This window comes from Methanosarcina sp. KYL-1 (genome assembly GCF_024372725.1).
Classification (GTDB): domain Archaea; phylum Halobacteriota; class Methanosarcinia; order Methanosarcinales; family Methanosarcinaceae; genus Methanosarcina.
Map to the genome: position 1 here is coordinate 1 of NZ_VOUA01000017.1, position 57671 is coordinate 57671.

A 57671-nucleotide genomic window follows, 5' to 3' on the forward strand; every position below is an offset into this window, starting at 1 on the left:
ATCCAAGGTTCTTTGTGACAGAAGAAAAAGCTCTTGCAAAAGTTCAGAGAAAGCTTTCCAAACTTGAAAAAGGAACACCAAAAAGAGCAAAAGCTTTGAAAGCTGTTCAACGTGTTCATGAAAGAATCGCAAACAAGAGAGAAGATTTTGTACAAAAAGTAAGTCTTAATCTGGTCAGAGCTTACGACTTGATCATATTTGGCTCTTCGTTGTTTTGTGTGGTAAGCCATCACAAAAACCAATGCGGGCTTGAAGTGAAAATCACCTAATCCATAGAGAATGACGAAGAGCCTCATATTTGAAGATCTTAATGTCAAAGGTATGACAAAAAATCATTGCCTGGCAAAGCATATTGCGGATGCAGCATGGAGTAAATTGATAACTATCACGTCTTACAAGGCAGAATGGGCTGGTAAACGTGTAGAGTTTGTCAATCCGTGTAATACGTCTCAAATGTGCTCAGGCTGTGGTCAAATAGTCAAAAAAGAACTATCAGAGAGAATACACAGTTGTCCTTACTGTGGACTGGTTCTCGATAGAGATCATAACGCTGCTATGAATATTCTGAGATTGGGATTACAATCTCTCCAGAATTCTGGTAGATGCCAGTCACTTCAGTGACGGGAGTAGTCACGGAAGCAATGCATACACACAAAAGGTGTTGCGCTATTTGAAGAGGAGACTATAACACAATATTACAAAGGTTAAATAACATTAGACCAATGATGTAAAATTAGAGAAGTGCAACAATATTAGAAAGAAGTAGTAGCATTATGTGTTACATATATTTTCAAAAGTATTAAATACCGGAAGGTCGTAGTATACATTGCGTTCTCATCCCTTTAACCCCACAGCGAACACTACTCCACACGAAAGAATGAAAACAGGGAATTAGGGAAATAAAAATAAAACCAACAAAAGCGCAACCACACATCGAATTCAATATTTTGTATCTCTTCCCAGAAAAAACTCTCTTGAATGCCGTTCAAGAATTCCAGGTTTTCTTGGGTGGGAACGCAAGTATTTCTTTTTTTAGAGCATCATAAATCAAAATCGTTATATACAGACCCTTCCAATTTTCAAAAATCGAATTAACCTGGTGGAAGGGAGACTCAAACAATGGAAGAAAAAGATGAACTTGACCTTTTTATCGATTCCCGGATAAAAACTGAGGAAGAACTGCTGCAGGAAAAGTGTGAGAAGACCTATAATGCGGCATCCAACCCTGTGCGCAGGGACATTATCAAGGCTGTCTGCTTCCTCGGAAAAAACATGGAAGAACTCCTTAAAGAAACCGGCCTCAGTGAAGTTTCCCTGAAGTTCCACACCGAGATCCTGATAAGCGCTGATTTCCTTTATCAGGACGAAAAAAAGACCTACAGGCTGACTGAACTCGGGCTGCGCGTGTTGCCTAAACTCTGAAGAATTTCAACCCCGATTTTTACCTCCAATTACCTCCAATTACCTCCAATTACCTCCAATTACCTCCAATTACCTCCAATTACCTCATTTTCACTTTATTTATATCTCATTTACCTCATTTTCATTTCATTTTTTTCCCAGCGTCAGTCAGAAGGATCTGCTAATTTTATATATATCTGTAAATATATTAGAATAATCATAGCGTCGGAAATAGAAATTTCACTGCATCACAGAAAAAGGGACAGAAAAAACAAAAAAAATGGAAAAAAGGACAGGAAAAACATGCAGGTCATGATCATAGGGGGTTTTCTCGGAAGCGGGAAAACAACCACTATTCTGAAATTAAGCAGGCAGCTCAGTTATGCCGGAAAAAAGATCGCCATCATAGTAAACGAAATAGGGGAAATAGGGCTCGACGGGGACATGCTCACAAGTCCCGGCATTGCGACTGAGGAGCTGACCAGCGGCTGCATCTGCTGCACCCTGAGGATCAGCATGCAGTATACCCTCCAGACCCTGGAAGAAGAGTTCAAACCCGATGTGGTCATAATCGAGCCCACGGGGATCGCCTTCCCGGGGCAGATAAGGGAAGAAATCGAGACAATGGGACTTTCCGAACTTTCCTTCGCCCCGGTGGTGACCCTTGTGGACCCTGGCCGCTTTGGAACAGAAGCAAAGGAGATTCCCAGGTTTATCGAGACCCAGATACGGGAAGCCGAAATCCTCTGCATAAACAAGGTGGATACTGCTCCCGGAGAGATAATCCTGGCCACGGAAAGGATGCTTCTGGAACTGAACCCCGAAGCCAGAATCCTCAAATTCTCGGCAAAACTGGGAGACGAACAATTCGAAAGCCTATACGGATGCCTTGACCTTCAGGGACAGGAAAAGCCAAGGCCAGAGAAACTAAATTCCGTGGAGCTTTCGGAGGTCTCGGCTTACTCTGTGGGGTATACCCTTGAATCCGGCCTCCTTTCTCCCGAAATAAGCATGGCCCTTGTAGAAGAGAGCCTGAAAACCATTCGGGACAGTGTAAAGGAAATTAACCCGGACTTTGTGGGGCATGTAAAGCTCTCGGTAAAACTCCCGGACTCCATGGTCAAGGGCAGTGTGACATCCTCAAAGGAATCCCCCCAGGTAGAACTTATCCTTAACCGGAGAAGCAAGGAACCTGAGATGAGGCTGCTTTCCGCCATAACCAGGGTCCCGAAAGAAAAGCTTACGGGAATTGTAGAAAGCACTCTTGAAGAAAAACTCCGGGAAGCAGGGGTCCCTTTTGAGAAAAAGGAACAGAAAGAACACGGGCACGGAAGCGGGCAGAACCTTGTAAAATTAACAAGGGCCTGAGCAAAGGGAAAGAGATCTGAACCCGCAAAAATAAAAGGAAAGATTGGAAGGGCCCTTAAACTGGCCGGCATACCCAACAAATGCCTTACTTCAATCGTTCCGGAACATTTAAAAATATCGGGACTTAATTCCTCAAAAACCGGTTAATCAAAAAACCGGTTAATCAAAAAACCGGTTAATCAAAAAACCGGTTAATCAAAAAACCGGGTTATCAAAAAACCGGTTAATCAAAACCAATTTAATTAAAAACCAAAACAGAAAAAGGAGTTTCCACATGAACGAAGACGTCGACGAACTTGATGCCTATCTCGCCAGGCAGGGGGAACCTACTGAAGGCGAAGCTGTCAAACAGGAACACATCATGATGGAAAAGGTTTCCATAAATCCCGCAAGGAGAAAACTCCTCAGGACAGTGGGGGTCTTCGGGAAGACTGAAGAGGATCTGAAAAATGAGTCAGGGTTAAACGATTTCTTTTTCAAGTTCCATATGGATTTCCTGCTCAAGGAAAATATGCTGAAATTGGAAGACGGGATGTATCGCCTGACAGATTCCGGGATTGCCATGCACGACTCCGTGTGCTGAGAAAGGAACAGGCATTCGTTCTTATGCCTTTCCGGCCTTTTTTTCCATATTTTTAAAAATATAATTTTTGGTAGCGTGCGCCCCTTTCAATGCGAATTCAGGAGACATGCTTTTTGCTAAAAAGCGATAAGTTTTTATGTTTATCTGAGTAATGTCGCTATGACTAAAGTTTTCGATATTCTATGGAAGTTTCAAAAACGCCCCTACTAATTTCCAGGACATATATCGAATAATCAAAAGGAGTGTGAAGAAATATGCCAGCGATAGTTAATGCAGATGAATGTTCCGGATGCGGAACCTGTGTCGATGAATGCCCCTCCGAGGCAATTACCCTTGACGAAGAAAAGGGACTCGCAGTAGTCGACCAGGATGAATGTGTAGAATGCGGTGCATGTGAAGAAGCATGCCCGAACCAGGCAATCAAAGTAGAAGAGTAAAAACAACGGTCATCATGGAATAATTTTTTTATTCCATTTTTCTTTTTCCTTTTTATCGAATTATTTCTTTTCTCTCCGGAGGTAGCTTTTTAAATGGTAGCAGTTAAAGCGGGTATTTTAGGCGCCACTGGCGCTGTAGGGCAGAGATTTGTAGAAGCACTTGCAAACCACCCCTGGTTTGAGATCACAGCCCTTGCAGCATCCGAAAGAAGCGCCGGCAAAACATACAAAGAAGCGGCAAACTGGAGGCTTGACACCCCCATGCCGGAAAGTGTAGAAAACCTAGAAGTTGTCCCCGTAGACCCGAGAGCTGTGGATGCGGACGTGGTCTTTTCGGCCCTTCCTGCAGACCTTGCCCTTACAGTTGAGCCCGATTTTGCAAAAGCCGGGTTTGCAGTGGCAAGCAACGCTTCGGCCTACAGGATGGAAAAAGACATCCCTCTTGTTATACCCGAGGTAAACCCCGATCACCTGGGACTCCTTGAAGTCCAGCAGGACACACGGGGCTGGGACGGGTACATTATCACAAATCCCAACTGTTCCACCATCGTCATGACCGTGACCTTAAAGCCCCTCATGCAGTTCGGGCTTGAGACTATCCAGGTCGCAACCATGCAGGCGATTTCAGGCGCAGGCTTCTCCGGAGTTGCCGCAATGGCAATCTACGACAATGTAATTCCTTACATAGGAAGCGAAGAGAAGAAGATGGAAACCGAAACCTTAAAGCTCCTCGGAGAGTTCAACGGTTCCGAAGTCCTGCCTGCGGACATAAAGGTAAGCGCCTCCTGCCACAGGGTCCCCGTGGTTGACGGGCACACCGAAGCCATCTGGGCCGGAATGAGAGACAACCCGACCCCTGAAGAGGTCAGGAAAGCCTTCCTGGACTTCGACCCGAAACTGGGAGAACTCCCCTCGGAACCGAAAAGGTCCCTTATCGTAAGAGACGAAGCAGACAGGCCACAGCCGCGCCTTGACCGCAACATGGGCAAAGGCATGAGCGTTTCTGTCGGCAGGATAAGGGAAGGAATCCGCTATATCGCAATGGGCCACAACACCATCCGCGGAGCTGCCGGGGCAAGCGTCCTTAATGCGGAACTCCTGCACTCCATGGGCAAACTCTGAAATAATCAGTAAAAATATTCTCAAATCGAAAATTGGAAAGTAAAAGGCCGGATTTCAGGCCTTTACTTTTCTCTCAATTCTTTTCTCTTAGTCCTTTTCTCTTAGTCCTTTTCTCTTAGTCCTTTTCTCATAGTCCTTTTTTTAGATCAGGCAAAAAGCTTCCTCGCAGTCTCTTCGGCCCTGCGCATGACCTCTTTTACCGGGACTCCGCTCTTCCTTGCAATCTGCTTGCAGTCCTCAAACTCGGCAGAGATATTGAGCAGGACACCTTCCGAGTCACGTGCAATTTTGACCGCCGTTTCAAATTCCTGCCCCTCAACCTCAAAGCTTATTATCTCTATATTCCGGGCTGCCATCAGCCTGTGCCTGGTAGGGACCACTCTTATCCCCAGAGAGCCCGTCTCAACAATTATTTTCCGGGCAAGCTTTGCACTGTCCTCAGGTTTTGCTATGACTTTGATAACATGGGCAGGCCTGCCTTTTTTCATGGTTGCAGGAATAATAGCGACATCCCTGGCTCCCATCGCAAGCAGTTCTTCAAAGAGGTTGCCCAAAACTTCCCCGCTCACATCGTCGGCATTGGTTTCAAGGACTTCGATCATGTCAGGGATCAGGCAGGAGTCAAGTTCCGAAAGTACGCCCTGGAGCACGTTCGGGCCCGGAAGGTCGGCATCCCCTGCCCCGTACCCTACTGAAGTTACCCTGCCCTGGGGAAAAGCCTCGACAGGCCTTGCAAAATGGGCAAGGACAGCTGCCCCGGTTGGAGTCAGCAGCTCTTTTTTCACGTTGCTGCCCTTAAAGTAGAGCTTGCCCCTCCTGAGAATTTCAAGGGTTGCAGGGGCAGGCACAGGGAGAGTCCCGTGGGCGGCTTCGATAGTGCCGCTGCCCACATTGATAGGGGTGCAGTAGACTGAGTCGCAGCCCAGGGCATGGACGGCTGCCGAGGAGCCGATAACATCGGCAAGGGCGTCGCTCTGTCCCACTTCATGAAAATGAAGGTCTGCAAGGTCGCTTTTCCCGTGGACGGCAGCTTCGGCCTCAGCCATCTTCAAAAAGATGTCAAGGGCACTTGCCTCCACTTTAGGGGGCAGTTTTGCGGATTTAACCATATCCACAAGTTCCGGGTATGTACGGACCGCCTCTTTTTCGGGCACATTTATCCGGACATCCAGAGCTTTTATGCCCTTTTTTACCACTTCCCGGACTTCCATGGAGACGTCCACGGAAGCTTCCACCAGTTCCCGGACATACTCCCGGTCAGCCCCGAGGTCAAGGGCACACCCGAGGATCATGTCCCCCGCAGCCCCCGAAAAAGGATTGAAGATCAATGCTTTCATGGGAATTCCTGTACTCTTATTTTCAATTTATTCCTGCGGATCTTTATTTTCCGGTTTTGCCCCGGCCCCGGATGCGTCTGCAATCATGTTGGCAATCCGGGCTGCGTAAGCCCCTGCCACAAAACCGGCATCGATGTTCACCACGGCAAGGATGGAACAGGACTGGAGCATTGACAGGAGAGCCGCTTTTCCTCCCCCGCCTGCCCCGTAGCCGGTGGACACCGGAAGCCCGATTACAGGCACGTCTACAAGCCCGGACACTACGGTCGGAAGCGTCCCTTCCCTGCCTGCGGCAACAACGATCGCTCCCGGATTCCTGGCTTTGAGTTTCTGGAGTTCGGGGATCAGTCTGTGGATGCCTGCAACCCCCACGTCGTAGACCGAGACGACCTCGCACCCCATCTCGGAAGCAACGACCCCGGCCTCTTCTGCTGCAGGGATGTCAGCCGTGCCTGCGGAAATTACCCCGACTACCCCGCCTGTCCTCGGGGCAGGAGTCCCGTCATGGACCACAACTGTGCGGGCGCGGCTGTTCCATTCAAGTTTATCCGGGGAAAAGGCCGCTTTCAAAGCTTCCAGGTGGGAAGCCGAAACCCGGGTGATCAGGGCCCTCCGGCTCTCCGAAGCCATGATCCTTGCAATCTCCACAACATCTTCAGGCTCTTTGCAGTCGGCAAGGACAGCTTCCATGATCCCGGTCCGGTTCTTCCTGTGGGTGTCTACCTTTGCAATGCTAGAGTAACTGACAAAACCCATGGACCGGATCTGTTCTTCCGCAGCTTCAAGCCCGATTTTTCCGTTTTTGATATCCTGTAAAACCTTTGCTAGATCCAGAGGGACCACCTTCCAAGCTATGGACATTTTAAGATAATAACTTCCACGATAAAAATATTCCAGAAAAAGAACTACTTTTTGAAAAACCCGTAAACCCGAAAAAGGTTAAAAAACAGGAATTAGTTCCTGAAACAGGTTTTCGCCTTATCCGTACAGCACAGTTTTTTCGAAACAGGAGCCAGAGGAGAGACTGTCCCTTCTTCTGCCTGTTCACCGAAATTCAGGGTGAAGTCCTTTATACCCTTCAGGGCTTTTCCTTCGATAAGCTCTTTTAGCTCGTACATTGAAAGTTCGAGGCCCGCCTTCCGGACACTGGATGCCAGTTCCCTCAACTCCTCATACTCCACCCGGGCAGAAAGAGGCTTTTGTTCTTTTCCTATAACTACCTTTACATTGACTTCCCCCTCCCAGAGAGGCAAATCCTCTTCGTCCCTTAAGGAAAAGTAAAGTTTTATTAGTTCATAGGCAAAGGGGTAGTGTTCGGTCTTCAGAACCCTGACACCGAGAGTGCCGGTCTCAAGGGCCATGAACTCAGCAAGGGAATCAAGGGCAGCATCCCCGCTGTCAATAAGGAAAATATATTCGCTCCGGCCCTTCTTTGTAAAAGCGGGCACTACATGTACATTTTTAGCCCCTAGTTTCATCAACTCCTCAATCAGGTAGGGCACCTGGTCGCAGGTAATGTTGTCAACATTGGTCATTAACAGCAAAGCAAGCCCTCCGGAAAACTTTTAGAAAGAAAAATTGAGAGGGCAGAGATGGAAAGGGCAGCAAATGCCTGAAGAGATGGATTTCTTTCCTCTCTGCCGAAGTAAACCGTTTTTCCTTTCTGGATTGGTGGGGTTCAGATATTTTTCATGGATTCCATTATCCTGAGGAATTCCATTATCCTGAGGAATTCCATTATCCTGAGGATGTTCAGATGCCTTCCATAGACTCTATTATCCGGACTGCAAGTTTTGCAACGTCAAAAGCTTTTTCCCGGGCTCCGGGGATTGCAGCAGTACCGGCTTTTCCACCCTTTTCAGCAAGCTTTGCAGCCTCTTTTGGATCAAGTATCTTCATTGCTGCAGCCACGGCTGCAGGCACGGTGATGTTGATCACGGAGTGGCCCGAAAGCTGCAGTTCACAGACAGGGATGGCTGCCAGGGGTATGATCTCCAGGAGGTCCTGCTTGTCGTTGAATATGGCATCAGGGATCACGGTCTGTCCTAGCCCGCGGAGCTCGAACTTGTTCCCGTCCACGGTCACGTCCACGTCGGCGTCCGTGTCAAAGCCGTAGTAAGAATTCGTGAAGGGGTGGTCCCTGCGGGCTCCACCGACCAGTTTCTTGATTTCAATCTTTAGTTCATGGCCGGTCATGGCCCCGAGCATAGCTGCGGCCCTGGTCTCAACGGTTGTCTTCCGCTCGATGTCAAGTTCCCGGACAACGTCTTCCACTGACTTTCCGGCCTTCAGGTCATCATAGGCTTTCTGGGCCCTCCGGAAAATTGCAGCCGAGCGCACGCCGTCGGTCCCGAGGATCATTGTACGGGTAACCGGACCTCTCCTGACCTGCTCGGTCTTCCGGGAAATGGTGTTCAGGGCAACAGCAGCAATTTCGGGGTCCAGCCATTCGTTCTTTTTGACTTCCGCAATTATATCTGCAGCTTTTTCGACGTCAGATTCGCATTTGATCAGGGCTCTCAGGGCGATGATACAGTCTCCGGTCATATGTCCAAGAGGAGGCATGATAGGGCCGCCGGAGAAACCTGCTCCTATCTGGACTGATTCCTGGAAAGCACAGAGCATTTCCCCAAAAGACATCATTCCGACAACGGTTGGGGCACCGATGTCCTTTATAATGACTCCCAGGTCTCCTACAAGCCTGGCGGAATCGTATTCTTCGCCTGTTCCCCTCATGTGGAGCTTTTCCGGAATACCTGCGGCTTCACAGGCAGCCTTTCCTGCGAGGTAAGCACTGTTTACGTCAAAGAACCCTCCGTACTCTTCACCAACGAAAGCGTCAGGATGAACGATTTCCAGGGATGCCGCAGCCCCAAGGATTGCCGAAATGACCGGGCTTGCGGAAACTCCTGCTCCCCAGTAAGCTTTCATCATCGCTTCGGTCCCGATTTTTGCCGCGTTCATGGCGACTTCAGGGAACCCGATATCTTCACCAAGGGTGTTGTGCCCGTAGAGCGGACCTCCGGCAACGCCCAGGGGAAGTTTGCGCCCGTCGATCCGGGTAAGTTTTCCTTCCTCCATGGCTCTGTAGATTGCCTGGACCGCTGCAAAGCCCGAGACCTTGTTGTTGGACTTGGGAGTCGGGACTGAAATGACCCCTGTCCTGTCCGCGCCTGCGATCATGCGGGCAAGAGCCCCTATCTTCCGGTTCCCTGCAGGGACCCCTGCCTGAGCATTGGAACCTGCAAAGTAGCAGATGCTGGCGGCAAAAAGGGCGGCGTTTGCCGGACTTGCCCCCGCTTCCCTTGCGGCTTCGATCCCCTTTTCGAGTACATGGTCAATTTGAAGGCTGCCGCTATCCTCATCCGTTAGCTTGATGTTGGCGCCCCTGAAGAGCTCGGTAGCGATGGCATTTGCAGCGCACATTGCGCCGATGTTTGTCATTCCATGGCCTTTGGTAAGGGCTTCGATTCTGTCGTTCGTAAGGTTCTGAATACTGGAGACCGCAGCCATAACCGCAGCACATACTTCGTTATTCAAAAAATGTTGCCTCCTTCAAAAGTAAAATTGGGATTTATTTTCCCTCAATAGTTTAAAATTAGTCACGTAAATAGTTATCCATTAACACTGTTACAACCCGGAATAAATTAATATTAAAGTTCAAAAAATAGGAAATCAAGAAAAATTGAGTAAAATATTCGGTGTGAACCCCATAAAGGCTTAACTTAAAAAGGCATCGTGGGCCCTGTCGCAACCCGGAGATCTAAAAACAACGCGAAACAGGAAAGATAAAATATTCAGCGATACATTTAAAAATCCGAATCGTTAATGTGTAGAGATCATCATGCTCATAGTACTCTCATTAGGCGGTTCAATACTTGCAAAAGACCTTGATTCGGATCGTTTTTTAAAATATGCGGAAGCTCTCCGGAACCTGTCAAAGAAGCATACGCTGCTCGTGATAACCGGAGGGGGGGAAGCTGCCAGAAACTACATCGGCGCAGCCCGCGCCATGGGAGCCGATGAAGTAACCTGCGACTATATAGGCATCGAGATCACTCGCCTGAACGCAAGGCTCCTTATCGCTGCTCTCGGACCCGACGCCTACCCAGAAATCCCGGCCAGCTACCTTGAAGCCTCAAAGGCCCTGGGCTCCGGAAAGATAGTGGTCATGGGAGGAATCACCCCTGGACAGACCACGGACGCGGTTTCGGCAATCCTGGCAGAATTCCTGCGGGCAGACCTGCTGACAATTGCAACCTCCATTGACGGAGTTTATTCCGCAGACCCGAAAAACGACCCCAGCGCAGTGAAATACGACAAAATCTCTCCTGAAAAGCTCATCAGTATCGTCATGGCAATCGAGATGAAGGCAGGCTCAAAGTCCCCGGTAGACCCCGTAGCCGCAAAGATCATCGAACGCTGCAAACTCGATACCCTCGTCCTGGACGCAAGGGACCCAACCCTGCTTGAAAAAGTCCTTAACGAAGAGGCAGCCAAGAAGTCCCCTATCCCCGAAGGAACCTGGATCACGGCCAGGAAATAAAAGGCAGGAAAAAAGATAGCATAAACAGGCTTAAAAAGAAGGCAGAAAAAAAGACTTAAACCCCTCCCCCTCCGGAACATCAAAACTTAAACATAGAGGTTCCGGCATATATTATACTGCATTCACGTTTCAGAGAGCCAGGCGGAAAATCCGGCCCTGGCCGCCTGCAATTTTCAAAAGAGGAGGACCAGGGTTTGAACCTGCCGGGAAAAATGAACTTTTCAAAACCAGAAGCATTTATTTTCTGTTTCTTTGTTTTATCCGCACTTCTGACCGCCTTTTTCATTGCATCCCCCCCTGCCGCAGGAGCGGAAAATATGGGATATGGGGAAGTAAAAGCATCAGAAAATGAAGAAACTGCCCTTATAACTTACTTTTTTTCCGACCACGACATCTGCGATGCCAGGGTCCTTTTCAGAGAGCCTCTTGAAGACGCCTCTCTCCGCTTCACCCTGAGCTCCGGAAAAGAGGTCCTGAAATCCGAAACCCTGCAACTGGGCCCTGTGGAAGAGGGACAGGAAGTCACAAAAATCCTCTTCTGGGGGCTTCCCGAAGACTTCGGAAAAGAACGGGACTCCTACACGGCCCGGATCTTCGTTGAAAACGGGAATGAGACCCTTGAGACCCGGAAACTCTCCTTTTCTTACAGGAACGCGGTCCTTTCAAACCTCAAGGTCCTGGACTTTTCCGCAGACTCCGAAAAAGCCTCGGCCCTGATCAGCCTTGCGAGCCCGACAGGTTTCGGATACGTGCAGATGCCGGAGCCTGGCATGGTAGACCTGGACTTAAAACTCCTTACAGGGGGAGAAATCGTCTACTCCGAAAAACTGGAAAACATCCCGGTGATGGACGCTTACTACAAAGCAATTTACTGGCCTTTCCTCCTTGAAAAGGGCAGGAACTATACGGCCCTCCTGAAGGTCCGCTCTCACTCCCCTGCCCTTACCACGGCTTATATCTCGGAGTTTGAGGCTGAGGAAAAAGTGGAAATCCTGGACGCCGACGTGGACGTGGATGAGTACGGGGCCAGCGTCACGGTAGTAGGAAAGTCCCAGGTGCCTTTTGACGGGATTATAAGAGTGGTGCTGACTCCCGAAGGAGGAGAACCGCAGGTCTTTGAGGAGACAGCCGACATCCTGACCGCAGGCAAGGAAGATACCGTAGGGATCATCTGGCAGGGGGCTCCCAGGGGTGATTACAATGTCATGATCTACGTAATTAACCCGGAAGGCGAAGTCCTGGACAGCTATGAGACAGTGCTCCGGGTCTTTGAACCTGTGGCGGTTGTAACTCCTTCGGAAAAATCCCCGGCTTCCGGCCTTCCGGCAGTTCTCGGGATATTCCTCTGCTCTGGAGTTTTGCTCGGGAGAAAAAAGGAAAAGGGCAGGAGAAGAGGAAGATGAGGAGGAAAATGAAGGGCCCCAGAACCTCGAAATGCCCTGAAATCCGGAAGCGGGATTGACATGCTTGACCTGATAATCCGAAACATCACGAACCGTAAAGTCCGAAGCGCCCTTACCATCTGCGGGATCGCCCTCGGGATCTTTGCGGTCATTGTCATGGGTGCCATGTCGGAAAACTTCCACCAGACCTTCGAGCGTTCCATGAGCGTGACCAGCGACAAGATCAGGGTCTTTGCGGAGAGCGGGGTCTTTGGAGGAGGGCTTACGGACAATAAGGTCAGCGACGTCCTGCGGGTTGCCGGGGTAAAAGATGCCTACGGGCTTTTGATGACCACCTTTGACGAGGACAAGATGGGGATGACCGGAAAACAGATCCTGGGCGTCCCCCCGGAAAAGTCCAGTGTTGCCCTCTACCCCGTGGAGTTGAAAGCGGGCCGTTATTTGAACCCGGGCGACTCCTACCACGTGGTGGTGGGAAACAACATCAAGAGGGAGTACGAGCTCCAGGTTGGGAGCAAGTTCGAAATCCACGACAAGTACTTTACCGTTGTCGGGATCCTTGACTACACGGGCTCGATCTTCGACAACGCCGTGATCATTCCCCTTAAGACTGCCCAGGACCTGTACAACGTGGGAGACTCCGTGTCCTATATCTTTGCCGTGCCCGATGAGCGGGTGGACGCCGAGATGCTCTCAAAGCGCATCGAACTCAGCGTCAAAGGGACAAGCACCCTTTCCCCCGGGGAACTCGAAGTTCAGGCCAGGCAGTCCTTTATGATCTTCAGTGTGATTACCATCAGCTCCGGGCTCCTTGCCGCAATTATCGGAGGCCTCTGCGTTATGAACACCATGCTCATGTCCGTGGCCGAGCGGACCCGGGAGTTCGGGATTTTAAAAGCCATGGGAGCCGAGACCAGGGACATCCTGCTCCTGACCCTTGGAGAAGCTTCCTGCATGGGCCTTTTCGGAGGAGTCCTGGGAATCCTTGTGGGAGTGGGATCCGTATTCATAATGAACACCTGGCTTGCAAAGACCAGGATAGTGCTCTTTTTGATAACCCCCAGGCTCCTTGTGATTGCCATGCTCTTTGCCCTGTTGATCGGGGCTCTCTCAGGCCTCTATCCTGCATACCGGGCCTCGAAGATGAGCCCGATGGAGGCGTTAAAACATGCCTGAAGAGCAAGAAATAATCCTGAAAATCGAAAACCTTTCCAGGACCTACACCCAGGGAAAAATTCCGGTCCATGCCCTGCGCTGTGCCTGCATATCCGTAAGAAAAGGAGAGCTCCTTGCCATCATGGGCCCCTCGGGATCCGGGAAGTCAACCCTGCTGGCCCTTGTCGGGACCCTTGAGAAAGCCAGCGGAGGAACGGCTGTCCTGGACGGGACGGACCTGACAAAGGTACCGGAAAAGCTGCTTCCCCGTGTGAGGAGGGAGAAAATCGGGTTTGTCTTCCAGCACTATAACCTGATCCCCACGCTTTCGGCCCTTGAAAATGTAGAACTTGCAATGCGCTTTTCCGGAGTGCCTAAAAAAGAGAGGAAGCAGAGGGCAAAGGTACTTCTGGAAGAACTGGGCCTGGGAGAACGGCTGGACCACAAGCCTACAGAACTCTCGGGAGGAGAACAGCAGCGCGTCTCCATTGCCAGGGCCCTTGCAAATAACCCGGCCCTCATCCTTGCCGACGAGCCCACGGGAGAAGTGGACTCAAAGACCAGGGACTCCATTATCCGGATCTTCAAAGAGTTAAGCACAAAAGGGCAGACGATTATCGTGGTCACCCATGACCCGGAAGTTGCAAAAGAATGCACCCGCGTGCTCCGGATCACGGACGGGATGATTAAAGATTGAAAATAAAAGACTAAAGATCAAAGGTTAAAAAGTAAAGATAAAAGGGCTTTGTAGAAAACCTCTCGGAATCGGCCTCAAGAGGCGGAAGATAAAAATGTAAAAATATTAAATAGACCAATCTTTCAATGAAGTTTCAATCCACAGAAAAAGGATTTAACCCGACTAATCCGACAGGGCAGCTGTAAATTACCCATTATACGAGTTACCCCTAAAAACCTTTTTTTAATCTGCTTTTCAGGTACCGACACTCTCACCGGTCGTCTTCGACGACCGGCTTTTCCAGACAGTACTTTGCATAAATAAAAATAGTGTTGGGCGACCGAAAAATATAGTACGATGACTAAAAAGGTCATTGCAGTGACTGAATAAATACAGCCGGATGACTAAAAAGGTCATCCTGGCGACTGAAAAGTAAGTTATAGAAAGCAGGATATCGAAAGCAAGATGGCGAAAGTAATGTGTTGAAGGTGGGATCTCAAAAGTAAGATGTCGTAAGCAGAATATCGAAAGCAGGATGAAAAATCAGAGTGAAGGATTTCCTCTCCATCATTTTTTTATAAGCAATTTTACTCAGTGAATTAGGAAAAGGCCGCCCGCTGAGGCGGGCGGTGAGAGAGCCGGGAACGATATGAGTATAAAGCCCTGACTTAATTTGGGTCAGGAATCGGTCACACTCCGGGCTTTTCCAGCAATGCGGCAGGATTTCTACGGGGCCGATAAAAGATAAAGCCCTTCTTGAATCCAGCTGGAAACCAGACCGTCAAAGGTCCCCGAGTTCCCAGCCAAGATGCTCTTTTATAATCGTGTAGGCCATGGCAGGGGGGATGATCCCTACATCGGTTATGATCATGTCGATGTATTCGGCAGGGGTGAAGTCAAATGCCGGGTTTTTCACCTTCACGTAAGGGAGGTCTGCCAGAATTGAAAGGTCGATTACTTCTTCTGCAGCCCTTTCTTCGATTTCGATCGGGTTTCCGACGATGGTGCTCGGGCTGAACTTGTAGGTTTCGGCAGCGACCATGAAACTTTTCCGGGCTTCGTGAGCCGCAAGGGCGAGCTGCGAGGTCCCTACCTTGTTCACCAGGGCTCCATTTGCAGCAATCGCATCAGCTCCCACGATGACCTTGTCCACCTCTTTCATATAGTAGCGCACCGCCGAGTCCACGATAAGGGTTGTAGGGATCCCGAAACCGTTCAGGTGCCGGATGGTTAATAAGCCCTGGCGGCGGGGGCGGCTTTCCGTGGCAAAGACCGAGATATCCTTTCCTTCCTCAAAAGCCGTTGTGATAATCGAAAGGGCTGCATGGGAGTTGCAGTGGGTCATGATGACGTCCCCGTCCTGAATCCTCCTGGCTCCCATTTTTCCGATCCTTTCAAGAGCTTTATCGGCTCTTTCTATAAAACGGGAAGCATTTTCGAGGATCTCCTGCCTTGCTTCTTCCACATTCCCGGAGGAGTAGCGAGAAGAGAGCTTAACAGCGTTAGGGAGGGAGACAGCTGTCGGGCGGGTGCTGATGAGGAGGTCAGAAACTTCCCGAATTCGGGCACTGAAATCCTCCATTGAAGCTGCCTCAAGCCCTGCAGTATAATCCCTGATGGCTTCAGCCGCAGCTTTTGCAATCCTGCCTGCACCCCGGATTTCCATTGTCCGGATCTTTTCCGCAGTTTCCTGAACTTTTTTCATAGTGTACAGGATAGAAGGGGTCCGATTTATAGGTATCTTCCGGCTTCTGCAGGCATCCGGCAGGCAAAATCGGATTTCACAAAAAACAGGTTTCGCAAAAAACAGGTTTCACAAAAATCAAATTTCCGTTATTTCTTCTGACATGTCCCTGTAATAAGCAAAAAGGTCTTCTCCCCAGCGCAGGGCTGCAGAGTCAAAACTCAAGACGTCTTCTCTGTGGTCAAAGGTCCCGTCAAAGAAAGGGAGGGAAAGGGAAAGAAAGCGGTCAGTAACCACATGGGCGAACTCTATGTTTTCCCTGCACACGTAGAAGCTGCTAGTTCCTGCATCCAGGAATGCCCGGAATTCGGCCTGGAATTCCTCCTTAACCCTTTCAAAAACAGACTCCGTTACAAGGAGTGAAACTTCCCTTCCACTTTTTGCAAAATCGGTGAAGAGGACCGGGTACATAGGATGGAAAATAGAGGCAATGCCGTTTATGTACCTTGATTCTTTAAGGTTTTCCACAAATTCCCTGTGGGGATCAAAGAGGCGGGTCCTGTCGGGAGGTTCGGAAAAAGTGCAGTTCACAAGCTCATCAATCCTGTTCAGGAGGGGAGATGGTATGCATTCGATGGAATGTGTTGCCCAGAACGCATAGTTATTCCCGAAAACATTTAAAATGTCCACCATGTCCCGCATTTTTCCGGTTATGGACTGCCCAAGAGGGGACAAACTGTAGACGTCATTTTCCTTGAGGACAATGTTCCTATCCCTCAATTTTTTAATCTGGGGAAGGATCGCTACCGGACTGACACCAAGGGAATCCCTTATTTCATCCATGGTTTTCGGGTTCTCCTCCAGGAACAAAAGAAGACTTTTCCTTTTTTCGGAGAGGAAAATAAGTTCAAGTAGCGTGTTATTCATGACTCCTCGATATATAGTAAACTTTTAATAAATATCTTTCGTAATTGTGCCACAATTAACCTATTCCAAGCCAAAAATATACCTTCTTCAGCCCATAAAGCCGGGCAATGAAGGGATGAAATAATCCTGAATGGAATAATCCTGAATGAAAGAATCATCAGGAAAAATCCACGAGGAAATATAGAAAAAGTATAAAAAAATTCAGAGAATCATTCGGGGAGTAGCCTGGAAAAAGCAATGGAAATCTGAAAAAAGCGAGGAAAAACAGAAGGCATCAGAATTGCTTTTCAATCCCGGAAGGCGGGATTTTAAGGGTGCTAAATAATTTAATGGGAAGAAAATTTTAAAATCGTTTAGGTTATATACCTCCGTAACATAAAGAGAAAGTCGACGGTTAAGAGTTAAGGGGTTTTTCTCTTAATCGTATGGGGTTGAATCACACAATTGGGAGCCGAATCAGAGGTGGCATAAAGGCTCCCAATCAAGAGGGAAAAATTTTAAAAGGTTCTATTTCATAACATACTCTGCAACTATATAATCTTTTTGAATTGTTAAACATTTAAAAGAATGATATATGACGTCGAATAAAAATATATGACTTATCCGGCTCTTTCTCTTTTCTACTCATTTGCTTAGTTCCACTCATTCCAACCATTTTGCATTTTTTTCCAAATGTTTCCCACCATATCTGTAGGCAGTCGGGTGGAGATTTGTAGGGAAATACACAGGATAAGAATGATCAGTTATGAAAGAAGAAGACAGTTATGAAAGAAGAAGACAGGTATGAAAGAAGGAGCAGTGTGGGGTTTTCGAGGAAAAGATCATATAAAATATTTCAATTGCGTTGAAATTTTAGAGGCAATTAAAATATTTGATGCTAACAAAAATTAAAAGATATAGTAAATAATTTAACGTCGTTCAATATTTGAATAATAATGAATATTTTATGTCGTTTATGTTATATATTTATAAACCGTAGAAAAAGAATGTAGATTGAGAGTTTAAAGGGTTTCCTCTCAATCTCATGGGGTTGGATCATCGATAGGGGCCTCTGGACGGGAAACAATGGGTCCCTATCTACTACTCAAAAACTATCGTGAGGCTTGAATTCTTTTCTAATTGGAGCTCTTTTATTTGAAATTCTTTGATCTGGAATTTCTGTTATTTGAAGTTTCTTTTATTAGAGAGATATTATAAATTTCCATTCCCATGACCCCACATATTATGAAATCATAGAGCTTGATTCAATAAACCATAGTGCTTGCTTCTAATGATTAGACTATTTTCCGCAAGTAACTAAGTATTTCACCCCTTGACCCGGCCGTAAAGCCAGGTTTCCCTGAAATTCTTAATACAATTAAAATGAACTATTTTTTATAAGTAATTGATCATAAATAAAACTTGTGAGTGAAATCGCTGATTTCAAAAAAAGAGAGGAAGATCAGGAGACGAATAGAGGAGATCCGGACTGTTACCCGATTATTAGGTCCAGAAGTCCTTTTATTAAGAGGTCTCTTTTATTAAGAAGTCCTTTTTATTACTATAAACATCATTTGTAACATGAATGAAATACAGAATTTATAAATATTATCCGAAGAATACGAAACAGTCACATAAAAATTAATCACAGATATCCTGAAATAAATAGGAAGTAGGAGATAATAACTTGGACTTCGATACCGCTGCGAAATTTCACGGACACGTCTGTCCCGGCCTCTCGATAGGATACAGGGTGGCAACGCTTGCTGCCGACCGCTTCAAAGACCGGAGTGAAGATGAAGAACTTGTAGCCGTCGTGGAAAACAGGTCATGTTCCGTGGACGCCATCCAGGTTGTCAACGGCTGCACCTGCGGAAAAGGAAACCTTATCTTTAAGGACCACGGGAAGCACGTATACACCTTCTTCAAGAGAGGAGACAAAAAAGCCCTGAGAATTGCCCTGAGATCCGACGTCCTGCCCCAGGATGAAAGGCACACGGCTCTTTTTGCAAAACTGAGGGCGGGCACAGCAAGCCCGGAAGAAGCAAAGGAATTCAGGACCTCGCATGAAGCCAAGAGCCGAAGAGTGCTGGAGATGCCCGAAGAAGAGCTCTTCTGGATCTCGGAAGTGGAAAATGAACCCCCTGAAAAAGCAATAATCTACCCAACCCTGATCTGCAGCGAATGCGGGGAAGGTTTCATGGAACCCCTCGGCAGGGTGAAGAACGGAAAAATAGTCTGCATCCCCTGCTTTGAAGCAATAAAATGAGGCAGGGTAGAGAAATGGATGAAAAAGACCCTGAAACCATAGAATTTGTCCCGATAGGCTACGTGGAAAACGACTATACTGAACCGGCATATGACGAAAAAGTCTACCAGAAGGTTTCAAAGATTGTCCTCAGGGAAGAACTGACAGCGGGGCTTTACAGGATAGAAGATTTCGAAAAACTGTACATCATCTTTAATTTCAGCAAATCAAAAGGTTACGAACTTGTACAGCGCCGCCGCTACGACGGGAAGGTCTCAGGCGTCTTTGCATGCAGGAGCCCACACCGCCCCAACGGGATCGGCCTGACCCTGGTCGAGCTTTTTAAGGTTGAGGACAACGTCCTCCACGTAAAGGGCCTGGACGCAATAAACGGGACCCCGGTCCTGGACATAAAACCTTACATAAAAGAAATAGAAGAAGGCACGGACTGAAAGAAAAGTAAAATAGGGAAAAAAGAGAAAAAAACAGAGAAAACGAGAAGGGCTTTTTTAGTAACTGAAAAGAAGCATTTTATCCCGAAAAGAAGAGAAAAAGGGAAAAAATCCCTTTTTCAAATTTTACTTACATCTTTTTTGTTTACATTTTCTTCTTCCGCATCCCCAGGTAAATTCCGCCGGCTGCGACCAGTACGAAGAGGGTTCCTACAATGTCGGCGCCTGAGAAGGATATGCCTCCTTCATCCTCATTTTCTACAGACTCTTTTGTCATCTCATAGCCTTCCACATAATTCGAGTCAGCAGATTTCGGGACAGCGGGTGCAGGTTCAGGGGAATCAACCCCATACCCGGCATCACTCTGGACAAGGGTCTGGTTGCTGCCCTCTGCACTCCGGACCACCGGAGTAGAACTACCTTTATTTCCGCTGCTGCTGTGTTTTTCAGGTTTATCTTGCTCAAGCTGCTGCTTTGTAGCCGCTTCGATTGCATCGCTGAAACCGGGCACAGAGACAAGGCCTGCAACATAGCTGTTGAGGGTCGGGTTTCCGCAGGTGTGGTGGCAGCAGGTGACCCCATCGTTCACAACGGATTCTGCATATTCCGCAGCCAGGCTTTTGAGGACTTCATCCGAGGCGTCCCAGTTGCCCTTGAGTGCAGTCTCCAGCATCCGTGCAGTTATGGCCTGGTAGGCATAGGGATTGCTGTCCTTGAGCCAGTCGCTGAGTTCCTGGTCACCGACATAGGTCTGGTACACCCGGTTCCAGACATCGTCGCTGATGAGGTCAGGGTTTACGGCTTCCCAGCCCCAGAGGTTTTCAAGGAAATCCGCCATCTCGGCTGCCCCTGCATACCCGTTTTGCTGCATCCCCTCAATCCAGGTTGGGTTGAAGTACCTGGCATACAGTTCTTTTTCAAGGAAAGAACCGAGGGTTTCCACCATTTCACTGCCAGGTTCCCGGAGATTGAAGATAAAGGATTCGGGATACTCCCCCCCGGATGCGTACTTTACGGCAAGGTTCAGGCCTCCGAGGTACTGGAAAAACTCGTCGGTGTCCAGGACACCGTAGGTATTCGAACTCCGGCTGTGCAGGGTGACCTCAACATCCCTGAGGTTGTCTGTGAAGAAGGCTTCATTTTCAAGCTCTTCACATCCCGTAAAATCTGCAAGGCTTTCGCCCCAGATGTATTCGCCGTAAGCATTGCTCATCTTGCTGATGTAAAGTTCGGCAAGCTCATCCGTATCGTTCCAGGTGTTGCTTGCAGAAACCACATTGCTCATGCCTGTACCGTATGCCCCGTCTGCAGGCCCGAAAATTCTGAGAGTTGCAACCTGCCAGGAAAGGGTCTCGTTTTGCAGGGTCTTGTTCAGTTCGGAAGCAAGGGTTTTCGTGTTTTCAAGGACATAGTTGGGGTATTCCTCAGTGCCCGGAAACTCGGACCCGTCACATACAGTCCTCACCGCATAATCGATCAACCGAATGTTGTTCGGGTAAGTGTCCCTGTACAGCCCCGAAATCTGGACCATGACGTCAATACGCGGCCTTCCGAGCTCTTCGTCCGGAATGAAGACCAGGTCGTCGTAGCTGTCAAAGTCCTCGTCCTCATCTTCAAAGTCCGGTTTGACCCCTAGTAGGTAGAGGATCTGGGCTTCCATGACACCCTCATTGCGGGTAGTCTCCCCTGCCCAGAGGACATAAGCAACCTTTTGCGGATAGCTGCCGTTGTGGCTTTCCCGGTACTGCCCGAGCATCTCATCAGCCATCTCGGTCCCGAGTATCCAGGCTTCTTCGGAGGGAATTTCTTCAGGGTCAAAGGAGTAGAAGTTCCGGCCCGAAGGCAGGGTATCCGGGTCCCTTACAGGGTCTCCCCCGGCATTCGGTTCGATAAACCTGCCGTCAAGGGCTTTTAAGACCTGGTTGATTTCGTCCTTGCCCCCGGCAAGCAGGGCCGCATATGCACCGGCTGTTTCAAGGTCTGCAGTAAGGGTTGAGTTCTCGCCGCAGTTCAGCACAAATGCCTGGGCCCCTGCAGGGCTGCTGCCCTGCAGAAGGACACATTCAAGAAGGGCGAATTCGGCCTCATCGGAATTATTGTATCCGGAAAGAGCCGGGTCAAAGCAGAACTCGACGTGGGCTTCAAAAGGCTGTCCGAGCATGGAGTTTACCATCCCGACCAGTTCGTCTCCTTCAGGGGACGTCCCGAGAACATGCAGGCCGTAGGGCATGGCGGTGCTTTTGAGTTCTTCGAGAATGTCTCCGAGCTCGTCCAGGAAAATATCCTCAAAGACCTGGTCATCTTCGGCAAGGCTCATGTTCAATTGTTCATCCAGGCCCAGTTCTTCGGTAAGGTTCAGGATTTCTGCCTTATGCATCTCCACTATTTCTTCTTCCATGCCCATATCCACGGAATTCGTGTACTCAAGGACGGCTTTGTCAAGCTCTGCGTATTTCCCGTAAAGCCCTGCTTCGAGGACCGGCGGTATGAGATGGTCAATAACGACGGCATTTCCCCTGCGCTTGGCCTGGATTCCTTCCCCGAGCCCGTCCATTACGTACGGGTAAATTACGGGAATATCGCCGTTCATCAGGGCCGGCCAGTCCTCGCAGGAGAGGAAGAACTGTTTTCCGGGCAGCCATTCCACGGTCCCATGCCTGCCCATGTTCACCATGGCATCAGCCCCGTATTCATTTTGGAGCCAGAGGTAAAAGGCGATGTACTGGTGATGGGGAGGCAGGTCTTTGGAATGGTAGAGGGCATCATTGTCCTGCAGCCAGCCCCTGGTAGGCTGGGGAGCAAGGATCACTCCGTCTCCGACTTCGATTTTCGGGATTACGAGGAATTTCCCACTCTCGTTTTCATAGACCATAATCTGCCCGGGAGCTTCACCCCACTGGGAAATTACTTCCCGCTGCCGCTCTTCAGGCAGGGCTTCGAACCACTCACTGTAAGTAGAATTGGGAATAAGGGCAACGTCCCCTTCATCAACCAGCCGGTCAAGCTCCCCCGGAGCCCAGGTCCCTATATTCGTGCCCTGCACCAGCATAAGGTCCGTGAGCTCGCTCCCGTTCGGGATGCTGGCAGAGTCCACGGCATAACCCGCATCAGCCATTCCCTCAAGGAGATTGCAGATGCTCGGGGCAACATCAAGGTAAGAAGCTCCTATCCCGTCCTTTCCGCAGCCGTGGTTGTAATAGATAATCGCAACCTTCTTTTCGGCTTCCGGGGTCCTTTCCGGGGAAAGCTCGACCTGGGCCAGGGTGCGGTTTACGAGCCACTCAACCTGCCCGGGAACGGAAACGTAGATTTCTTCCTCGGTTTCAGGATCAAGATCGATAGTAGAAATCATGATAGGGTCAATGAACCCGTACCATTCAGGCCTGTAGATCCTCATCATGCTGTCAGCCGGAAGAGGGCTGCTGCTTTCGTTCCATTCCGTGTAGTTCAGGTAACCGTTCAGGACTCCGTTGATAAGGGGGATGTCCAGCCCTTCGGTGTCAAAATAGTTCCCACGGTACGTAAAGGAGATGAGGGCGTCCACGTATGTCTCGGTCTCGTTTCTTATGAAGGGGTCACAGGGATTGGAGGAATCCCCGTAGAAAGTAAGCACGTTAACGCCCCTGGACTCAAACTCCCGGATGAGGGTATCAAAAGGCTCTATCCTGTTAGGGTAGTAAGAGACATAAAAAGCCATTCCGATGGTAGGGGCGCTTGCATTGTAACGGTGCCCGCCGTCCTCCCGGTTTGCATACCAGGCAAGGTATTCCTCGTAACTTTCGGCAAAATAAAGCTGTGAGCCGTTAACAAAGTCAGGATGATAGATCGCTCTTGCAGGAGGGCCTATGGGAGCTTCCGCGTTCAGGTCCTCTCTCCCGTAATATTCATTTGCAAGGTAGAAAACCATATAATCCAGGTTCCGGTCATCGGCAGCCAGGTTCGCCCAGTAACCCTGGAGATAGGCTTTCAGTGCAGCTTCATCTTCAAGCCCTGAGGGGACATAAGGGATATTATCAGGCAGTGTCGTTGTCTGGCCTATGACCACCGCACCGTTTGCAATTGCCTCTGCAATATCATCCTGCAGCACGTCAGCACTTTGCGTGAACATATTGATGTAAATAATATCCATGCTGCCGAAATCGATCTCATTGTGGCTTTCCAGGTTATTGGGCGTAAAATAACTGACAGTGAGGTTCAGGTCACTGTTACTGTTAAGCCTGTTTACCGCAGTCTCAAGCTGGAAGTCGTACCTGTACCCCGTGATAATCGAGACGTTCAGGTGAGGGCTGTTTGAGAGGTCTGTATACTTTTCTTTTAAAAGCACGACCGTAGCGTTACCTTTTGAGGTACCCTTCGTAGTAACGGTGTAACCGGAAAGAGAAGACCTGTTAAGGTAGCCCAGTACATCAGCAGGTTCAACAAGACTCTCGGAACTGATGGTAATATTTACGTCACTCAAATCGCTGCCGTTTAAAACAGCATCTCCATCGCCTGTGTACCACTGCCATGTTTTGTACATTGAAGAATAGGAATAACAGGCAGAAAGCAGCGCATATTCACCGTTGGGAAGGTCTTCGAAGAAATAGTGACCTTCGGAATTGCTGGTGGTATTTGCCATTAATTTCCCGGAACCGTCCGTAAGGACAACGGTAGCATTAGCTTTGGGGGTGCCCTTTGTAGTAACGGTGTAACCGGAAAGAGAAGACCTGTTAAGGTAACTCAGTACATCAGCAGGTTCAACAAGACTCTCGGAACTGATGGTAATATTTACGTCACTCAAATCGCTGCCGTCTACAAAGGCATCTCCATCGCCTGTGTACCACTGCCAGGTTTTGTACATTGAAGAATAGGAATAACAGGCAGAAAGCAGCGCATATTCACCGTTGGGAAGGTCTTCGAAGAAATAGTGACCTTCGGAATCGCTGGTGGTATTTGCCATTAATTTCCCGGAACCATCCGTAAGGACAACGGTAGCATTAGCTTTGGGGGTACCCTTTGTAGTAACGGTGTAACCGGAAAGAGAAGACCTGTTCAGGTAACCCAGTACATCAGCAGGCTCAACAAGACTCTCGGAACTGATGGTAATATTTACGTCACTCAAATCGCTGCCGTTTACAACAGCATCTCCATCGCCTGTGTACCACTGCCATGTTTTGTACATTGAAGAATAGGAATAACAGGCAGAAAGCAGCGCATATTCACCGTCGGGAAGGTCTTCGAAGAAATAATAACCTTCGGGATCACTGGTGGTATTTGCAACAAGTTCATACTGAACACCTTCACTTCCGGATGCGGGAGCCGAAACCAGAAGCAAAAGCAGTAAAAATACCAATCCAAAAACTTTAGCTTTTTGTGCAGGGTTTTTTAGTACCTCATTTCGAATTCTTTTCATTGTATCTCCTCATGAAAAATTGGTTATGTAAGTCCTGGTGTGGGCTGGAACACCATGCTCGGGATTGCAAAGAGACGGTATCCAAAAAACTAAACTGCCTTCCGTATGAGATCCGGAGAGGGAGCACAGCAGGGAAATACAGTTTCGTACGGACACGTTTCCTGGGGCTGAACGCAAGTTTACTTTCAAAAAGCCAAACGAATGCCTGAAGAGGTCAACCAGTAAATTATTGATACATTAACCATTAAGAATGTCTCGTTTTTTTGTGACAGTAGATCCCACCTTTTCCAGTCAACAGTCTCCACTTAGGGAACAACTCAAGTTGAGTTGATTTGTCATATAATCCCTATTTTTTGGGTAATGTTCATTAGCCAAAAAGGTAACAATGGTAACAAAAAGACAAAACACATGGAAAAAATAGCTCCGAGGTATAGAAAAATCCTTTAAATGAAAAATAATACGCACTTAACCATAAAAAGAGAAGAAGAAAAGAATTTGAGAGCACTGAAAAAATAATGCCCTCAGCCTATCAAAATCTCAAAGCTTCTTTTTCCTGAACCCGAGATAGATTCCTCCCAGACAGGCCAAAACGAACAACGCACCCACAATGTCAGCACCCGAGAAAGACATTGAACTTCCTCCCTCGGAACCATCGACAGCTTCTTTCTGCATCTCGTAGCCTTCCACATAAGGATCGGCTTTAGAGGATGAAGAGCTTTCCGGAGCATCCGGGGTGTCGGTACCATATCCGGCATCGGTTTCCTTAGCAGTGGTCTTGTTCGCACTCATTACTACCGGAGTAGAACTGCCCCTGTTACCGCTACTGCTTCTCTTACTGGGAGAGGAAGTAGAGGTACTCGCCGGGGAATCGGTCGCTTCGGTAATCTTTTTGTTATATGCGTCCTGAAGCTCCTGACTGACGCCCGCAACAGACATCATACCTTTCACGTACTCATCAAGCAGGGGGTTTCCACAGGTGTGGTGGCAGCAGGTGACTCCGTCCTCTACCACGGACTTTACGTACTCATTGATAAGGGCATTGAGAATCTCCTCATCTGCGCCCCAGTACTTTTCACCATTTGCATTTTCCTTGCGGGTGGTCTCAAGCATCCTGGCCGTGATTGACTGGTAGGCGTGAGGACAGTTTTCCTTGAACCACTCTTTCATATCCGGATCGTTTATGTAGGTGTCGTAGACCATTTCCCAGGTGCTGTCGTCCACAAGGTCAGGATCGCAGACTTCCCAGCCCCAGAGGTTGTTGACGAACTCTGACATCATCCAGCCTCCGGCGTAGCCGGATTCCTTCATGCCATTAATCCACTCTTCATTCAGGTACCTGGACCGGAGGTTTGTGTTAAAGTACTCGTCCAAAGAAACCATACCGCAGCCTCCGGCTTCCCGATCCCGTGTGTCCGAGACATACATATCCGGAGTCTTGCCTGAGAGATACCTGGTAGCCAGGTTCATTCCCCCGAAATACTGGAAGAAATCATCATTATCAAGGGTGTCATAGAGATTGGAGGAATCCGAATGAACGGAAGCATCTACTGTCTTCAGGTTGCCTTCCAGCAGGTCCCGGCAGCTGATGCCCCAGAAGTCCTCTCCGTAGGCATAGCCCATTTTGTCAAGGTAAACATTTGCAATATCTTCCTCATTGTCCCAGGTCCCGCTGGCCCCGATAGCATTGGAAACTCCTATTTCATAAGTTCCGTCCCTGACAGCAAAACAGCGCATAGTGGACAGTTTTCTTGCAGTTTCACTGTCATAGGTCCCATTCAGGGCTTCATAAATCGCCTGGGAATTTTCATAAACATAGTTTGTGTAGTCCCCCTCTGTCGCATTATTTGCAAGCTTGACAGCTCCGTCTATCATCTTGATTTTGTCAGGGAAAGCGTCCCGAATGCCCGCAGTCGCATAGACAATGTCGATCCTGGGCCTTCCAACCGCTGTCATGTTGTCCTGAAGCGATTTCGGAAGCAGGGCGTACATCTCGGAATCGCTCATGACGTTGGCCTCAGTAAGCTTCTTGACTTTTCCATTTTCATCCCACTCAGGTTTTATCCCCAGCAGATAAAGGATCTCTGCCTCGACCGTGCCTTCGTCCCTGATAAACTCCACCCCGAACCTGGAGAAAGAGACCTTGGACGGGAATGTCCCATTATGGTTGTTGTAATAATCCACGAGCAGGGTATTCGTAAGGTTTACCGCAAGGTTCCAGGCAGCTTCCGAAGGGTAAAGTTCGGGGTCCACAGAGTAGAAATTCCGGCCCGTGGGTACGGAATCGGGGTTCAATACGGGGTCCCTGCCAGGGCCCGGAGGAATAAAACCGGCCTCAAGAGCGGATAATACCATGTCCATTTCCTGTGCGGACGCTGCAAGGCTGTCCCTGTATTCGAGTCCGGCTTCAAGTTCGGAGTTCACCGAACTGTCATTATAACCGAAAACAAGGTCCTGGGCATCCACGGGTGTGGTATTGTTGCTTACAAGTTCCCAGACCATCCAGTCCACCTTCCGGTCATCTGCGGGCATGCCGAGCGGATACTCCGGCCCGGAATAGAAAACCGTAACGGCTTCTTCAAAGGAGCTTCCGAGCATTGACCTGACCATAAGGGACATCTCATCCCGGTAGAGGTCCAGGATTTCGTCCCTGTAGAGAAGGCCTTTTTTGAGGTCCAGGGTTACCGAACTGTTCTTGGAACCGTAAACAAGGTCCTGAGCCTGAATAGGTTTCGTACAGTTGACGACAACTTCCCAGACCAGAGTGTCCGGTCTCCCGTCATCTGCAGGAATTCCGGAGGGGTACTCCGTGACGTTTGAGTAGAAAGCCCCCGTAAGGTTATCCAGGTAAGAAGGCCCGAGCATTTTCATAAGGGTTGAGTTCATTTCCCCGGGTTTCATTTCGGGGAGGGAAGCCCTGTAAGTAAGCCCGGCTTCGAGGTCCGGGGTTACGGAACTGGAATTGGAGCCGAAAATAATGTCCTGGGCATTTACAGGATTTGTATCGTTAACAATGACCTCACTGAGGAGGGCATCGATTTTTCCACTGGCTTCGGGGCCAAAGGTCTCAGTTACGTTTGTCTCAAAGGACTCACCCATTATTTTCCGGATAAGCGAACAGAGAGAGTTTCTCTGCACCTCAATATCCCTGACTTCAGGGTTTTCTCCCAGCACATGCATGCCGTAAGGGATGTTTTCTTCCGAAATATCTTCAAGGTATTCGTGCAGTTCATTTTTGAGGAAAACCTCGAAAAGCGTCTGGTTGCTCTTCAATTCCTCAAGTTCGCTTTCACTGACATCCAGATCCACATCAAGGTTGAGTTCGACCATCTCGGAGATTATGCTCTGCCAGTAGCTTTTCCTGAGTTCATCCGTAATCCCTGGCTTATAATAGCTCTGGATGTCGCTTTCGAGTTTCCCCAGCTTCCCGTGGAGCCCACCCCTCTCCAGGGTAGGAGTCAGGTGGTCGATTATAAGGGCATTTCCCCTGTATTCCGCTGTCAGGCCTTCTCCCACATTAGCTACAATATAGGGGTAAATATTGGGAAGGTCCTGAAGCAGGAGGGGGGCCCAGTCTCCTGTCCGGTTCATCCCGTATGCAGAGCCTGGCAGCCATTCATGAGTCCCGTGGGTCCCCACATGGACGAGAGCATCAGGCTGCCATTCATTATTTTTGTTCAACCAGAGGTAAAAGGCAATATACTGGTGCGTAGGGGGCAGGATGCTGCTGTGGTACATTGCATTTTCGTTTTGCATGAAGCCTCTTGAAGGCTGGGGCATGAGCCAGATATTCCCGTAGCGGACTGTGGGAATTACAACATACCTCCCGGTTTCGTTTTCCCAGATCATTGGGCTTTTTTCCGGGTCAAGGTCCCCTTCCCATGGAGTTCCCCACTCCTCAAGCACGGAGTCCCTGAGCTCCTGCGGAAGCTCGGACTCAAACCACTGCCTGTATGTTTCCACGGGCAAAAACACCATGTCCCCGCTTTCAATGCCGGCTTCGACCAGCACTTTAAGCTCTCCGGGAGCCCAGCTCCCAACATTCCTTCCGTGGCTCTGGATTCTGTCCAGCAGTTCGGTTGCATTTTCAGGCAGGTCCCGGACAGTATAATCTTTATCGCTTTCCATCCGCACAAGCAGGTCCTGCATGCTCTGCACGGTGTTGAGGTAACTGGCTCCAATGTTGTCCTTTCCCGGCGGGTAGTTATAATAGATTAATGCGACATTTTTATCCTGATTTCCCTTCAACTTCAGTTCGGCCCAGTTAATCGAACGGTTTACTATCCAGTTGATCTGTGAAGGAATTGCCCTGGGGTGGGACACCCCGGTTTCATCCTTGACATTCCTGGCTATATAAATATATTCAAAAATCCCGTCCCTGTCAGGCCCGAGGGTCTCACGGCTCACAGCCGAAGAGGGGATACCCCTGTTGGCATCTGACGCTACGTCAGATTCCGTAACAGCGATGGCCTTTAAAACAGGCACATTGAGGAGCTTCAGCTGGTTAATTCCGTATTCATATGCACTTGGCGTCCTGGAATTGTTCTGGCAGAGCCCAAAGGACTTATATGAAATCATACATTGGACGAGGGGTGTGCCGTTTGCATCACAGTAGAAGTCCTGCACATCGTCAAAGGTATCAAAACCCGCAATTACATTGCAACCTTTGCTTTCAATGTCTCCTATAAGGGCATCAACAGGTTCAAGGTTCCCTTCCCCTATAAAGTCCCTGTGGAACCATATCCCGATCGTCGGTTTGTTGCGGTCGTAGACCCGGTGCCCCTCGGAAGCTGTGGAATACCATTCAAGGTATTCCTGCAGGTTACTAAAATACCTGACATCGGACCCATTATGATATATTCCCATTGAAGGAATTGTTACAGAAGAGCCCCCGGTCAGTTCCCACCCATCTGTAAGTTCGGTATTGTTGCCATATTCCTTTGAAAGATAAATCAGCAGTTTTTCAGCATTTTCAAGCAGATGATACTCTTTCCCCATATTTTCAAAATAATTACTGAACGTACTGTTATCTTTACTATCGTAATAATAGTCAAGGTAGTCCTTATGAAGATCAGAACGGAAGGAGATGAAGGTCGTGCCGGAAGCATGGGCATTTGAAAATACGCCGTCAACTTTGGAATAAATCCCATCGGAGAACATGTCGCAGATTATGACGTCCTGGCTTTCCAGAAACCCGGAGTCACGGGCAGCGAGAAGTTCGGGACTTGCATCTTCGAAACTGGAGTCGTAAGCAGGAAGGAAACTGTATGATATAAACTCACTATACTGGTTTGTGAGGCTGGCGGTATCAAGCCCTTCATTTGGAAAACCGATGTATGTAATATTTATTGTGGGCCAGGCATCAGTGATTTCAGGACAACTGGCATAGTCCCTTGCAAGATGCACCAGCAGTTTTTCAGCATTTCTTAGTTGTGGGTATTCTTTTCCCATATTGTTAAAATAATAACAGAAAGTGACGTTCTTTTCCTCTCCCCCATAATAATAGTCAAGGTAGTCCTTATGAAGATCCGAACGGAAGGAAATGAAAGTCGTACCGGAAGCATGGGCATTTGAAAATACGCTGTCAACTTCGGAATAAATCCCGGCGGAAAGCATGTCGCAGATTATGACGTCCTGGCTTTCCAGAAGCCCGGAGTCACGGGCAGTGAGAAGTTCGGGACTCACTGTTGTAAAACTGGGATCGTAGCCGGGAAGATAAGTATAATTTATAGAGTCATTATACTGGTTTGTGATGCTGGCGGCAGCCAGGGCTTCATTTGAAAAACCTATATACATTATATCTACATGATTTTCGTCAGCCGATACGTTAGGTGCAAGGAGCAAAAGAAGCACTGCACTTAAAACCAATAACCTGCATTTTATACTGTGCATGATATCCCCACAACGTGTTGTTACATCCCGGATCACCAATGAAGAGAAATTGCCAGGATGCCGGAAACACAAGTTCATTTTCTTTTAGAATCAAAGTAAGTTGTACTGGATGTTACAAAGAAATCCGGACAGCCAAGTTGAAAAATGAAGCTGTAAGTTCTCATTCTGCATTCAATATCCAAATCCAGAAACACTAACTAACCAAAGCCGATATCGCGGAAATGCAATACTCACGAGCTGTTAGGAGATAAAATACATAAAACACGGTTTTTGGATAACGATTATTAGCTACTCAGGTAACATGGTCTATTGACTGAATAATGTACCATAAAATGAACAGAGTTTAATTAAAATACTGCCAGTTGACCTATTATTTATCCACTCTTGTCACCAAAACATTATTGGTGGCACTAATAGTCCTGAAAATTCCTAAAGAATACCTTTAAACTTTCAAACGCCGATTACAGACGCAACTTTACAATGAGCTCATGCATGACTATTCCTTTCCCCGTGCAGTCTGCAGATCCCGAGCTGAGCTCTTCATTTCTTATATTGACTTATATTTCAGCAACCACCGCAAGGAAGGCCAGATTATCTTCCATGCAGTTTCCAAAGACGTTCCTCCTGGTGTACCGGTAGATGAAATGAATCTGGTCTCTGTTAATATCACCATCTATGACCCTGATGACTGCAAAGTTAAGGACCAGCAGGAGTTGCTTGATAAATGGATCATGCGCATAAGTAACGAAGCATATGCTCAGGGCGCTTTACTTACCCAGGCTGATACAGCAATTCTTCTGGGTGAGAGCACAAAGACAATTTCAAGACACATAGCAGCGCTGGAAGAGAAAGGAGAACTGGTACTAACCAGAGGAGGAAGGACATAGGGCCAGGAGTAAGTCATAAGAAACGGATTCTGGAGCTCTATCTCAAAGGTTATGAATATACGGATATCGAGAGAAAAACCAAACATAGCGGGGAAGCCATCATGCGCTATGTGAAGGATTTTGCAAGAATACTGGTGCTGACTGAAGAGGGATTTGAAGATGGAGAACTCAGGATCATAACAGGCCTCTCTGAAAAAACAATTCAGGAATAATAAGGAACTGATTGGGACTTATTCTACCGAGGAATATCAGGAGCGTTTAGAGCGTGTCTTAAAATTCAATTTGACTATACAATTGGGATAGGACTCACGGATTACTATCCAAATGTAGAAATTGTTTGAATTTTAAGACAGCCTCTTAAAAATAAAAAATTGTTTAAAAGGATTGTTTTTTGAATCTTCACCTCAACCTCCCAAAGATGCTCTCAAAATAACTCCAGATGCCTCCCATGTTTCCTTCAGAATCCTCGATTTTCATGTATTTGTTTGATGCCGATACGTTCCCATTTGTGGCTTCCCAGGTCTTGAAGGCTTCATCTGCAGCCTGGCCCCCTCCTCTGGCGGAGATCGTGTCGTTACCTGTGTATATGCCGTAGTAGCACCAGGTGGCGATACCGTTTTCGTCGGTCAGGCTTGTGCCCGAGGTCCCAACATGGGGGCCGTCGGTTACGACGAAGGTGATCATTTCTCCGGACACCGGGCTTCCGTTCTCATTGAGGAGTGTGGCTTTCATTATATGTGAGGTCCCGATTTCGTTGGTCGCTGACCGGGGTTCCACTGTTAGCAGGGTCTGGGCTTCTGCCCCTATTTCCCAGGTCTTGGAAACCGCATTTGAGGTTTCCCCGCCGCCCGTTGCAACTATGGTATCTGTGCCGGTAGTTATCCCGTAGGACCAGGTGGCAGTCCCGTTGGCATCGGTTACGCCCTTGCCTGAAAGCCCTGCAAACGGCCCCTCGCTTACATTGAAAGTTATCGTCTCATTGGCTACGGGTGTCCCGTTTTCATCTACCAGGTTAGCTCTCAATATGTGAAGGTTCCCGAGTATGTTCGTGGCAGATTCGGGTTCGAGGGTCAGCAGGGGCTTTTGCCCCTGGTCGCTTTCCCAGGTCTTGAAAGCCTCGTTTGAGGTTTCCCCGCCGCCCGTTGCAACTATGGTATCGGTTCCGGAGTTTTCTCCTGTGTAATTCCAGGTGGCAGTCCCGTTTGCGTCGGTTACATCCGTGCCTGAAGTCCCGTTATGGGGCCCGGCTGTTACGTTGAAGGTTATGTTCTCCCCTTCAACCGGAGTTTCGTTTTCATCTACCAGGGTAGCTGTCAATGTATGAAGTTCGCTGACCTTGTTTGTGGCAGATGCCGGTTCGAGAAGCAGTTTCGGTGAGACAAAACTCTCAGCCCTGATGATCACATTGGAGTCCAGTGCCCTGTCTCCTGCGTCAGCGATAGCCATTCTTATATGGTTTATCTCTCCGGGGGTTACATTGGCCGTAGCAGTCAGGACCACTGTCAAACCGTCCATTTCGGTATCAATTGACCCTCCCCCATCATTCAGGTCGTTGTTTATGTAATACTCCGGATTACTGGAATTCGTACCGAAAGGATTCCCGTTGTTGACATTGTTTATGGATACCGGCGTGCTAGTTCCCGGAATTAAAGCTATGTTCTCCCCGTTGACAAAGAATCCGAATACATCGTTATATTCCGAATTGACCCATTCGTTATATTCATCGGAGCTGAAAACGTATTCAAACTGTACAATTTCCGTATCCGGAACAAAATCAAATTCAAGAACTGCAGCATCAAAGGTTGTGAAGCCCGGGATCAAAGCATTGAGGTCCGTGTCTCCAGGCAGGCCGTTGTCAGCTGTTACGTTATCAAACTCATTGGGGCCCACTACATTTGTAATATTCCCGGTGCTCAGGATGATGCCGTTTCCAAAGCCTATGATTTCTTCTCCTCCGCTAAATGTTCCGGCTGCTACATTTGCCCCGGTAAATGTAACGTTAGAAACAGTAACTCCTTCCCCAAGTAGAGTATTCACAAGATCTGAAGAAGTCAACCCCGAATTCAGGTCTGCGGTCTCGATTCCGGGAGAACCGATCTGGTAGGTTATTTTGCTGGCTCCACCGCGAGATATACTTGTGATTTCTTCTCCGTATGTCAGGCTTACAGTTAATACCGTTAAGATTGTCAGGATAATGACAACTATTGCTGGTGTTATTACTCTTCTTTTTTCCATATATTTCCCCCTCTGCCGGGCATATGATGCATTTACCACACTATCTTGCCGGTAAACTCCCCTCTCGGATTTTTCAAAGTGTGGTTTATGTTATGGATTCTTATTCTGGATTTTCTGTTTTGAATATTATTTATCTCTTAAAAATAAATGCTATTTTTATATATATCCACAGGGATTATTTATTCTGAAAAATGATTCTTTTTTGGCTTGCATCTCCTGTATTCCTGCTGAATCTCGTATGAAACACGTAAGAGCCTTACTCCTGCAGGTAAAGGACAAACAAAAAAACGGTTTACAGGACTGTTCCATGAAGTATATGGGTGCCCAAAAAGGCCCTCCAGATTACTTCAAAATTTATTTGAGTATCCAAAAAGTCTTCCGGAGGACTGAAATATGTATTGGTATACCTAAAAAGGTCCTCCCAATGACTGAAAAACGTACCGAAATTACTAAGAGGCTGTCTTAAAATTCAAAACATTTCTACATTTGGATGGTAGGCGTTTTTGATCTTAAGTTCAGACTGTAAATTAATTACATAAGACTTATTTGCCCGATGCATAAAATCAAATGCATTAGACATCATGGTCAAAATTTACACTTTAGACATTTAACGGTTTAACGCTACCGATTTTTGATCCAAATCCGTGAGTCCTATCCCAATTGTATAGTCAAATTGAATTTTAAGACACGCTCTAAGAAAACAGCTAGATGGCTGAAGAAAAGGATGAAACAACATAAGGATTCAATTTGGAATCTGCAAACCAGATAATGGTTTGGCAAAGCAGATAAGTATGTAGAGAAAGTCGTTAAAAGAGTGTTTTGAAAGGTATGTTTCTTTTTGGAAGGTTGAAATAAAGGTGGGGCTGGTGAGATTCGAACTCACGATCGACGGGTATCTCCGAACAACTGCCTTAGCAGCTTTAGTTCTGGTGAGCATCTATCAGTGCTCCAACGGTTCGTCACTGTCCTGCCCCGTCGGGCAAAACTCGGTAGACCCGTTGTTCATCATTTATCCGCTGGAGCCCATCGCCATGCCGGGCTAGGCCACAGCCCCTTACAGGAGATAAGAAATACTCTTTCTCTTTTATATAGTTGACGGCAGGAAAGGTGAAATTTACAGAAATTTTTTTCAACTTTGCATAAACACCAGATAAATTATTCCTGCCAGGATTGCAAGAATAAATATCGTAAATGAGATGAAGCCAAGCAGGCGAACTGCAAAATCATATGCACTAATTTCACCGGTATATTTTCCTGTCCTGCGGCGGTCAAAGTATTTCATTAGTTTTTTGTTTAACTTCATGGCTTTGAAGCTCCCATTTTAATTTTCCTCTATATCTGGGGTTTTAGAATAAATATTTGGGGTTTTTGAATAAAGATGTTCATGTCAATTCCCAGAAGGCAGGAAAATGCATATTCTTAGCTTTAGCATGATATGTATTCAGGATACAGTTCCCTTTTGAGAACTGTGAAGATATGAAATCGGAAAGATTACAAATGGTCCGGAGACACATTGCAAAAGCACCGGATTGCATGAAAAGAGAAGCGCCCAGGGCAGGATTTGAACCTGCGCTCTCCCAAAGAAGAAACGGTTTTCGAGACCGTCGCCTTACCACTAGACTACCTGGGCATTTTGGAGCAGGGAACTAGAATATACTTTCTATCTTATATACCTTATTCTGGACAGGGTTCAAACACTTAAAATTCAAAAAGTGATCTCTGGCCCGAAGGCTTTTCTGCTTTTTCTTCCTCCTCCGTTTTTTCCTGCTCTCCCGGGTCCAGGTCGAAGAGAGATATTTGCTTTGGGGCTTTTTCGGTTTTTTCTTTTTTGCTTGTATTTTCCACTCTTTTCTTTCCTTCTTCTGCTCGCTTATCCTGCCCCTGTTTTTGCCCCTGTTTTAATGTCTTCAGGTGTTCGGGCAGCTCCAGCCAGCCGTACTGCCCGCCGCCTCCGGGGTGGATGAGGACATCACCTTTTCTGAAGGCAAGGATCGCATTTAAGACCCTTTCGTCCACGACTTCCAGGGTTTCCGGTTCTGCATATATCAGGGCTCCTACCTCGCTTCCGAAACGCTCCACAAGGGTATTCCAGGCCGTCTGGACGCCTTTTGTCTGGATGCCCGCATGGCCGAGGGCCATCTGGATAATCTCGGCGAGAGGGATTAAATGGAGGTAGGGAGGACGGTGCTCGGGGTGCCTGGGGGCTTCAAAATCGGCAAGCTCGTTGACCCTGTCGAACACTCCTTTCTTGACCATGCCTCCGCATTTGGGACAGTGCCAGGCGTGTGCCTCGGCTTCAGGCAGTGCGTACTGAGTAAAGCACTTGATGCAGGCTGACTGGTTGTACTTGCCTTCCTGAGGGAAAAACCCGACGTTCAGGGTAGCCCCGTATCCTTCTTCCCGGATGATGGCTTTTTTCAGGCCGTCAAAGGTGAGGTCAGGGACTTCAAACTGGGTGAACTCCCGGGCCAGCTTATTGGTCCAGGGGGAATGGGCGTCCGAATTGGAGAGAAAAGTCAGGCGCTGCAGTTCTGCAATTCGGTCTGCGTAGTCGCTGTCCGCACTCAACCCCAGTTCCAGGAAAGAAACGTAATTGGTCATGTCTCCGTAGCAGCTTTTCAGGTTGTCATGGTAGGCATAGAGGGCTGTCCAGGGGGTAAAAGCGTGACAGGGCCCTATAAGGGCTCCCAGGTCTTTTGCAATTTCCGCAATTTCGCAGCCGTCCAGCTTAACTGTGGGGCGGCCGTCTACTTCCAGGTCCCCGAAGGGTGCCATGCGTTCCGCAAGCTCCTCGGCTTTTGAGATTGAAGGTAAAATCAGGAGGTGGTGGACTCTTTTGTTGTCCTCTATTTCGGTAGTAGGGATAAAAAAAGTATTTTCGATCCGGATTTTTTCGTCGGAAACGGCTGCTTTTTTGATTTCGGCCAGCCATTTAGGGTGGATACAGTCCCCGGTACCTATCAGTTCCATTCCTTTTTTTGCGGCTTCTCTCGCAATGGTTGGGAGTTCCATCTTATCGGAACACGCCATGGAATATTTGGAATGGAGATGGAGGTCTGCATTGACTTTCATTTCCGGACCTTTTGCTGCAAAATTTGGCCGATTTGCGTTTAACACTATTTTGGCAGTCTGCTTATTCCAGCAGCTTGCCTATTTTAGCAGCCCGTTCCTGCGCCAGGCCTTATCCTATGTAGCGCAGGTCTTCTTCCGAGGGTTTTATTTCCTGGATTTTCTGCTGCTCTTCCTTTTCCTTCAGTTTTTCTACGATGTTTTCCATTTCCTCGGCCTTTTTCTCAAGGGATTCGGTGTTGACTTCGATCCCGAGGATGCTGCAGAGCATCTTTAAAAGGAACTGGGCGCTTTTCGGGTCCATCATGTACCCGGGTGTCATGCCCATGAGGCAGGCCGCGTCAATTCCCCGCATCAGGCTGAATGCCACGAGCAGGCCCGATGCCCCTACGATTCCTCCGCTGGGTTCCGATTCCCTGAACTCGACGCCGTAACCTTTGAGCTCTCCTATCAGGTCAGTGCTGTTGGTTACTCCGAGGATGGTCTCTTCGTAGGTGAGCTTGCCTGTGGGGTAGCCTCCCAGGGTGTATATCCTGGATACTTTGAGTTCCTCTGCAAGGTCAAGGTACAGGGAGCAGAGTTCGTAGTGTCCGGGGGAGGTTGTGCTCTGGTGGTCCCCTACAAGGAAAATGATGTCCCTCTCGTTTGCTCGCCCGAGGTATATCGAGTTACTTACGGGACGGACCGTGCAGTCCGCGTTAACCAGGACCTGGGGTGGGAAATGTGGAGAGTAGACCTCCATGACCTTTTCGGCCTTCAGTTCATCTACCAGGTGTTCTGCCACCAGTTTGCCTACAAGCCCTACGCCCGGAAGCCCGACTATCATTGTGGGTTTTTCAAGCTCAAGGTCTTCTTTCAGGCGGATAAGTTTACTTTCCAGCATAATAATCCCTTATCCTTTCTTTGCCAGTCTGCGGTACTTGCCATAAGGGTCTTTAGGAGAAAAGCGAGCCGGACGTGCGGGCAAGCTTTCTTCCCCGCAGACCGGACATTTTTCCTTTAGCGTGTACCTGCCGCAATTTTTACATTTGCGGATTTTCTGTCCCAAAGGGCATCACGCCTTTGCGGATTCTATGTGTCGCTTAAAAGTCCCATGCCCGCCGAGTTTAGTGATTGTCTCGGTTGCTGCCTGGGCTGATTTTTTCAGGACTGATTCGGCTTTCTTGTAATCCGGGGCTATTACCTTTATCCGGTATCTCGGAGCTCCGGTGTAGCTTACTTCGAGCCTGACATCTTTCCCGTCCACATCACTGATGGAATCTGCGGCACGCAAGGACTGCTTTATGACCTCGATGCCGTTTGGCAGGTTGCAGGTGAGGTCCACATACCCTGCGATGTCCACGAAGGGCAGTTTGATGTTTTCGCCTGCAATTTTGACAATGCTCTTTAAGTATTTCTTGTTGACCTTGAGATTCTTGAAGGCTTTTTCCCCTTCGATAGCAGCTTCTTCGAAGGCTGTATATGCACTTCCGAAATCCTCTACCAGTCTCTCATGAAGGGCCTGAATGCTCTTCTCATCCGTCTTTGTCTCTTCAGCCACGAACTGGAGCCACTTAGCGGCTTTCTGCTCATTTTTCCATTCCTGGATTTTTGCCCGCCGCTGGTGCTCGTTCACGTCTTTTAAGGACAGGTCAATGTGGCCGCGGGAAGTGTCCACGTTCAGGACCTTGCAGACTATCTTCTGCCCTTCCCTCACATAGTCCCTTACGTATTTGACCCAGCCTGCTTTGATTTCGGAGATGTGGATGAAACCTTCCTTTCCTCCGAACTCCTCAAGCTCGACATAGGCCCCGAAATCGGTCACATTCTTTACCGTACAGACAACAAATTCTCCGATTTCTGGCCAGTTATCGTTTCCCATTCGCACCACTTTCCCCTTGTTTTCTTCGTTTACACTTTATTCCCGTATAGCGCTTTCCGGTACAGGTATCTGTACTTATTCAAGCACTTCCAGGATGTGAGTGGTAATTGTTGATTTTCCACCGGTAGGTTCGGCAAGGGTTCTTCCGCAGACAACGCAGGTAATTCTCCGGCTTGCGCTTCCGAAAATGATCTGTTCGTTTTCGCAGTCGTTGCACTTTACCCGCAGGAACCTGCTCTTTGGCCTCTGAGTGTAGTCTACCATTTAAATCTTACTCCTTGAACTCGAACTTCTTTGCCCTGAAACAGGGTCTCTGGTGGGCTTTCTTGCACACGCTGCAGCGGTACCTGAGCCAGATGCGCTTTGTTGGCTTGTCGCCACCGGGCACCTTGGAGAACTTTCCGCTGTTACCGATACCTTTCTGTCTTCTCTTCTGCCTCTCAATATGGGACATGGATGAAGCCCTGCCCTTCTTGACCCTCTCAGCAACATGCTCGGTGTGGGTCTTGCAGAACGGGCAGTAAGTCCTGAACCGCTTTGGAATCTTCATTCTCTACACCTTTTTTGATAATTATTGGGTATTTATGGCCTTTTCCGGCTTTTGCGGAAAGGCGCAGTTTAATAATATCTCTTAATGTTTGGCGACTTGGCTTTTTGATCCTGGGAAGATCTTATTTGGGAAGCCCTTAATTTGATGAACTTGAAATGCGATTGGAACCTCATTTGCCGCGATATTCCTGTCTGGCAGTCTCTATCCCCGGTGAGGCTCGTGCATGCTAACAAGGTTAAGCTACTCAAATATAGCTACACATATAAATACTAGTACTATTGCCGAAATACTTGCCCGCCTTCAGGCACGAATCAAGAATTCCGTGATTTCTCACGGATTTAACTTTTTCCGGGATTTGCCTGTCCTGCAGGATTTGCCTGTGCTGCAACCAGTTTTGCTGCGTTGCGTTTTATCAGCCCGGTCGCATTAAGCTGCGGCAAAACAACTACATCTTCGGCGCCGACCGTATAATTCCGGCCGTCCGCACCCGTGAATGTTGGCAGGTCTTTCAGTATTCGGACAACAACGTAGTCTTCATTTATATTGGTTTTGCCTGCTGCCGTTCCTGTTTCCTGCCTGCCGGCAGCTGCGGGGTTCCCCGTACCTGCCTCCGTTCCCCCCTGGCCCGGGGCAGAAACCTGTCGTGCCCCTCCTATTTCCGGCCAGGCCGCAGTCTTCCCGGAGTCGGGATACAGGATAGGCCCTATAAGTTCGATTTTTGCGGCTTCGATTCCCCGGAGCACCAGGTCGTAGAGCCGTTTTTCAGCCGGGAGCAGCTTTTCTATGTCTTTTGAAATCGGCTTGTCCGCATGGGACTGGTTGGTTGCCCGGGTGATGACCTTACCTATCCGTTTCATGAAGATGGTCTCAAGGTCCGAAAGCGCCCGCTCATGCTCGTCGTTGAGCATCTTTGATTCGGGAGAACGGGAATTGTTGATTTTCCCTATCTCTGCTTCCAGTTCCCGGACATACTTCTCTGCTTCCCGGTAAAAATCAGCCGGTATTGCCTTTAAGGCCTGGTTTTTTTCCTTATACAGTGTCTGGCTGATTTCTTCTATGTCCATACTCCGCTACACCTCTGCACATCAGATACACGGCTGCATACTCAGGAACTTCCTGTATGCCCTCTTCTACTCTTAAATCCTTGCCCTTCATCTGCACGGAAAAGGGTTTTGAAACCGTCACCTTCACCGGCCGGTCCCCGAACACTATCGCATCTTCCAGGGGTTCGAACCCTTCCAGCTCCGACAGCTCCATCTTTTTCACCAGCATCCCCGACCCGCCGTGCAAAGACCCCGGCACCCTTATCAGGCGCTTAATATCGGCTGTAACCGGTTCGTCCACGCTGGCTCCGAACCTGTGCAGGAAATCCCCGGCAGACTCCTGCATAAAATATGCTGCAATCTCCTTAAAATTCCTTACGTCGAAGTCCAGCCTTCCATGTTCGAGAATGTCATTTAAGCCGTCTTCGCTTGTTGCAATCCTTAGCAGCTTCTTTGCCGTCGTATCCCCGACTTTCTCGTGCTTCCGGAGTTCGGGAAACATGTCCTTCTTGTACTTCTTTTCACTTTCCGTCTTCAGGTAATCCGCAAGATACCGTGCAATCCTCTTTCCCCACCCCGAATCATGCCCTATAAGCATACACTTCGTGGGTACGTTCTTTACTCCCTTAAACGTCTTTGACCCTGCCCCGAAGTCCCCGTCCATCGCAACTTCCCTGAAGAAGTACTTGAAATCCAGGTCCCTGCCGCTGACGTAATTCACGATCTCCCTCCTCTCGGAACTCCCGAGTGTCAGGACTTTCGGGCTCCTGATATGGAAGTGGTACCCCCTCCCTCCCGAAAACACAAGCTCGATCTCCTGTTCCGAAAACCCGAAGTCGTCTAAAAGAAAGTCCAGCAGCTTGAAGCTTTCCTTTTTCACAAGCTCCAGCATATCCGCATAATTCCTCGGCGCATTCGGCAGGTGGTCTGCGTCCAGGTCAAAGATCAGCTCCGCCCCGAGCCAGTTCTTATCGTTCATCTTCTTTGCGTCCGGGTACTCGTAATACGCCGTAGAATTATACACATGAGCCGGAGCCATCCCATACAGGTAGTCCAGCGCCTCTCCCGGCGAGCCGAAAGACTTGTGCCTGTGCATCATCTTTTCCGGCATATCGTCATAGAAGATGAAAGCCCACTCACGGCTGGGCAGGTAGTCCGGAAGTGAGATCTCGGCGGTTTTGTAGTACTGCTGGAAGCGGGATTTTAAAAAGCGGATCGTTCGGTTGTCCATGGTTTTCTGGGGGTTATGGGTTGTAGCGGGTATATTTGTGAGGATGAGATATTTTTGATTTTCAGGGTTTTCCTATGATAGAATAACTCATATTTTACTTTTGTTTATCTGTGAGTTTACATAATTTATTGTTCGGTGATCAGTCATTAAGAAATTTATTGTTAAGTAGTTTGTTCGGTAATTATTGAGCAGTTTTATTGATCAATTTTAGGGTTGCATTCTTTTCAGAATTAAGACTGTCCAACGTTCCTGAAATCCGAATTTTTTCATGTACAGGCGACTCAAGGTGGGTTTGCGTGTTCACTTCAAACCGGGACAGCCGTAATAGCTTATTCTGTGTGTCCTGTCCCGCGCCTCAGCGCGGCGCTTTCCTTAAGATTTTTTCCGGCTTGTGAGCAGAGTGTTTAGAAACAGGAACTTTGCAAATTTTGATTTCCCATATAGCTCTCTTTGATATCACTCTGAAGAGTAAAACATATATCTATCAGCGATAATTAAAATTTAAAGATGTGAAGTTGTTGGTAGTAGATGGAAAAGGTTCCTGAAATATTTGATTTTCAAATAATTATAGAATCTGAGGAGATTGATGAACTCACGGATTACTGGCAAAAACAATGCTCTATTCTTTGTGGCGAACTTCGTAAAAGCTTGATTTCAGGTTCAATAGAGCCTCTGACCTCTGAATGTGAAAGCGGTGAAAAGGCAGGAATAGATACTCTATTCAATATCCTCCTTGCCAGCGGTATAACGTTGAAAGCGTTCGATAGAATGTTTGATGTGACAAAAATCTGGTTAGAATACAGAAGATCCGCAAAAGTTGTACTAAAATATGAGGATGGGAGCACAATAGAATTAACACACCTGTCAAAATCCGAAGCTTTCGAATTGATAAAAAACCATCAGCAAAGACCCAATGAGTAAGTGTCATGGCCGGAAGGAAAATCGGACTCGTAATAGGAACAAATGATTATTCAGATCCAAACCTCTTGAATTTGCATTTTGCAATAAAAGATGCAACAGAAATGAGAGCGGTTCTCCTCAATCCTGATATCGGAGAATTTGACGACATTGTCCCTTTAGTTGACGAAACAAAAGGTAATGTAAAAAAAGGAATCGAGAAATTATTGCTAAAAGATGCAACTTTTGATGACCTGGTTCTTATCTATTTTTCCGGACATGGAAAGCTGGACTTCAACTTTAAACTGAATTTGCTTCTTAAGGACACGGAAACGGATTATCTGCTGTCTACTGCCTTACACTATGATTTCATCACAAACTGTATTGCGCAGTCAGAGTGCAGGAAAGTTGTCATAATTCTTGATTGCTGCCATGGTGGGGCCGCTGGCATAAAAGGGGATGGTTTTGTAAAAACGCTTTCTGAAACTTCCGGTTCAGGCACATTCGTGCTTTCGGCCACTACGGGGGCTGACCTGGCAAAGGAAGTTCAGGAATTTGAAAATGGGATTTTTACACATTTTTTACTTGAAGGGCTAAAGAACGGGGAAGCTGATTTAGGTGGTGACGGGTTAATAGACATCCTTGAACTGTATGAATATGCATCTAAAAAATGTAAAAATGAGTATTCCCAGGTTACCACGATAAAAAGCGAGTTTGAAGAAACAATAGTCATCGGAAGGAATCCTCTAAAAATTAGAGAAAATGAATATAACTTGAATAAGAGTAAGCTTCTTGAAGAATTCGCTACCCAACTCCATCCTCGCATACTCAGCGAATCTCTTGCAATTTTAAGGAAAAATTACCAGAACCCCTCTTCTCTGGAACAGGTCGATCTCACCATATATAATTTCTTAGAATCTCTTTTAAAGGGCGAATTTTTGGTTGATAGTTATAGTGAAGCTGTACAGCACCTGAAAGGAATTGGCATAAACTCTTCTCCTCCTCAAAATGGAAACCGCGGTGGCATCTTGAAGACTGATGTTCCAAATATTGGGAATGCAGGAATCAATGAGACATCCCGAAAATCTGATGTTCCTAAAACCTTCACCAGCTCTTCCACTGGAATGGAGTTTGTACTGATTCCAGCCGGAAAGTTCATGATGGGTTCACCTTCTGAAGAGCAGGGCAGGTATGATAACGAAGGTCCAGCTCACAATGTAAGAATTGAAAAGCCTTTCTACATGGGGAAGTATACAGTTACTCAAAAACAGTGGGATGAAATCATGGGGAGTAACCCTTCACGCTTTAAGGGTGATGATCTACCTGTAGAATCTGTTTCCTGGGATAACGTTCAGAATTTCGTCAAAAAACTCAATGAAAAAGAAGGCACTGATAAGTACTGCCTGCCTTCTGAAGCTGAGTGGGAATATGCCTGCAGGGCAGGTACTTCCACAAGATATTCTTTTGGAGGTCACGAATTGAAACTTGGGGATTATGCATGGTATGATAAGAATTCAGGTAATCAGACTCATCCGGTTGGCCAGAAGCTGCCCAATCCCTGGGGTCTTTACGACATGCATGGTAATGTCTGGGAGTGGGTTCAGGACAGTTATCATTCAAATTATAATGGTGCTCCTTCTGATGGTAGTGCATGGGAAGATGGAAATAGCTCCCATGTTTCTAGGGGCGGCAGTTGGTACAGCTTCGCCAGGAACTGCCGGTCGGCTTTCCGCAACGGGGATGTCCCCGGCGACAGCGGCGTCTTCTGTGGCTTTCGCTTGCTGAGAGACCTATGACTACTTTCTCCTTCACCACTTTATACCTTTACGCTGTAAGTGCGAAGTTACTTTGTCGAAGCCGCTGGGACTTAGGCGCGGAATCTCCCGACTTTCAAAAATAATTAAAAAATAATTGGGAAGCAATTCTTTACCTGTTTCCTCAATATGCCATCGCTGTTGTCCCTGCGGGCAGGTTCATGTCATTTTGCCGAGGGATGTGGTGCATTTTTCGATCTCTCTGCCGCTGGCTGCTACCCCCAGGCAGATATTGACTTTTATGGTTTCTTTTGAAATACTGATGTCGGCATGGAATTTGACGGTGTTTTTTAAATCCTCTTTCGGGAGCCTGAACAGCAAAGAAGCATCCAGGATTTCTATGCCCGCAATGGAATTCTCGCTGCTCACATCCAGTATCATGTATTCGGGGTAGATGGAGTATTCATATTTTGCATCGGCAGCATAAAGAAAAATGCTGTCGTTTTCGTGATCATAGTCCCATATGGCTTGCTTTGTCATTGGAAACCTCGATTGTCGTGGTCAGGATAGAGCCTGCAGCAGGGATCTGGACATCCTCATCTTCGAGGTAGAGTTCTACAGCCTCTCTGAGGTTGTTAATGGCTTCCTCAATGGTTTTTTCCTGGCTTGCCACGTCAAGTTCAGGGCACTAGGAGACGTACCATTTTCCTTCCTTACGGATGACGGCTGAAAACTTATAGGTCTCTTCCATATGTGAAAAGAGGTCATGTGTGCTATTAAAGATTTTCTCAATAGCAGTCGTGTTTGGGCAGTAACCATAAAGCCGTCTCTGTTTCTCATATGGGAGAAAAAGGTTTCAGTTCCTTCTCTTTGGTAGGAACAAATTAAAAGGTCTTGAAGTAAGAAAGGGGCTTTGCATAAAGTTGTCCCTTTTTTGTTTTGTGTTCTTCTTGCAGCTTCGTATTTTCTTTTTGGATTATGGAAAAAGCCGTTTGCTTCGCAAACGGAACAAGACAGGTATGGGAAGACATTATGGTTTCCCTGTTTTTTCGAAATTCATGCCAACACCTGTCTTTTGTCCTCTTGAGCGAACGAAGTGAGCGAAAAGGACGGCGCACTGCAGAGACGCAACTCTGCTGGCAAACACTTATACATGAATCCTCTATTATACTCCCCTCATGAAACAGGATATGTCAAGTGCCGACGTTGCTGCAGTTGTTGCCGAGCTGTCCGCAGGGCCGAAGTCCATTATTGATGCGAAGATCGGGAAGATATACCAGCCCGCAAGTGAGGAAATTCGCATCAACCTTTACGTTTTTCATCAGGGTAGGGACAACCTGATCATTGAGGCTGGGAAGCGCATCCATTTAAGTAAACACTTCAGGGCAAGTCCTGAGCTTCCACAGTCTTTTCCGATGCTGCTTAGAAAGTACCTGATGGGGGGCAGGATCGTATCCGTGGAGCAGCACGACTTTGACAGGATCGTGAAGATAGGAATTGAGAGGGCAGGGGTCAGGCACACCCTGATTGTGGAGCTGTTTGCACGGGGAAACGTCCTGATCGTGGATTCGGAAAACAAGATCATCCTGCCAATGAACCCCGTGACCCTGAAGGACAGGCGGCTCAGGAGCGGGGAGATTTACGAGCTTCCCGAGGCCCAGTTGAGCCCTGTGGAGGCTGAGGTCCCGGACCTGATGGAGGCATTCTCAAAGTCAACGGCAGACATCGTGCGGACAATTGCGACCCGGTTCAACCTCGGCGGGGTCCTGGCAGAAGAGGTCTGTTCCCGGGCAGGGATCGACAAGTCAAAGCCTGCAAAGGGAGCCTCGGAAGAGGATGCAGCCCTGCTCCGCAACGCCATGCACGACCTTTTTTCCCCTCTGTTTGCTGGCAGAGCTGCAGGTGAGGTAGAAGTTGCAGGCGAGGTTGAAGCTGCAGGAGAAGTTGAGGGTGGAGCCGAAGCAATAACCGGAATTGAAACTGAAATTGAATCCGGAGTCGAAGCTGAGGTCGAAGCTGAAATCGAAGCTGAAATCGAAGCTGAAATCGAAGCTGAAATCGAATCCGGAGTCGAAACTGGAATTGAAGCTGAAGTCAAAGCCGGAATAGAGGCCGAAGCTCCGAAACTCAGGCCCCACCACGTCAAGAAAGAAATCAACGGGAAACTGGAAGCTTTCGATGTTTTGCCTTTTGACCTTATCCGTTATTCAGATTACGAAAAGGAATACTTCGAATCCTTTAATGAGGCACTTGACGAGTTTTTCGGGAAAAAGGCGCTTGAACAGGTTGCAGAGGTAAAGGCTGCCGAAAAGAAGGAAAAGACCCTCGGGGTTTACGAAAGGCGGCTGCTCCAGCAGGAAGAGTCCCTTACAAAGTTTGAAAAGGACATCGAAAAAAACAATGCCCTTGCGGAAACAGTTTATGCGAATTACCAGGTTATCGAAGAGCTCTTTTCCGTGCTTAACGGGGCCAGGGCAAAGGGGTATTCCTGGGACGAGATCCGGGCTATCCTGAAGCAGGCTAAAAAGGCCGTGCCTGCTGCCCAGAAAATTACGAATATCGACCCGAAGACAGGCACGGTTGCAATTGAGCTTGACGGGAAGAACGTCAATCTTGACATCCGGAAGACAGTGCCCCAGAACGCCCAGGAGTATTATGAAAAGGTGAAGAAATTCTCCAAAAAGAGGGACGGGGCTATCAGGGCCATCGAGGAAACGAAGAAGATAATGGAGAAAAAGGCTGCGGCAAAGGCTGCAAAGGCGGGACGGAAGCTGCAGGCTGTCCGGAAAAAACACTGGTACGACCGCTTCCGGTGGTTTGTGTCTTCGGACGGGTTCCTGGTTGTGGGCGGAAGGGACGCCGACACCAACGAGGAGATTTTCAAGAAGTACATGGAAAAGCGGGACATCGTCTTCCATACCCAGACCCCGGGGGCTCCCCTGACTGTTGTCAAGACCGGAGGAGAGGAAGTCCCGGAGTCCACTTTACAGGAGGCTGCGCAGTTTGCTGTTTCCTATTCCAGCCTCTGGAAGGCAGGGCATTTCAGCGGGGACTGCTACTGGATCAAGTCCGAGCAGGTCACAAAGACCCCGGAGTCGGGAGAGTACCTGAGAAAGGGGGCTTTTGTCATCCGCGGGGAGCGCAACTACTTCAGGGACGTGCCCCTGGGCATTGCCGTGGGGCTTGAGCTGAAAGGCGAGACCCGGGTCATAGGCGGGCCGGCTTCCGCAATCCGCAAGCACGGGGATTATATCCTGGAAATTGCCCCCGGCAAGTTCAACCAGAACGATATTTCCAAAAAGGTCTACAGGATCTATGCGGACGAACTGAAAGACCCGCGCTTCGTGAAGCAGATAGCGTCCCCTGACCTTGTTGCGATGATGGTCCCTGCCGGGGAATCGGACCTCAGGAGCCAGAAACCCCGGAGAAAAGGTGAAGGGGCCGGGCAGGAAATCGGGGAAGAATACGAGACACCGGAAGCCGCAGAAGAAATGGAAGAATTCGAAGAGGGAGCCGAAGGGGAAACTGAAGTGAAAACCGGCGGCGAATTTGAAGGGGAACTCGAAGAGGAATTTGAAGAGGAATTTGAAGAGGAATCCGAAGAAATGCCCGGAGGTAAGGGTGCATGAGAGTCACGAACCGTTCCTTGAAAGGCAGGGAAGGGGAAATTGCCGTAACAGCCGAGACCCTGGATGACCTCTGGCACCTGAAGTACGTCATTGAAAAGGGAGACCTGGTCTTTGCCCTTACCAAGCGGAAGGCCGATACTACAAGCGACAAACTCCGTCCGGAAAAGGTCGAGAAAGTAAAGGTCAGGCTCGGGATAAGGGTTGAGGAACTGGAGTTTCACAAGTTTGCAAACAGGCTGAGGATCCACGGGCCGATCGAGCACGGGATGGATGCCGGCTCCTACCACACTCTCAACATAGAGATCGGGACGAACCTTTCCATCATCAAGGAACACTGGAAGAATGACCAGCTCCAGCGGATCCAGGATGCCGAAGAGGCCGGAAAACGGCCTAAGGTCGTTCTTGTTGCAGTGGAAGAGGGAGATGCGGACATCGGCTTTGTGCGCCACTATGGAATCGAGATTTATTCCCATATCCGGCAGTCGTCCGGGAAGCGGGAAACGGGCCTCAGGAATGAGTTTTTCAAAGAGATCGTGGAACAGTTAAGGCATGCGGTTCCGGAGGATGCCTCCATCGTGGTTGCAGGGCCGGGATTTACCAAGGAAGATTTCATGAAATACTTCCAGGGGGTTGAGCCTGATATGGCTTCAAAGGCCCTGACAGAAGACACGTCCATGATAGGGATGTCCGGTTTTCAGGAGGTGCTCCGCAGGGGGGCAGTGGACCGGATCATGCAGGAATCAAGGATTGCCCGGGAGTCGGCTCTCATGGAAGACCTGATCAGGGAAATCTCCATGGACGGAAAAGCCGCTTATGGTTTTGCCGATGTCAAAAATGCTCTCAACTACGGGGCCGTTGAAACCCTGCTCATTGCGGATGAGACCCTGCGGGAAGGGCGGGAAAAAGGGGATATCGACAAACTCCTCCTGGAAGTTGAACAGGCTCAGGGGAAGGTTGTGGTCTTCAGCACGGCTTTTGAGCCCGGGGAGAAGCTTCACAAACTGGGTGGGATTGCAGCTCTGCTCCGTTTCAAAGTGAAGGGCTGAGCGGCTTCTTCCAACTATTTATACCTATTTATTCTGCTTTCCTTTATTTTTTTGATGTGGTTTTCGGTTTGTTACCATTTCACAATACTTATCTATCTGTTTTCTGCCTTATGATAAGGCAAATATATTGCCTACTTTTATAAATATATTTGTCAGTGGTGTGACAAATTTAATAAAAGTTTTGCTTTCGAAAAAAACAATAAAAACGCAAAAAGTGGAGTTGCTATAGTGGAACTCAGGTTTTCAAAAATGACAGCTTTAGCTGGCGGACTGGTTTTTCTGATTCTGTTGAGTCCGGCGGTTCTTGCAGTAGGGATTACTCCCAGGACCATATCCTATGACACAGCTGAAACCCATGGTGACGGTTTTGTGTGGGATGCGACCACGTTCGAAGGTTTCTATTACTCTGTAAACAAGAACGTGAACTACCTCAACGATGGGTGGGGCGAACGGCTTTACTTCCAGGAGGATGAGGGCAGCAGTAACGGGCCTCTCGGAAGTACGGATAGCCCTGACAATAACATAATCGACGACAGTGAACTTATCTACACCACCACTCCTTACCCCTGCAGCTACAAGCTCGTATCCGAACTCGGGCTCACTGCCGATACCGTACCTGCGGATGTGGGCGGCACCAGCTACTACGAGCTCTGCTGGTTCGGTGCTCCTTACGTTGCCATTGAAGGGGATGCCACTCAGCTTTCCAAGCTCGTGTACAAGCAGGACGCTGACTACCAGAAGACCCTTAAGGCCGGGGAAAGCTGGGACCTCGGTTCCGGTTACAGCCTTACTGTCAACCAGGTTGACGTTGAGGGAGACAAGGTCTGGTTCTCCCTTTATAAGGACGGAGAAAAACTCGAAGACGGTATCCTCAATACCGACGGTGATGTTTCTGACTGCACCTTTGCAGCCCGTGCCGATTTCGGGGATTCTGACGACCAGCTTTACTTCATGACCTATGCTGAAAGCGTCTTCCAGGGCGCTGTAGATTCCCTTGCCGTTTTCAGGTACACCTGGCTAATCGACAAAGACAATGCGCTGCTTATCAAAGCCGATGACACTTACCAGGGCTTCAACGTTGATACTGCCGCTGAAGACGGGCTTGCACTCTCCAACGACAATTCCATCACCCTCAATATTGATGACGGCAAGAGGACCTACTTCACCGAATCCTGGTACTTCCAGACCTCGGACGAAAACAAAGGGACAGGTGGAAACGGTTACATAATCTATCCGGTTCTGGATAAAAGCAAACCCGGCACCTATGCCGTAAGGGGTATCCCTGCTGACACGGCTTCAACTTCCACCTTCGAGTGGAATCCGGCAACGTTCAGGGGTTTTTACTACTCCGTAAACAAGAACGTGAACTACCTCAACGATGGGTGGGGCGAACGGCTTTACTTCCAGGAGGATGAGGGCAGCAGTAACGGGCCTCTCGGAAGTACGGATAGCCCTGACAATAACATAATCGATGATGGTGAACTTATCTACACCACCACTCCTTACCCCTGCAGCTACAAGCTCGTATCTGAGCTCGGGCTCACTGCCGATACCGTACCTTCTGATGTAGGCGGCACCAGCTACTACGAGCTCTGCTGGTTCGGTGCTCCTTACGTTGCCATTGAAGGGGACGCCACTCAGCTTTCCAAACTTGTGTACAAGCAGGACGCTGGCTACCAGAAGACCCTTAAGGCCGGGGAAAGCTGGGACCTCGGTTCCGGTTACAGCCTTACCGTCAACCAGGTTGACGTCGAGGGAGACAAGGTCTGGTTCTCCCTTTATAAGGATGGGGAAAAACTCGAAGACGGTATCCTCAATACCAACGGTGATGTTTCCGACTGCACCTTTGCAGCCCGTGCCGATTTCGGGGATTCTGACGACCAGCTTTACTTCATGACCTATGCTGAAAGCGTCTTCCAGGGCGCTGTAGATTCTCTTGCCGTTTTCAGGTACACCTGGCTAATCGACAAAGATAATGCGCTGCTTATCAAAGCCGATGACACTTACCAGGGCTTCAACGTTGATACTGCCGCTGAAGACGGGCTTGCACTCTCCAACGACAATTCCATCACCCTCAATGTTGATGACGGCAAGAGGACCTACTTCACCGAATCCTGGTACTTCCAGACCTCGGACGAAAACAAAGGGACAGGTGGAAACGGTTACATAATCTATCCGTCTCAGGCCGTAACCGTAGAATCTGAGGACGAGGCGTCCGAAAATGAAGGGGTACCCGAATCCGAAGTCCTTGAACCTGCGGAAGAAGAGCCTTCCGTACAGCCTGAAACAAGGGAAGAGCAGGTTATATCTGAGTCTGAAGACGCTGAAGAGGGATCTGAAGCTTCGGAGCCTGCAGGTGAGGAAAAGTCTCCGGGTTTTGGCCTTTCAACCGCTATCTTCGGAGTTTTTGCTGTTTGTTTCCTCATGAGAAAGAAGTAAGCAATAATAGTGTAGAAGTACGTAGTAAGAAGGATAATGTAAGTATAAGCAAAACGGAATCTGTAAAATTATATTTGGAAAGGAAAATTGTTGAAGAAGGAAAATTTCTCCTTCTTCTTAGTTTCCTCCTTCTTAGTTTTTTATTTGTTTACTCAATGATTTTTTTTAGCAGGCTTATTTTACCTTTTTTTAGGTCAGGCCGGCGTTTTTTCTTTTTCATTTCTTTTTTATTTTTTTTCTTCGACTTTACCTCCTGCTACTTTTTCTTTTCCTTTTTCTTTGCTTTAGTCCTGTTTTGTCCAGTTCTCACTGCATTTTTTGGATGTTATCTTTTGACCTTTTCGTTAAAATTAGTAAAACTTATTAACTATTATAGTTTATTCGTTGTTACAATAATATATTTTCGTCTTACTGTATGCTTATAATATTCTAAAAATTGTAATTTAAACAATACAATTTATGATGGTTTGGTGTTTCTGTATGAAGTATGTTCTTTCAAAAACCCTATCTATAATTTCAGTTGCTTTCACAATCTTTTTGATTCTTGTGCCTTCAGGGCTGGCAGCTCCGGCAGCTCCTGCTATCCGCGGGCTTCCCCTTGATACGAATCTAACGGAAAGCAATGGATTTGCCTGGGACGCTACCACTTTTGGCGGCTTTTGCTATCCCATAAACAAGCACCAGAATTTTGTTAATGAGGATATTGCCTGGGGGGAACGCCTCTGGATTGAAAACACTGACAATACCCACGGGGCTTTAGGTGTTTCGGGCCCTTCAAACAACGTTATTGACGAAGAGGAACTTGTCTATTCCACGAGGTCGTACAGCTCCAAGTACAAGCTTGTTTCCGAACTCGGGCTTAGCGGGGATTCCATTCCCTCGGATCTCGGGAACGGTTTTTACTGGCAGCTCGCCTGGTTTGCTAAGCCTTACATAGCTGTTGAAAATGATGCCACTCAGCTTGCAAGTCTTGTCCTCAACCAGGACGGCAGCGCCAGGAAGACACTTCGGACCGGTGAGACGTGGGATCTCGGGAAAGGCTACACACTCACCGTCCACCAGGTTGATGTGGACGGGAAAAAGGTCTGGTTCTCCCTTTACAAGGACGGAGAAGAACTTGAATCTGCAGTTGTTGAAGACGACGGGACTGTTGCAAGCCAGGCTTTTACCGCTACCGCCGATTTCGGGGATTCTGACGACCAGCTCTACTTCATCACTTACGTTGACTCGGTTTTCCAGGGTGCCGTTGATTCGATTGCCGTTTTCAAGTACACGTGGCTTATCGATAAGGACAACGTACTGGTCATAAAAAGTGGGGACGAGTATCAGGGCCTGGAAGTAAAGGAAGCCAATGAGAACGGGCTTGTGCTGAAAAACAAGGACTCTATCACTATATATGTTGATGCGGACAAAAAGACCTACTTCACCGATTCCTGGTACTTCAAGACCTCGGATGAAAACAAAGGTTTCGGCGGGCAGGGTTATATCATCTACCCGGCAAAAGACCTCACCACTCCGGGTACCTATACTTTAAGAGGTATTTCCCTTGATACGAATCTAACGGAAAGCAATGGATTTGCCTGGGACGCTACCACTTTTGGCGGCTTTTGCTATCCCATAAACAAGCACCAGAATTTTGTTAATGAGGACATTGCCTGGGGGGAACGCCTCTGGATTGAAAACACTGACAATACCCACGGGGCTTTAGGTGTTTCGGGCCCTTCAAACAACGTTATTGACGAAGAGGAACTTGTCTATTCCACACGGCAGCACAGCTCCAAGTATAAGGTTGTTTCCGAACTCGGGCTTAGCGGGTCTTCCATTCCTTCCGACCTCGGGAAAGGTTTTTACTGGCAGCTCGCCTGGTTTGGTAAACCTTACATAGCTGTTGAAAATGATGCCACTCAGCTTGCAAGTCTTGTCCTCAACCAGGATGGCAGCGCTAGGAAGACGCTTCGGGCCGGTGAGACGTGGGATCTCGGGAAAGGCTACACGCTTACTGTCCACCAGGTTGATGTGGACGGAAAAAAGGTCTGGTTCTCCCTTGAAAAGAACGGGGAAGAACTTGAGTCTGCCATTGTTGAAGACGACGGCACTGTTGCAAGCAAGACTTTCACTGCTAAAGCCGACTTCGGTGACTCTGACGACCAGCTCTACTTCGTCACTTACGTTGACTCCGTTTTCCAGAGTGCTGTTGATTCCATTGCCGTTTTCAAGTACACCTGGCTTATCGATAAGGACAACGCGCTGGTCATAAAAAGTGGGGACGAGTATCAGGGCCTGGAAGTAAAGGAAGCCAATGAGAACGGGCTTGTGCTGAAAAACAAGGACTCTATCACTATAGATGTTGATGCGGACAAAAAGGCCTACTTCACTGATTCCTGGTACTTCAAGACCTCGGATGAAAACAAAGGTTTCGGCGGGCAGGGTTACATCATCTATCCTGCAACGGATGTCACAGTGGTGGATGAAACCTTGAATAATGCGGCTGCAGAAGATGAGACTTCCGTAGTTGAGATCGATTCTCAAACTGCAGACTCTACTGAAAACTCTACGAGTTCCGAGGCCAGCCTTGATTATAAGGCTAGAAACGCCGATTCTGCCGGTGAGGTCGTTGAAGACAAGGCAGGCTCAGAGGAGGAAGTGCCTGAAAAGTCTCCCGGATTCGGGCTCTTTGTCTCAGTTTTGGGGCTTACTGCTGGACTGATCCTTAAAGGAAGGAAATGATCTTTCCTTCCTTCCTTCTTTCCTTCCTCCTATATTTCCAGAACTCATTCTTTCTATAATCTGCTTTTCTCTGCCATGCTTTTCTGGCGTGGTTTTTTAGTTTTCAATTCCTGCTAGTTTTGCTCCCCTGTTTTGCTCCCCTGTTTTATTCCTTACTCTGTCTGCTTTTTCGGAGGTTTTTCGATATCCTTATAGGGAATAAATGCATACAACCCCTTTCCTTTGGATAGATAAATTGCGAGATTTACATGAGAAAATATGAGATCAGGTATCCAGAATCCAATTGGCTCGGAGAAGGCTGTCGAGGTCAAATCCGATGATTTGAGATGCGCAAAAGCGATGCGTGTGACGAAACTTGCCCTGCTTACAAACATCGTGCTTACAACTTTCAAGTTTTTTGCAGGGGTGGTGGGGAACAGTGCGGCAATGGTTGCCGATGCTGTCCACTCCCTTTCGGACATGCTGACTGATGTGGCGGTTATGGTCGGATTCAAGCTGTCCCAGAAGCCCAGGGACAGTACTCACAATTACGGGCACGGTAAGATAGAAACGCTGTCAGCAGGTTTTGTCGGACTGGTACTTTTCCTTGTCGGGCTGGAGATCTTTTACTCGGGACTCGAAAAGGTGCTGGCATTTTTTGGCGGGGAAATCCTGCAGGCTCCTGGCTGGATTGCGGTGTTTGCGGCTGTAGCGTCCATCCTGTCTAAAGAAAGCCTTTATCGCTATACGATCCGGCATTCCAGGGAACTGGAGAGTGATGCCCTTGAGGCAAATGCTTGGCACCAGCGCTCCGATGCCATGTCCTCCGTAGGCACCATGCTTGGGAGCGGTGGGGCAATTCTGCTCGGCGGCCGGTGGGCCGTGCTCGATCCCCTTGCAGCCCTAATACTCAGTTTCTTTATCCTCAAGGTGGCTTTCGATATCTTTTACCGGAGCATCAATGAGCTGCTTGAAGCTTCCCTGGGCTCGGATGTCAATGAAGAGATTGAAAAAATTATCCGGTGCACCGACGGAGTCCTTGACTGCCACAAGCTCAAAACCAGGAAAATCGGCAGTGCAATTGCTGTTGATGTCCATATCGAGGTGGATAGGGGACTTAATATCGTGGATGCCCACCAGATCTCTTCCCATGTCGAGAATAAGCTGAGGGGAACTTACGGCGGCAACAGCCATCTTTCGATTCACGTGGAACCGCATCCCGGAAATACGGATTTTTAATTTCAGGTAGGGATGCCCCTTCCCTGACATTTTTTCAATCTCTTTTTGAGTTCTCTTTTTGAGTTCTCTTATTCAGCTCCTGATTCAGGTTTTTTCGTTCAGATCAGGAGCAGAGCAATAAACCCGCTTAAAAATATCCCGTCAAAGGTCCCGGCTCCTCCTATACTTGCAACGGGAGCTCCAAGGTTCTTGATTTTTCCCAGGTTCAGGAGGTCGGCTCCTATCAGGGTTCCGAGCACGCCTCCGGTGTAGGCTGTGACAAAGCGGCACTGGTCAGCCAGGCACTCGGGCATATGGAAAATCGAGGTAAGGATAATTGCAACAATGGCTGCTGAAAGGGGAGGGATAAGGGCCGGGGTTGCTATTCCTACTCCCCTTATTGGTTTTGCTACGGAATAGGTCACTGCTGCAACGGCTGCCACTCCCATCCCCGCCAGGGGGACGGAGGATGGAAATTTCATTAGGAGATACGCGGAAATCAGGACAGGGATGACTGCCCCACCCACATTTACGGCCAGCAAGGTTTCTTCTTTTATGACTTTACGCATTGGGACCCGGTAGTCAACTCCGAAAACCCGGACATAACTGTCCCGTACAACAGGAATGTCTGACTTGAGGACTGCCAGAGGGATGTTGATTCCGCTTCCGATGAAGGAAAGGAGCAGGATAAGGAGGGCATCTTCTGCGGAAAAGCCTATTTTCATGAAAGTGGAGATTATGATCCCGAGAAAGAGGGATCCAAGCCCAAAGGCAAGGACAACGGCTAAAAGGAGAAGGAACTTCGGGCTGAAAGGGATATAGAAGATCTGTCTTCTCATGGGATTACTCTCTTCTCCGCGGGTCGGTTTTTCGGTTATGATATATGTGCTTTCTTTATTAATGGGTATCTGAGTTTTTTTTCAGTTAATCTATATGCTTTTTCTTATGCTGTAGATTTTTTTATAAAGTAAACTTCTCTTTTAGGGTTAAACTTTCTTTTCCGGGGCTGGACTTCCTTATGGAAGCAAGTGGAAACAGGTTTTGCTGCATTTTTTTCTTTAATACAGAGGTTCATATGTACCTGAAAGCAGGCTGAAAGGATTCGATGCAGATGGTCTCTTTCCCGTCCTTGTAGATCCTGAGGACTCCGCCAGACTCGGAAACCGTAATTGAGATTGCCACTGTGTCCCTGCTGATGGCTGCAGCGGAAACATGCCTTCCTCCCAGGCCCTTTTCAATGTCCACATTTTTCCCGTCCACGTCAAGGTAGCGCCCTGCCGCGTGGATAAGCCCGTTTTCATCTATCACAAAAACCCCGTCCAGCTGCGCGAATTCCTTTACGGACTCCCAGTTTTTCCTGTCCAGGATGTTTCTCTGCGCTTCTTCATGGCCTGCATAGGGGTTGAGGATCATCTGGTGGGAGCGTTTCAGGACTTCTTCGGTATCCCCTATTATAAATGCAGTTCCGATTTTTTTGCCTTCCCTCCCCGTAAGGGCGATATCAAATGCAATTTTCAGGACCGCGCTCATAACTTCCGGTTTGACTCTTTCTTCGCATTCTTTCATGGCTTTTATAAGGGGATTTTCTTCAAGGTTGTGCACGATTATGGAACTTGAACCCCGGGTCTCGACAACACCCACGACAATCCCAGTTTTCAGTTCCCCAAGCACGTATTCGATGGCAGAGGCGTGCTGCAGGTGATCTACATTGCCTGCAGTTTCCCGGCCGAGCTGGTCTATGAGCTCTTTTGCGGGGCTTTTTCCATCTTTCCCCGTAGCGACCAGGTGGTCAATTATACTTTTCGGGCGCATGGAGGTGTAGTAGACCGGTATATCGGTCTGGATCCCTTCAAAGCTCAGCTCTCCGGAGACCATGATTGCGGCTGCGTTGAGTTCCCGGGCAACCCGGGCTGCCGTTTCTGCGATTATACGTGCTCTGTCCATTTGACCATCCGCTTTTTATTTTTCGCTCCAATACTTTTTATGGTTCTGTTGCCTGCCCCGGAGGTTGACGGTTTCTTTACAGGTTAACATTAAGGGCGACTGTATACACAATTAAATCTGGTTCACTCAGGTATAATGTTATGTCTACTACATTATAATTGTTCTGTGATGACTCTCTTTTTTCCTCTTTTTCCCTTCTTATTTTTTTTGCATTTCTTTCTGTCGCTTTTTTGTTTTGTTTTTGTTATTTTCTCCGGGTTCAGGGCAGAAAGGGTTTACAATATTCCTTCTAGAAGGGGAGCTTCGGCTTTTTTTGAAAAGAAAGGCTAATAGAAATGTTTTTCTTGTCTGGCTTTCTAGTTTATATTGGTGAAAAGCTTTGATCAGGACGTTTATAGCAGTGGAGCTCGACCCGGTTTTCATAGAAAAGATCCGGGATATTCAGGAAAAGTTTGAGGACTTTGATCTGAAATTTGTTAAGCCTGAAATTGTCCACATCACTCTAAAATTTCTGGGGGATGTGGAGGAGTCCAGTATTCCTTCTCTTGCTTCAGCTCTTGATT

At 48.0% G+C, this 57671-nt stretch carries 43 protein-coding genes, 2 tRNA genes and 1 pseudogene (1 of these 46 running past the window's edge); 22 read left to right on the forward strand and 24 right to left on the reverse strand.

What is annotated here, in order from left to right; all coding sequences use genetic code 11:
• The 7 genes from FTO70_RS11605 to asd all read left to right on the forward strand — a co-directional run.
• The coding region (locus FTO70_RS11605; RefSeq protein ID WP_255335924.1) for a transposase at window positions 1-269 on the forward strand (269 nt) is incomplete at its 5' end.
• 52 nt (window positions 270-321) lie between these two features.
• Window positions 322-621 (forward strand): transposase, encoded by a 300-nt coding sequence (locus FTO70_RS11610; RefSeq protein WP_255335925.1) that lies wholly within the window; start codon window positions 322-324, stop codon window positions 619-621.
• A gap of 498 nt (window positions 622-1119) precedes the next feature.
• On the forward strand, window positions 1120-1422 hold the full coding sequence (locus FTO70_RS11615; protein WP_255335926.1) for a hypothetical protein: 303 nt from the start codon (window positions 1120-1122) through the stop codon (window positions 1420-1422).
• Between the two features lie 282 nt (window positions 1423-1704).
• Window positions 1705-2769, forward strand: coding sequence for a GTP-binding protein (locus tag FTO70_RS11620; protein ID WP_255335927.1), 1065 nt, complete (start codon window positions 1705-1707; stop codon window positions 2767-2769).
• A 274-nt stretch (window positions 2770-3043) separates the two neighbouring features.
• On the forward strand, window positions 3044-3352 hold the full coding sequence (locus FTO70_RS11625) for a hypothetical protein (RefSeq protein ID WP_255335928.1): 309 nt from the start codon (window positions 3044-3046) through the stop codon (window positions 3350-3352).
• A gap of 254 nt (window positions 3353-3606) precedes the next feature.
• The gene (locus tag FTO70_RS11630; protein WP_011020483.1) at window positions 3607-3789 is read left to right on the forward strand and encodes a 4Fe-4S binding protein; all 183 of its coding nucleotides are present in this window, start codon (window positions 3607-3609) and stop codon (window positions 3787-3789) included.
• A 93-nt stretch (window positions 3790-3882) separates the two neighbouring features.
• The gene (gene asd / locus FTO70_RS11635) at window positions 3883-4911 is read left to right on the forward strand and encodes an aspartate-semialdehyde dehydrogenase (protein WP_255335929.1); all 1029 of its coding nucleotides are present in this window, start codon (window positions 3883-3885) and stop codon (window positions 4909-4911) included.
• Between the two features lie 146 nt (window positions 4912-5057).
• Here asd and larC (FTO70_RS11640) read toward each other — a convergent pair whose 3' ends face one another.
• The 4 genes from larC (FTO70_RS11640) to FTO70_RS11655 all read right to left on the reverse strand — a co-directional run bounded on the left by larC (FTO70_RS11640) (window position 5058) and on the right by FTO70_RS11655 (window position 9788).
• The gene (gene larC / locus FTO70_RS11640; protein ID WP_255335930.1) at window positions 5058-6248 is read right to left on the reverse strand and encodes a nickel pincer cofactor biosynthesis protein LarC; all 1191 of its coding nucleotides are present in this window, start codon (window positions 6246-6248) and stop codon (window positions 5058-5060) included.
• Window positions 6249-6275: 27 nt separating this feature from the next.
• Window positions 6276-7082: a nickel pincer cofactor biosynthesis protein LarB gene (gene larB / locus FTO70_RS11645; RefSeq protein ID WP_255335989.1), complete on the reverse strand. Its 807-nt coding sequence runs from the start codon at window positions 7080-7082 to the stop codon at window positions 6276-6278.
• Between the two features lie 119 nt (window positions 7083-7201).
• The gene (larC, locus tag FTO70_RS11650; RefSeq protein WP_255335990.1) at window positions 7202-7783 is read right to left on the reverse strand and encodes a nickel insertion protein; all 582 of its coding nucleotides are present in this window, start codon (window positions 7781-7783) and stop codon (window positions 7202-7204) included.
• A 217-nt stretch (window positions 7784-8000) separates the two neighbouring features.
• Window positions 8001-9788 (reverse strand): hypothetical protein, encoded by a 1788-nt coding sequence (locus FTO70_RS11655; RefSeq protein ID WP_255335931.1) that lies wholly within the window; start codon window positions 9786-9788, stop codon window positions 8001-8003.
• 304 nt (window positions 9789-10092) lie between these two features.
• Between FTO70_RS11655 and pyrH the strand changes: the two genes are divergently transcribed.
• The 4 genes from pyrH (at window position 10093) to FTO70_RS11675 (ending at window position 14049) form a co-directional block, all read left to right on the forward strand.
• Window positions 10093-10794 carry a UMP kinase gene (gene pyrH, locus FTO70_RS11660; RefSeq protein WP_255335932.1) on the forward strand — a complete coding sequence of 234 codons (702 nt, stop codon included), beginning with the start codon at window positions 10093-10095 and terminating at the stop codon, window positions 10792-10794.
• A 317-nt stretch (window positions 10795-11111) separates the two neighbouring features.
• Window positions 11112-12197, forward strand: a complete 1086-nt coding sequence (locus tag FTO70_RS11665; protein ID WP_255335933.1) for a hypothetical protein — start codon at window positions 11112-11114, stop codon at window positions 12195-12197.
• Window positions 12198-12257: 60 nt separating this feature from the next.
• Window positions 12258-13373: an ABC transporter permease gene (locus FTO70_RS11670; protein ID WP_255335934.1), complete on the forward strand. Its 1116-nt coding sequence runs from the start codon at window positions 12258-12260 to the stop codon at window positions 13371-13373.
• On the forward strand, window positions 13366-14049 hold the full coding sequence (locus tag FTO70_RS11675; protein ID WP_255335935.1) for an ABC transporter ATP-binding protein: 684 nt from the start codon (window positions 13366-13368) through the stop codon (window positions 14047-14049). Before FTO70_RS11670 ends, FTO70_RS11675 begins: the two co-directional genes overlap by 8 nt.
• A gap of 760 nt (window positions 14050-14809) precedes the next feature.
• On the opposite strand, the gene FTO70_RS11680 is transcribed toward FTO70_RS11675, so the two are convergent.
• Window positions 14810-15733: a ribose 1,5-bisphosphate isomerase gene (locus FTO70_RS11680; protein ID WP_255335936.1), complete on the reverse strand. Its 924-nt coding sequence runs from the start codon at window positions 15731-15733 to the stop codon at window positions 14810-14812.
• Window positions 15734-15850: 117 nt separating this feature from the next.
• Entirely contained in the window at window positions 15851-16639 is a 789-nt protein-coding gene (locus FTO70_RS11685; RefSeq protein ID WP_255335937.1) for a winged helix-turn-helix domain-containing protein, read from the reverse strand.
• Window positions 16640-18305: 1666 nt separating this feature from the next.
• Between FTO70_RS11685 and FTO70_RS11690 the strand changes: the two genes are divergently transcribed.
• Both FTO70_RS11690 and tsaA read left to right on the forward strand, forming a co-directional pair.
• Window positions 18306-18887 (forward strand): FmdE family protein, encoded by a 582-nt coding sequence (locus FTO70_RS11690; protein ID WP_255335938.1) that lies wholly within the window; start codon window positions 18306-18308, stop codon window positions 18885-18887.
• 14 nt (window positions 18888-18901) lie between these two features.
• Entirely contained in the window at window positions 18902-19318 is a 417-nt protein-coding gene (gene tsaA / locus FTO70_RS11695; RefSeq protein WP_255335939.1) for a tRNA (N6-threonylcarbamoyladenosine(37)-N6)-methyltransferase TrmO, read from the forward strand.
• Between the two features lie 145 nt (window positions 19319-19463).
• Here the strand turns inward: tsaA and cobN are convergent, their stop codons facing one another.
• On the reverse strand, window positions 19464-24710 hold the full coding sequence (cobN, locus tag FTO70_RS11700; protein ID WP_255335940.1) for a cobaltochelatase subunit CobN: 5247 nt from the start codon (window positions 24708-24710) through the stop codon (window positions 19464-19466).
• 537 nt (window positions 24711-25247) lie between these two features.
• On the reverse strand, window positions 25248-30599 hold the full coding sequence (locus FTO70_RS11705; protein WP_255335941.1) for a cobaltochelatase subunit CobN: 5352 nt from the start codon (window positions 30597-30599) through the stop codon (window positions 25248-25250).
• Window positions 30600-31087: 488 nt separating this feature from the next.
• On the opposite strand from FTO70_RS11705, the pseudogene FTO70_RS11710 reads away from it, so the two are divergent.
• Window positions 31088-31698, forward strand: a pseudogene (locus tag FTO70_RS11710) (DUF1670 domain-containing protein).
• 187 nt (window positions 31699-31885) lie between these two features.
• Here the strand turns inward: FTO70_RS11710 and FTO70_RS11715 are convergent.
• From FTO70_RS11715 to priS, 12 genes are all read right to left on the reverse strand, one after another.
• Window positions 31886-33721: a choice-of-anchor L domain-containing protein gene (locus FTO70_RS11715; RefSeq protein ID WP_255335942.1), complete on the reverse strand. Its 1836-nt coding sequence runs from the start codon at window positions 33719-33721 to the stop codon at window positions 31886-31888.
• 858 nt (window positions 33722-34579) lie between these two features.
• A tRNA-Trp gene (locus tag FTO70_RS11720) sits at window positions 34580-34775 on the reverse strand.
• A gap of 75 nt (window positions 34776-34850) precedes the next feature.
• Entirely contained in the window at window positions 34851-35024 is a 174-nt protein-coding gene (locus tag FTO70_RS11725; protein ID WP_255335943.1) for a hypothetical protein, read from the reverse strand.
• 243 nt (window positions 35025-35267) lie between these two features.
• Window positions 35268-35351: transfer RNA gene (locus tag FTO70_RS11730), tRNA-Ser, on the reverse strand.
• Between the two features lie 68 nt (window positions 35352-35419).
• Entirely contained in the window at window positions 35420-36793 is a 1374-nt protein-coding gene (locus tag FTO70_RS11735; protein WP_255335944.1) for an endonuclease Q family protein, read from the reverse strand.
• A 109-nt stretch (window positions 36794-36902) separates the two neighbouring features.
• Window positions 36903-37673, reverse strand: coding sequence for a proteasome assembly chaperone family protein (locus FTO70_RS11740; RefSeq protein WP_255335945.1), 771 nt, complete (start codon window positions 37671-37673; stop codon window positions 36903-36905).
• A 9-nt stretch (window positions 37674-37682) separates the two neighbouring features.
• Window positions 37683-37838: an RNA-protein complex protein Nop10 gene (locus FTO70_RS11745; protein WP_255335946.1), complete on the reverse strand. Its 156-nt coding sequence runs from the start codon at window positions 37836-37838 to the stop codon at window positions 37683-37685.
• Window positions 37839-37844: 6 nt separating this feature from the next.
• The gene (locus FTO70_RS11750) at window positions 37845-38651 is read right to left on the reverse strand and encodes a translation initiation factor IF-2 subunit alpha (RefSeq protein ID WP_255335947.1); all 807 of its coding nucleotides are present in this window, start codon (window positions 38649-38651) and stop codon (window positions 37845-37847) included.
• Between the two features lie 75 nt (window positions 38652-38726).
• On the reverse strand, window positions 38727-38915 hold the full coding sequence (locus FTO70_RS11755) for a 30S ribosomal protein S27e (protein WP_255335948.1): 189 nt from the start codon (window positions 38913-38915) through the stop codon (window positions 38727-38729).
• Window positions 38916-38922: 7 nt separating this feature from the next.
• Window positions 38923-39201: a 50S ribosomal protein L44e gene (locus tag FTO70_RS11760; protein WP_255335949.1), complete on the reverse strand. Its 279-nt coding sequence runs from the start codon at window positions 39199-39201 to the stop codon at window positions 38923-38925.
• Window positions 39202-39539: 338 nt separating this feature from the next.
• Complete coding sequence (locus tag FTO70_RS11765) at window positions 39540-40265, reverse strand: DNA replication complex GINS family protein (RefSeq protein ID WP_255335950.1); 726 nt, start codon at window positions 40263-40265, stop codon at window positions 39540-39542.
• A complete protein-coding gene (gene priS, locus FTO70_RS11770; protein ID WP_255335951.1) occupies window positions 40231-41475 on the reverse strand; it encodes a DNA primase catalytic subunit PriS in 1245 nt (414 codons plus the stop codon). Before priS ends, FTO70_RS11765 begins: the two co-directional genes overlap by 35 nt.
• Window positions 41476-42003: 528 nt before the next feature.
• Here priS and FTO70_RS11775 point away from each other — a divergent pair.
• Together FTO70_RS11775 and FTO70_RS18055 are read left to right on the forward strand one after the other, a co-directional pair.
• Window positions 42004-42396 carry a hypothetical protein gene (locus FTO70_RS11775; protein ID WP_255335952.1) on the forward strand — a complete coding sequence of 131 codons (393 nt, stop codon included), beginning with the start codon at window positions 42004-42006 and terminating at the stop codon, window positions 42394-42396.
• A 5-nt stretch (window positions 42397-42401) separates the two neighbouring features.
• Window positions 42402-44168 carry an SUMF1/EgtB/PvdO family nonheme iron enzyme gene (locus FTO70_RS18055; protein WP_369694368.1) on the forward strand — a complete coding sequence of 589 codons (1767 nt, stop codon included), beginning with the start codon at window positions 42402-42404 and terminating at the stop codon, window positions 44166-44168.
• A gap of 177 nt (window positions 44169-44345) precedes the next feature.
• On the opposite strand, the gene FTO70_RS11790 is transcribed toward FTO70_RS18055, so the two are convergent.
• The gene (locus FTO70_RS11790; protein WP_255335953.1) at window positions 44346-44666 is read right to left on the reverse strand and encodes a DUF2283 domain-containing protein; all 321 of its coding nucleotides are present in this window, start codon (window positions 44664-44666) and stop codon (window positions 44346-44348) included.
• A complete protein-coding gene (locus tag FTO70_RS11795; protein ID WP_255335954.1) occupies window positions 44638-44799 on the reverse strand; it encodes a type II toxin-antitoxin system HicB family antitoxin in 162 nt (53 codons plus the stop codon). Before FTO70_RS11795 ends, FTO70_RS11790 begins: the two co-directional genes overlap by 29 nt.
• A 505-nt stretch (window positions 44800-45304) precedes the next feature.
• Between FTO70_RS11795 and rqcH the strand changes: the two genes are divergently transcribed.
• The 5 genes from rqcH to FTO70_RS11820 all read left to right on the forward strand — a co-directional run bounded on the left by rqcH (window position 45305) and on the right by FTO70_RS11820 (window position 55185).
• A complete protein-coding gene (gene rqcH / locus FTO70_RS11800) occupies window positions 45305-47755 on the forward strand; it encodes a ribosome rescue protein RqcH (protein ID WP_255335955.1) in 2451 nt (816 codons plus the stop codon).
• Window positions 47752-48801 (forward strand): mRNA surveillance protein pelota, encoded by a 1050-nt coding sequence (locus FTO70_RS11805; RefSeq protein WP_255335956.1) that lies wholly within the window; start codon window positions 47752-47754, stop codon window positions 48799-48801. Before rqcH ends, FTO70_RS11805 begins: the two co-directional genes overlap by 4 nt.
• Window positions 48802-49050: 249 nt before the next feature.
• Complete coding sequence (locus FTO70_RS11810; protein WP_255335957.1) at window positions 49051-51240, forward strand: S-layer protein domain-containing protein; 2190 nt, start codon at window positions 49051-49053, stop codon at window positions 51238-51240.
• 480 nt (window positions 51241-51720) lie between these two features.
• Window positions 51721-53967 carry an S-layer protein domain-containing protein gene (locus FTO70_RS11815; RefSeq protein ID WP_255335958.1) on the forward strand — a complete coding sequence of 749 codons (2247 nt, stop codon included), beginning with the start codon at window positions 51721-51723 and terminating at the stop codon, window positions 53965-53967.
• A gap of 258 nt (window positions 53968-54225) precedes the next feature.
• Complete coding sequence (locus FTO70_RS11820) at window positions 54226-55185, forward strand: cation diffusion facilitator family transporter (protein WP_255335959.1); 960 nt, start codon at window positions 54226-54228, stop codon at window positions 55183-55185.
• 98 nt (window positions 55186-55283) lie between these two features.
• Here FTO70_RS11820 and FTO70_RS11825 read toward each other — a convergent pair whose 3' ends face one another.
• Together FTO70_RS11825 and FTO70_RS11830 are read right to left on the reverse strand one after the other, a co-directional pair.
• Window positions 55284-56003, reverse strand: coding sequence for a DUF1614 domain-containing protein (locus tag FTO70_RS11825; protein WP_255335960.1), 720 nt, complete (start codon window positions 56001-56003; stop codon window positions 55284-55286).
• A gap of 232 nt (window positions 56004-56235) precedes the next feature.
• Entirely contained in the window at window positions 56236-57108 is an 873-nt protein-coding gene (locus FTO70_RS11830; protein WP_255335961.1) for a diadenylate cyclase, read from the reverse strand.
• Between the two features lie 379 nt (window positions 57109-57487).
• On the opposite strand from FTO70_RS11830, the gene thpR reads away from it, so the two are divergent.
• Window positions 57488-57671 carry the start of an RNA 2',3'-cyclic phosphodiesterase gene (gene thpR / locus FTO70_RS11835; RefSeq protein ID WP_255335962.1) on the forward strand. It continues 362 nt past the right edge of the window, so only the first 184 of its 546 coding nucleotides appear in the window; it begins with the start codon at window positions 57488-57490; its stop codon lies beyond the right edge, outside the window.

Coding starts and splice junctions, on each gene's coding strand:
- FTO70_RS11825 (WP_255335960.1), bottom strand. CDS start 56,003: ATGAGAAGACAGATCTTCTATATCCCTTTCAGCCCGAAGTTCCTTCTC.
- FTO70_RS11615 (WP_255335926.1), top strand. CDS start 1,120: ATGGAAGAAAAAGATGAACTTGACCTTTTTATCGATTCCCGGATAAAA.
- cobN (WP_255335940.1), bottom strand. CDS start 24,710: ATGAAAAGAATTCGAAATGAGGTACTAAAAAACCCTGCACAAAAAGCT.
- FTO70_RS11760 (WP_255335949.1), bottom strand. CDS start 39,201: ATGAAGATTCCAAAGCGGTTCAGGACTTACTGCCCGTTCTGCAAGACC.
- FTO70_RS11755 (WP_255335948.1), bottom strand. CDS start 38,915: ATGGTAGACTACACTCAGAGGCCAAAGAGCAGGTTCCTGCGGGTAAAG.
- FTO70_RS11725 (WP_255335943.1), bottom strand. CDS start 35,024: ATGAAGTTAAACAAAAAACTAATGAAATACTTTGACCGCCGCAGGACA.
- FTO70_RS11775 (WP_255335952.1), top strand. CDS start 42,004: ATGGAAAAGGTTCCTGAAATATTTGATTTTCAAATAATTATAGAATCT.
- larC (WP_255335930.1), bottom strand. CDS start 6,248: ATGAAAGCATTGATCTTCAATCCTTTTTCGGGGGCTGCGGGGGACATG.
- FTO70_RS11625 (WP_255335928.1), top strand. CDS start 3,044: ATGAACGAAGACGTCGACGAACTTGATGCCTATCTCGCCAGGCAGGGG.
- FTO70_RS11685 (WP_255335937.1), bottom strand. CDS start 16,639: ATGAATAACACGCTACTTGAACTTATTTTCCTCTCCGAAAAAAGGAAA.
- FTO70_RS11830 (WP_255335961.1), bottom strand. CDS start 57,108: ATGGACAGAGCACGTATAATCGCAGAAACGGCAGCCCGGGTTGCCCGG.
- pyrH (WP_255335932.1), top strand. CDS start 10,093: ATGCTCATAGTACTCTCATTAGGCGGTTCAATACTTGCAAAAGACCTT.
- FTO70_RS11630 (WP_011020483.1), top strand. CDS start 3,607: ATGCCAGCGATAGTTAATGCAGATGAATGTTCCGGATGCGGAACCTGT.
- larC (WP_255335990.1), bottom strand. CDS start 7,783: ATGACCAATGTTGACAACATTACCTGCGACCAGGTGCCCTACCTGATT.
- FTO70_RS11665 (WP_255335933.1), top strand. CDS start 11,112: ATGGGATATGGGGAAGTAAAAGCATCAGAAAATGAAGAAACTGCCCTT.
- FTO70_RS11750 (WP_255335947.1), bottom strand. CDS start 38,651: ATGGGAAACGATAACTGGCCAGAAATCGGAGAATTTGTTGTCTGTACG.
- FTO70_RS11735 (WP_255335944.1), bottom strand. CDS start 36,793: ATGAAAGTCAATGCAGACCTCCATCTCCATTCCAAATATTCCATGGCG.
- FTO70_RS11705 (WP_255335941.1), bottom strand. CDS start 30,599: ATGCACAGTATAAAATGCAGGTTATTGGTTTTAAGTGCAGTGCTTCTT.
- FTO70_RS11815 (WP_255335958.1), top strand. CDS start 51,721: ATGAAGTATGTTCTTTCAAAAACCCTATCTATAATTTCAGTTGCTTTC.
- tsaA (WP_255335939.1), top strand. CDS start 18,902: ATGGATGAAAAAGACCCTGAAACCATAGAATTTGTCCCGATAGGCTAC.
- priS (WP_255335951.1), bottom strand. CDS start 41,475: ATGGACAACCGAACGATCCGCTTTTTAAAATCCCGCTTCCAGCAGTAC.
- FTO70_RS11715 (WP_255335942.1), bottom strand. CDS start 33,721: ATGGAAAAAAGAAGAGTAATAACACCAGCAATAGTTGTCATTATCCTG.
- FTO70_RS11810 (WP_255335957.1), top strand. CDS start 49,051: ATGACAGCTTTAGCTGGCGGACTGGTTTTTCTGATTCTGTTGAGTCCG.
- FTO70_RS11670 (WP_255335934.1), top strand. CDS start 12,258: ATGCTTGACCTGATAATCCGAAACATCACGAACCGTAAAGTCCGAAGC.
- FTO70_RS11765 (WP_255335950.1), bottom strand. CDS start 40,265: ATGGACATAGAAGAAATCAGCCAGACACTGTATAAGGAAAAAAACCAG.
- rqcH (WP_255335955.1), top strand. CDS start 45,305: ATGAAACAGGATATGTCAAGTGCCGACGTTGCTGCAGTTGTTGCCGAG.
- FTO70_RS11790 (WP_255335953.1), bottom strand. CDS start 44,666: ATGACAAAGCAAGCCATATGGGACTATGATCACGAAAACGACAGCATT.
- FTO70_RS11675 (WP_255335935.1), top strand. CDS start 13,366: ATGCCTGAAGAGCAAGAAATAATCCTGAAAATCGAAAACCTTTCCAGG.
- asd (WP_255335929.1), top strand. CDS start 3,883: ATGGTAGCAGTTAAAGCGGGTATTTTAGGCGCCACTGGCGCTGTAGGG.
- FTO70_RS11610 (WP_255335925.1), top strand. CDS start 322: ATGACAAAAAATCATTGCCTGGCAAAGCATATTGCGGATGCAGCATGG.
- FTO70_RS11740 (WP_255335945.1), bottom strand. CDS start 37,673: ATGCTGGAAAGTAAACTTATCCGCCTGAAAGAAGACCTTGAGCTTGAA.
- FTO70_RS18055 (WP_369694368.1), top strand. CDS start 42,402: ATGGCCGGAAGGAAAATCGGACTCGTAATAGGAACAAATGATTATTCA.
- FTO70_RS11620 (WP_255335927.1), top strand. CDS start 1,705: ATGCAGGTCATGATCATAGGGGGTTTTCTCGGAAGCGGGAAAACAACC.
- FTO70_RS11820 (WP_255335959.1), top strand. CDS start 54,226: ATGAGATCAGGTATCCAGAATCCAATTGGCTCGGAGAAGGCTGTCGAG.
- FTO70_RS11805 (WP_255335956.1), top strand. CDS start 47,752: ATGAGAGTCACGAACCGTTCCTTGAAAGGCAGGGAAGGGGAAATTGCC.
- FTO70_RS11680 (WP_255335936.1), bottom strand. CDS start 15,733: ATGAAAAAAGTTCAGGAAACTGCGGAAAAGATCCGGACAATGGAAATC.